General features: G+C 68.7%; 57 protein-coding genes, 1 tRNA gene, 4 pseudogenes and 1 riboswitch (1 of these 63 running past the window's edge). Of the genes and pseudogenes, 39 read left to right on the top strand and 23 right to left on the bottom strand.

The genetic code is table 11. The features are described from left to right. From ACFPOE_RS05565 to ACFPOE_RS05545, 5 genes are all read right to left on the bottom strand, one after another. Positions 1–1,199: the 5' portion of an MmgE/PrpD family protein gene (locus tag ACFPOE_RS05565; RefSeq protein ID WP_376849027.1), read on the bottom strand. 175 nt of this gene lie to the left of the window's left edge; 1,199 of the gene's 1,374 nt are visible here — the first part of the coding sequence; the start codon lies at positions 1,197–1,199; the stop codon falls past the left edge of the window. A 51-nt stretch (positions 1,200–1,250) separates the two neighbouring features. Beyond that, on the bottom strand, positions 1,251–2,219 hold the full coding sequence (locus ACFPOE_RS05560) for a Bug family tripartite tricarboxylate transporter substrate binding protein (RefSeq protein WP_376849026.1): 969 nt from the start codon (positions 2,217–2,219) through the stop codon (positions 1,251–1,253). A 64-nt stretch (positions 2,220–2,283) separates the two neighbouring features. Then, entirely contained in the window at positions 2,284–3,183 is a 900-nt protein-coding gene (locus ACFPOE_RS05555) for a LysR family transcriptional regulator (RefSeq protein ID WP_376849025.1), read from the bottom strand. A gap of 4 nt (positions 3,184–3,187) precedes the next feature. Beyond that, complete coding sequence (locus ACFPOE_RS05550) at positions 3,188–3,787, bottom strand: c-type cytochrome (protein ID WP_376849024.1); 600 nt, start codon at positions 3,785–3,787, stop codon at positions 3,188–3,190. Between the two features lie 44 nt (positions 3,788–3,831). Further along, positions 3,832–5,073: a PQQ-dependent sugar dehydrogenase gene (locus tag ACFPOE_RS05545; protein ID WP_376849023.1), complete on the bottom strand. Its 1,242-nt coding sequence runs from the start codon at positions 5,071–5,073 to the stop codon at positions 3,832–3,834. 207 nt (positions 5,074–5,280) lie between these two features. On the opposite strand from ACFPOE_RS05545, the gene ACFPOE_RS05540 reads away from it, so the two are divergent. The 6 genes from ACFPOE_RS05540 (at position 5,281) to ACFPOE_RS05515 (ending at position 13,162) form a co-directional block, all read left to right on the top strand. Next, the gene (locus ACFPOE_RS05540) at positions 5,281–7,434 is read left to right on the top strand and encodes a thiamine pyrophosphate-dependent enzyme (RefSeq protein WP_376849022.1); all 2,154 of its coding nucleotides are present in this window, start codon (positions 5,281–5,283) and stop codon (positions 7,432–7,434) included. Positions 7,435–7,911: 477 nt separating this feature from the next. Further along, complete coding sequence (locus ACFPOE_RS05535) at positions 7,912–9,534, top strand: indolepyruvate oxidoreductase subunit beta family protein (RefSeq protein WP_376849021.1); 1,623 nt, start codon at positions 7,912–7,914, stop codon at positions 9,532–9,534. A gap of 98 nt (positions 9,535–9,632) precedes the next feature. Next, positions 9,633–10,664 carry a TRAP transporter substrate-binding protein gene (locus ACFPOE_RS05530; RefSeq protein ID WP_376849020.1) on the top strand — a complete coding sequence of 344 codons (1,032 nt, stop codon included), beginning with the start codon at positions 9,633–9,635 and terminating at the stop codon, positions 10,662–10,664. Positions 10,665–10,886: 222 nt separating this feature from the next. Continuing rightward, complete coding sequence (locus tag ACFPOE_RS05525) at positions 10,887–11,402, top strand: TRAP transporter small permease (RefSeq protein ID WP_376849019.1); 516 nt, start codon at positions 10,887–10,889, stop codon at positions 11,400–11,402. A gap of 22 nt (positions 11,403–11,424) precedes the next feature. Next, positions 11,425–12,726 carry a TRAP transporter large permease gene (locus ACFPOE_RS05520; RefSeq protein WP_376849018.1) on the top strand — a complete coding sequence of 434 codons (1,302 nt, stop codon included), beginning with the start codon at positions 11,425–11,427 and terminating at the stop codon, positions 12,724–12,726. Positions 12,727–12,730: 4 nt separating this feature from the next. Then, a complete protein-coding gene (locus ACFPOE_RS05515) occupies positions 12,731–13,162 on the top strand; it encodes an acyl-CoA thioesterase (protein ID WP_376849017.1) in 432 nt (143 codons plus the stop codon). A 9-nt stretch (positions 13,163–13,171) separates the two neighbouring features. Here the strand turns inward: ACFPOE_RS05515 and ACFPOE_RS05510 are convergent, their stop codons facing one another. Continuing rightward, positions 13,172–13,573 carry a hypothetical protein gene (locus ACFPOE_RS05510; RefSeq protein WP_376849016.1) on the bottom strand — a complete coding sequence of 134 codons (402 nt, stop codon included), beginning with the start codon at positions 13,571–13,573 and terminating at the stop codon, positions 13,172–13,174. Positions 13,574–13,800: 227 nt separating this feature from the next. On the opposite strand from ACFPOE_RS05510, the gene ACFPOE_RS05505 reads away from it, so the two are divergent. The 8 genes from ACFPOE_RS05505 to ACFPOE_RS05470 all read left to right on the top strand — a co-directional run bounded on the left by ACFPOE_RS05505 (position 13,801) and on the right by ACFPOE_RS05470 (position 19,381). After that, entirely contained in the window at positions 13,801–14,298 is a 498-nt protein-coding gene (locus tag ACFPOE_RS05505) for a DUF3016 domain-containing protein (protein WP_376849015.1), read from the top strand. Positions 14,299–14,407: 109 nt separating this feature from the next. Further along, positions 14,408–14,803 (top strand): group III truncated hemoglobin, encoded by a 396-nt coding sequence (locus ACFPOE_RS05500; RefSeq protein ID WP_376849014.1) that lies wholly within the window; start codon positions 14,408–14,410, stop codon positions 14,801–14,803. After that, a complete protein-coding gene (locus tag ACFPOE_RS05495; protein WP_376849013.1) occupies positions 14,803–16,458 on the top strand; it encodes a cbb3-type cytochrome c oxidase subunit I in 1,656 nt (551 codons plus the stop codon). Before ACFPOE_RS05500 ends, ACFPOE_RS05495 begins: the two co-directional genes overlap by 1 nt. Further along, positions 16,448–17,083: a cbb3-type cytochrome c oxidase subunit II gene (locus tag ACFPOE_RS05490; protein ID WP_376849012.1), complete on the top strand. Its 636-nt coding sequence runs from the start codon at positions 16,448–16,450 to the stop codon at positions 17,081–17,083. Before ACFPOE_RS05495 ends, ACFPOE_RS05490 begins: the two co-directional genes overlap by 11 nt. Then, positions 17,073–17,681, top strand: coding sequence for a c-type cytochrome (locus ACFPOE_RS05485; protein WP_376849011.1), 609 nt, complete (start codon positions 17,073–17,075; stop codon positions 17,679–17,681). Before ACFPOE_RS05490 ends, ACFPOE_RS05485 begins: the two co-directional genes overlap by 11 nt. Positions 17,682–17,700: 19 nt before the next feature. Further along, on the top strand, positions 17,701–18,162 hold the full coding sequence (locus tag ACFPOE_RS05480; RefSeq protein ID WP_376849010.1) for an RrF2 family transcriptional regulator: 462 nt from the start codon (positions 17,701–17,703) through the stop codon (positions 18,160–18,162). Then, a complete protein-coding gene (locus ACFPOE_RS05475; RefSeq protein ID WP_376849009.1) occupies positions 18,162–18,791 on the top strand; it encodes an SCO family protein in 630 nt (209 codons plus the stop codon). The genes ACFPOE_RS05480 and ACFPOE_RS05475 overlap by 1 nt, the downstream gene beginning before the upstream one ends. Further along, positions 18,788–19,381 carry a hypothetical protein gene (locus tag ACFPOE_RS05470; RefSeq protein WP_376849008.1) on the top strand — a complete coding sequence of 198 codons (594 nt, stop codon included), beginning with the start codon at positions 18,788–18,790 and terminating at the stop codon, positions 19,379–19,381. Before ACFPOE_RS05475 ends, ACFPOE_RS05470 begins: the two co-directional genes overlap by 4 nt. A 33-nt stretch (positions 19,382–19,414) precedes the next feature. Here ACFPOE_RS05470 and ACFPOE_RS05465 read toward each other — a convergent pair whose 3' ends face one another. The 4 genes from ACFPOE_RS05465 to ACFPOE_RS05450 form a co-directional block, all read right to left on the bottom strand. After that, entirely contained in the window at positions 19,415–19,690 is a 276-nt protein-coding gene (locus ACFPOE_RS05465) for a cupin domain-containing protein (protein WP_376849007.1), read from the bottom strand. Positions 19,691–19,699: 9 nt separating this feature from the next. Beyond that, positions 19,700–21,046: a glycerate kinase type-2 family protein gene (locus ACFPOE_RS05460; RefSeq protein WP_376849006.1), complete on the bottom strand. Its 1,347-nt coding sequence runs from the start codon at positions 21,044–21,046 to the stop codon at positions 19,700–19,702. A 32-nt stretch (positions 21,047–21,078) separates the two neighbouring features. Further along, on the bottom strand, positions 21,079–21,579 hold the full coding sequence (locus tag ACFPOE_RS05455; RefSeq protein WP_376849005.1) for a 6,7-dimethyl-8-ribityllumazine synthase: 501 nt from the start codon (positions 21,577–21,579) through the stop codon (positions 21,079–21,081). An 86-nt stretch (positions 21,580–21,665) separates the two neighbouring features. Then, positions 21,666–21,823: riboswitch (FMN riboswitch) on the bottom strand. 213 nt (positions 21,824–22,036) lie between these two features. Next, positions 22,037–22,996: a tripartite tricarboxylate transporter substrate binding protein gene (locus ACFPOE_RS05450; protein ID WP_376849004.1), complete on the bottom strand. Its 960-nt coding sequence runs from the start codon at positions 22,994–22,996 to the stop codon at positions 22,037–22,039. A 285-nt stretch (positions 22,997–23,281) separates the two neighbouring features. On the opposite strand from ACFPOE_RS05450, the gene ACFPOE_RS05445 reads away from it, so the two are divergent. The 3 genes from ACFPOE_RS05445 to ACFPOE_RS05435 are packed head-to-tail and all read left to right on the top strand — an operon-like array spanning position 23,282 to position 25,115. Then, a complete protein-coding gene (locus tag ACFPOE_RS05445; protein ID WP_376849003.1) occupies positions 23,282–23,794 on the top strand; it encodes a hypothetical protein in 513 nt (170 codons plus the stop codon). Beyond that, a complete protein-coding gene (locus tag ACFPOE_RS05440) occupies positions 23,781–24,422 on the top strand; it encodes a hypothetical protein (RefSeq protein ID WP_376849002.1) in 642 nt (213 codons plus the stop codon). Before ACFPOE_RS05445 ends, ACFPOE_RS05440 begins: the two co-directional genes overlap by 14 nt. Positions 24,423–24,428: 6 nt before the next feature. Further along, positions 24,429–25,115, top strand: a complete 687-nt coding sequence (locus ACFPOE_RS05435) for a Crp/Fnr family transcriptional regulator (RefSeq protein WP_376849001.1) — start codon at positions 24,429–24,431, stop codon at positions 25,113–25,115. Here the strand turns inward: ACFPOE_RS05435 and ACFPOE_RS05430 are convergent. Both ACFPOE_RS05430 and xdhC read right to left on the bottom strand, forming a co-directional pair. After that, positions 25,112–26,308 (bottom strand): urate hydroxylase PuuD, encoded by a 1,197-nt coding sequence (locus tag ACFPOE_RS05430; RefSeq protein WP_376849000.1) that lies wholly within the window; start codon positions 26,306–26,308, stop codon positions 25,112–25,114. The genes ACFPOE_RS05435 and ACFPOE_RS05430 overlap by 4 nt on opposite strands. Before the next feature lie 17 nt (positions 26,309–26,325). After that, positions 26,326–27,150 carry a xanthine dehydrogenase accessory protein XdhC gene (gene xdhC, locus ACFPOE_RS05425; protein ID WP_376848999.1) on the bottom strand — a complete coding sequence of 275 codons (825 nt, stop codon included), beginning with the start codon at positions 27,148–27,150 and terminating at the stop codon, positions 26,326–26,328. A 107-nt stretch (positions 27,151–27,257) separates the two neighbouring features. On the opposite strand from xdhC, the gene ACFPOE_RS05420 reads away from it, so the two are divergent. Beyond that, positions 27,258–27,806: a hypothetical protein gene (locus ACFPOE_RS05420; RefSeq protein ID WP_376848998.1), complete on the top strand. Its 549-nt coding sequence runs from the start codon at positions 27,258–27,260 to the stop codon at positions 27,804–27,806. A 56-nt stretch (positions 27,807–27,862) separates the two neighbouring features. Here the strand turns inward: ACFPOE_RS05420 and uraH are convergent, their stop codons facing one another. Beyond that, a complete protein-coding gene (uraH, locus tag ACFPOE_RS05415; protein ID WP_376848997.1) occupies positions 27,863–28,216 on the bottom strand; it encodes a hydroxyisourate hydrolase in 354 nt (117 codons plus the stop codon). Between the two features lie 71 nt (positions 28,217–28,287). On the opposite strand from uraH, the gene ACFPOE_RS05410 reads away from it, so the two are divergent. From ACFPOE_RS05410 to ACFPOE_RS05390, 5 genes and pseudogenes are all read left to right on the top strand, one after another. Further along, positions 28,288–28,953 (top strand): GntR family transcriptional regulator, encoded by a 666-nt coding sequence (locus ACFPOE_RS05410; RefSeq protein WP_376848996.1) that lies wholly within the window; start codon positions 28,288–28,290, stop codon positions 28,951–28,953. Positions 28,954–29,002: 49 nt separating this feature from the next. Then, positions 29,003–29,944 (top strand): allantoinase PuuE, encoded by a 942-nt coding sequence (gene puuE, locus ACFPOE_RS05405; protein ID WP_376848995.1) that lies wholly within the window; start codon positions 29,003–29,005, stop codon positions 29,942–29,944. After that, the gene (gene uraD / locus ACFPOE_RS05400; protein WP_376848994.1) at positions 29,941–31,749 is read left to right on the top strand and encodes a 2-oxo-4-hydroxy-4-carboxy-5-ureidoimidazoline decarboxylase; all 1,809 of its coding nucleotides are present in this window, start codon (positions 29,941–29,943) and stop codon (positions 31,747–31,749) included. The genes puuE and uraD overlap by 4 nt, the downstream gene beginning before the upstream one ends. After that, positions 31,746–32,972 carry a M20 family metallopeptidase gene (locus tag ACFPOE_RS05395; protein ID WP_376848993.1) on the top strand — a complete coding sequence of 409 codons (1,227 nt, stop codon included), beginning with the start codon at positions 31,746–31,748 and terminating at the stop codon, positions 32,970–32,972. The genes uraD and ACFPOE_RS05395 overlap by 4 nt, the downstream gene beginning before the upstream one ends. A gap of 35 nt (positions 32,973–33,007) precedes the next feature. Next, positions 33,008–33,093: pseudogene (locus ACFPOE_RS05390) on the top strand (SAM-dependent methyltransferase); the annotation flags it as partial. 116 nt (positions 33,094–33,209) lie between these two features. Here the strand turns inward: ACFPOE_RS05390 and ACFPOE_RS05385 are convergent. Beyond that, a pseudogene (locus ACFPOE_RS05385) lies at positions 33,210–33,272 on the bottom strand (hypothetical protein); the annotation flags it as partial. Between the two features lie 277 nt (positions 33,273–33,549). Beyond that, positions 33,550–33,816, bottom strand: coding sequence for a GlsB/YeaQ/YmgE family stress response membrane protein (locus ACFPOE_RS05380; RefSeq protein ID WP_376849061.1), 267 nt, complete (start codon positions 33,814–33,816; stop codon positions 33,550–33,552). A gap of 334 nt (positions 33,817–34,150) precedes the next feature. On the opposite strand from ACFPOE_RS05380, the gene ACFPOE_RS05375 reads away from it, so the two are divergent. From ACFPOE_RS05375 to ACFPOE_RS05350, 6 genes are all read left to right on the top strand, one after another. Beyond that, on the top strand, positions 34,151–35,179 hold the full coding sequence (locus ACFPOE_RS05375) for an ABC transporter substrate-binding protein (protein WP_376848992.1): 1,029 nt from the start codon (positions 34,151–34,153) through the stop codon (positions 35,177–35,179). Between the two features lie 80 nt (positions 35,180–35,259). Beyond that, the gene (locus ACFPOE_RS05370) at positions 35,260–36,093 is read left to right on the top strand and encodes an ABC transporter ATP-binding protein (protein ID WP_376848991.1); all 834 of its coding nucleotides are present in this window, start codon (positions 35,260–35,262) and stop codon (positions 36,091–36,093) included. Next, positions 36,090–36,857, top strand: a complete 768-nt coding sequence (locus ACFPOE_RS05365; protein WP_376848990.1) for an ABC transporter permease — start codon at positions 36,090–36,092, stop codon at positions 36,855–36,857. Before ACFPOE_RS05370 ends, ACFPOE_RS05365 begins: the two co-directional genes overlap by 4 nt. 147 nt (positions 36,858–37,004) lie before the next feature. Then, entirely contained in the window at positions 37,005–37,835 is an 831-nt protein-coding gene (locus ACFPOE_RS05360; protein ID WP_376848989.1) for an urease accessory protein UreD, read from the top strand. Positions 37,836–37,973: 138 nt separating this feature from the next. Then, positions 37,974–38,441, top strand: a complete 468-nt coding sequence (locus ACFPOE_RS05355; protein WP_376848988.1) for a hypothetical protein — start codon at positions 37,974–37,976, stop codon at positions 38,439–38,441. 71 nt (positions 38,442–38,512) lie between these two features. Continuing rightward, positions 38,513–38,734, top strand: a complete 222-nt coding sequence (locus ACFPOE_RS05350; RefSeq protein ID WP_376848987.1) for a hypothetical protein — start codon at positions 38,513–38,515, stop codon at positions 38,732–38,734. 258 nt (positions 38,735–38,992) lie between these two features. Here ACFPOE_RS05350 and urtE read toward each other — a convergent pair whose 3' ends face one another. The 5 genes from urtE to urtA all read right to left on the bottom strand — a co-directional run bounded on the left by urtE (position 38,993) and on the right by urtA (position 44,939). Next, on the bottom strand, positions 38,993–39,697 hold the full coding sequence (urtE, locus tag ACFPOE_RS05345) for an urea ABC transporter ATP-binding subunit UrtE (protein ID WP_376848986.1): 705 nt from the start codon (positions 39,695–39,697) through the stop codon (positions 38,993–38,995). 144 nt (positions 39,698–39,841) lie between these two features. Beyond that, positions 39,842–40,717 carry an urea ABC transporter ATP-binding protein UrtD gene (gene urtD / locus ACFPOE_RS05340; RefSeq protein WP_376848985.1) on the bottom strand — a complete coding sequence of 292 codons (876 nt, stop codon included), beginning with the start codon at positions 40,715–40,717 and terminating at the stop codon, positions 39,842–39,844. Next, positions 40,714–41,802, bottom strand: coding sequence for an urea ABC transporter permease subunit UrtC (urtC, locus tag ACFPOE_RS05335; protein WP_376848984.1), 1,089 nt, complete (start codon positions 41,800–41,802; stop codon positions 40,714–40,716). Before urtC ends, urtD begins: the two co-directional genes overlap by 4 nt. A gap of 146 nt (positions 41,803–41,948) precedes the next feature. Beyond that, the gene (gene urtB, locus ACFPOE_RS05330) at positions 41,949–43,523 is read right to left on the bottom strand and encodes an urea ABC transporter permease subunit UrtB (protein WP_376848983.1); all 1,575 of its coding nucleotides are present in this window, start codon (positions 43,521–43,523) and stop codon (positions 41,949–41,951) included. 150 nt (positions 43,524–43,673) lie between these two features. Continuing rightward, positions 43,674–44,939, bottom strand: a complete 1,266-nt coding sequence (urtA, locus tag ACFPOE_RS05325; RefSeq protein WP_376848982.1) for an urea ABC transporter substrate-binding protein — start codon at positions 44,937–44,939, stop codon at positions 43,674–43,676. Positions 44,940–45,185: 246 nt separating this feature from the next. On the opposite strand from urtA, the gene ACFPOE_RS05320 reads away from it, so the two are divergent. The 8 genes and pseudogenes from ACFPOE_RS05320 (at position 45,186) to ACFPOE_RS05285 (ending at position 50,672) form a co-directional block, all read left to right on the top strand. Continuing rightward, the gene (locus ACFPOE_RS05320; protein ID WP_376848981.1) at positions 45,186–45,488 is read left to right on the top strand and encodes an urease subunit gamma; all 303 of its coding nucleotides are present in this window, start codon (positions 45,186–45,188) and stop codon (positions 45,486–45,488) included. Positions 45,489–45,510: 22 nt separating this feature from the next. Next, entirely contained in the window at positions 45,511–45,708 is a 198-nt protein-coding gene (locus ACFPOE_RS05315) for a hypothetical protein (protein ID WP_376848980.1), read from the top strand. Beyond that, entirely contained in the window at positions 45,705–46,010 is a 306-nt protein-coding gene (locus tag ACFPOE_RS05310) for an urease subunit beta (RefSeq protein ID WP_376848979.1), read from the top strand. The genes ACFPOE_RS05315 and ACFPOE_RS05310 overlap by 4 nt, the downstream gene beginning before the upstream one ends. A 48-nt stretch (positions 46,011–46,058) precedes the next feature. After that, positions 46,059–47,798 (top strand): urease subunit alpha, encoded by a 1,740-nt coding sequence (gene ureC, locus ACFPOE_RS05305; RefSeq protein WP_376848978.1) that lies wholly within the window; start codon positions 46,059–46,061, stop codon positions 47,796–47,798. 9 nt (positions 47,799–47,807) lie between these two features. Further along, a pseudogene (ureE, locus tag ACFPOE_RS05300) lies at positions 47,808–48,308 on the top strand (urease accessory protein UreE); the annotation flags it as partial. Further along, entirely contained in the window at positions 48,301–49,071 is a 771-nt protein-coding gene (locus ACFPOE_RS05295) for an urease accessory protein UreF (protein WP_376848977.1), read from the top strand. The pseudogene ureE and the gene ACFPOE_RS05295, both read left to right, overlap by 8 nt. Beyond that, positions 49,068–49,715 carry an urease accessory protein UreG gene (ureG, locus tag ACFPOE_RS05290; protein WP_376848976.1) on the top strand — a complete coding sequence of 216 codons (648 nt, stop codon included), beginning with the start codon at positions 49,068–49,070 and terminating at the stop codon, positions 49,713–49,715. The genes ACFPOE_RS05295 and ureG overlap by 4 nt, the downstream gene beginning before the upstream one ends. 63 nt (positions 49,716–49,778) lie before the next feature. Beyond that, complete coding sequence (locus tag ACFPOE_RS05285; protein ID WP_376848975.1) at positions 49,779–50,672, top strand: IPTL-CTERM sorting domain-containing protein; 894 nt, start codon at positions 49,779–49,781, stop codon at positions 50,670–50,672. Here the strand turns inward: ACFPOE_RS05285 and ACFPOE_RS05280 are convergent, their stop codons facing one another. From ACFPOE_RS05280 to ACFPOE_RS05270, 3 genes are read right to left on the bottom strand one after another with little or no spacing between them, the layout of a single operon-like run. After that, positions 50,673–51,272, bottom strand: coding sequence for an exosortase H-associated membrane protein (locus tag ACFPOE_RS05280; RefSeq protein WP_376848974.1), 600 nt, complete (start codon positions 51,270–51,272; stop codon positions 50,673–50,675). 4 nt (positions 51,273–51,276) lie between these two features. Continuing rightward, on the bottom strand, positions 51,277–51,801 hold the full coding sequence (gene xrtH / locus ACFPOE_RS05275; RefSeq protein ID WP_376848973.1) for an exosortase H: 525 nt from the start codon (positions 51,799–51,801) through the stop codon (positions 51,277–51,279). Continuing rightward, positions 51,801–52,217: a hypothetical protein gene (locus ACFPOE_RS05270; RefSeq protein WP_376848972.1), complete on the bottom strand. Its 417-nt coding sequence runs from the start codon at positions 52,215–52,217 to the stop codon at positions 51,801–51,803. The genes xrtH and ACFPOE_RS05270 overlap by 1 nt, the downstream gene beginning before the upstream one ends. 99 nt (positions 52,218–52,316) lie before the next feature. On the opposite strand from ACFPOE_RS05270, the gene ACFPOE_RS05265 reads away from it, so the two are divergent. Beyond that, positions 52,317–52,406: transfer RNA gene (locus ACFPOE_RS05265), tRNA-Ser, on the top strand. A 121-nt stretch (positions 52,407–52,527) separates the two neighbouring features. After that, positions 52,528–52,632: pseudogene (locus ACFPOE_RS05260) on the top strand (SDR family oxidoreductase); the annotation flags it as partial. Between the last annotated feature and the right edge of the window lie 290 nt (positions 52,633–52,922).

The following is a 52,922-nucleotide window of genomic DNA, read 5'->3' as shown; positions in this document are numbered from 1 at the left end:
TTCTTGACGAACACGTGGACGCGCCGGCCGTCGGTGAGCACGGCCGTGACGTCCACGCTGGCTTCGTCGATCGCATCGTCCACCGTCGCCACCACCTTGCGGCGCAGCGCCACCATGTCGGAGCGGGTCACCACCGCGTCGGAGAATTCGTCCTCGGCGGCGCGGCCGAACATCAGGCCGGCGGCGCAGCCGTGGTAGACGCTGAACTTGGCCTGCAGGCCGTCGGCCGGTTCCTTCTTGCCGGTGAGTTCCAGCACCAGCGAATGCACCTTGAGCTCGATCCGCTCCACCTGCTCCGGCCGCACGCCCTGCTCGCGCAGCTGCACGCAGGCGTCGATGCTCGGATGGATCACGATGCCGCAGGCGAACGGCTTGTAGCTGTTGAACGAGATCTCGAAGCGCTGCCCCAGCTCGCCGGTGACCTGGCTCCAGTCGTTCTTGGTGGAGACCGTCTGCGCGTAGCCGCGCGGCGCCTCCAGTGCCTTCGGGCTGGCGGTGAAGCCCTGGCTGGCCAGCAGCGCCGACATCAGGCCGGCGCGCGCCGCGCCGCCCGGGTGGAAGGGCTTGGTCATGGTGCCGAACTGCTCGCGCATGCCCACCGGCTGCGAGGCCGCGATGCCCAGGGCCATCTGGGTCTGGCGGGCGTCGAGCCGCAGCAGGCGCGCGCAGGCGGCGGCCGCGCCGAGCATGCCGGTGGACCCGGTGATGTGCCAGCCGCGGTCGTAGTGCTCCGGGTACATCATGTTGCCGACGCGGCACGACACGTCGATGCCCAGCACCAGCGCGTCGAGCAGCTCGCGGCCCGACGAGCGCTGGCGCTCGGCCAGTGCCAGCGCCGCCGACGCCACCGGCCCGGCCGGGTGGATGATGGTCTTGAGGTGGGTGTCGTCGAAGTCGAAGGTGTGCGAGGTGATGCCGTTGACCAGCGCCGCGCTCGCCATGTCGACCCGGTCCTTGCGCCCGAGCACCGTCGCCTGCGGCGACGGCTCCAGCATGCGCACCGCCGCCAGCGCGGCGTCGGCTGCTTCGTGCCTGGCCGCGCCGACCGCGCAGCCCAGCCAGTTCAGGAAGGTGCGGTGCGCCTCGTGGTCCACCGCGTCGCTCCAGCCGCGCGAGGGATGGGTGGCGACGAATTCGGCCAGGATCTGGGTGATGGGCGGGGCGTTGTGGTCGGCTGCGACCTGGGTATTGCGGGCCATGGATGTGTGAACTCGAAGGGAAGAAAAACGCAAGGAAAGCCGCGCTGCGGCTCAGGAATCCAGGTGGATGTTGCGGGCCTTGGCCAGCGCGGTCCAGCGGGCGATGTCGCGTTTGATGAATTCGCCGAACTGCTCGGGCGTCATCACGATCGGCTCGATCGCCTCGACCGCCAGCTTCTCGCTCAGGTCCGGCGCCCGCAGCACGGCGGCCAGCGTGTCATTGAGCTGGTGCACGATCGGCGCCGGGATGCCGGCCGGGCCGACCACGCCGTACCACTGCTGGGCGTCGAAGCCCTTGAAGCCGGACTCGTCCAGCGTCGGCAGGTCCTTGAACTGCGGGTGGCGCTTCAGGCCGGTGACGGCCAGCGGCCGCACCCGGCCGGAGCGGATGTGCGGCACCGCCGCCGCCAGCCCTGGGAACATCGCCTGGGTCTGGCCGCCGATCAAGTCGGTGAAGGCCGGCGAGATGCCGCGGTACGGGATGTGGACCATGTACGAGTTGATCTGCTGCTTGAACAGCTCCATGGTCAGGTGGGTCAGCGAGCCCTGGCCGGCCGAGCCGTAGCTGATGCGGCCGGGGTTCTTCTTCACGTATGCGACGAACTCGGCGACCGTGGTCACCGGCAGCGAGGTGTTGACCACCAGCACGTTGGGCGTGGCGCCGATCATGCCGATCGGCGTGAAGTCGCGCACCGCGTCGTAGGGGAGCTTGCGCGTGGCGGGGCTGGTGCCATGGGTGGCGACGTAACCCTGCATCAGCGTGTAGCCGTCGGGCGCCGAACGCGCGGTGTTCTGGCTGGCGATGACGCCGCCGCCGCCGCCCTGGTTGTCGACCACGAAGGTCTGGCCCAGCAGCTTGCCCCAGCGCTCGGTGACGGTGCGGCCCACCATGTCGCTGCCGCCGCCGGCGGCGACCGGCACGATGTAGCGGACCGGCTTGTTGGGATAGGCAGCCTGGGCCCACAGGGGGTGGCTGGCCGCCAGGGCGGAAGCGGCCAGCAGCATGTCGCGGCGTTTCATACGGAAGTCTCCTGGGTGTTTGCAGCGATTGTCGCCGCCTTCTGCAGGCCGCCGGGCAACGGCCTCAGCCGCGGTACAGCGCCACGATCGCCTGGCGCAGCCAGCGGTTGCCCGGATCCGATTCGAAGCGCTTGCTCCAGTGCAGCGCCACGGCAAAATCGCGCAGCGGCAGCGCCGGCTCGACGATCGCATAGCCGCCGCCCTCGGCGAAGCCGCGGGCGATGTTGCGCGGCATCACCACCGCCAGGTCGGTCGCCTTGACGATCGACGGCAGCACCATGAAGTGCTCGGTGGTCAGGCGCAGCCGGTCCTCCAGGTTCAGCAGGTGCAGGATGCGCAGCGTGTCGGCGTGGGTGCGCACGGCCACGAATTCCAGCTGCTTGAGGTCCTCCAGCAGCGCCTTGCCGCTGCGCTTGCGCCGGGTGAAGGGATGGCCCTTGCGCAGCATCACGATGTAGCGGTCCCTGAGCAGCTGCGTCCGCTGCGTTTCCTTCACGCTCGGCAGGAAGCCGAAGGCGAAGTCGATCCGGCCGCTGTCCAGCGCGTCGGTGATCTCGTCGCGCGGCATCGGCATCGTCTCCACCCGCACCCCGGGCGCCTGCTCGCGCAGCAGCACCATCAGGTCGGGCAGGAAGCGGCCCTCGCCGATGTCGCTCATGTGGATGCGGAACGACTTGCGCGAGCGCTGCGGGTCGAACTCCGCCGAATCGCTGAGCGCCTCCTCCAGCGTGCCGAGCGCGCTGCGCACCGCCTGCGCCAGCCGGTCCGCCTTGGGCGTGGGCTGCACGCCGCCGGGCGCGCGCACGAACAGCGGGTCCTTGATCAGCAGCCGCAGCCGCGTCAGGCCGTGGCTGGCGGCCGGCTGGGTCAGCTCCAGCGATTCGGCGGCGCGGCTGACGCTGCGCTGGCGGTAGACCGCATCGAACAGGCGCAGCAGGTTGAGGTCGATGTCCTTGAGCTGCATCAGCTCAGGATGGAACGTGCGCCAGGAAATGCGCCAGCGCGCGCAGGTCGTCGTCCTTGAGCGGGTACACCACGTCGGCCATCGCCGCCATGGCGCCGCCGCTGCGCTGGCCGCCCTTGAATTCGCGCAGCGCCTTGACCAGGTAGTCCTCGCGCTGGCCCGCCAGCCGCGGCGTCGCCTGGGCCGGGATGCCGGAAAAGTCGTCGCGGTGGCAGTTGGCGCAGCGGTTGGCCTGCGCCAGCTTGCGGCCGGCGGCCAGCAGCGCCTCCTCGCCCTTGGCCGCGGGATCGGCCTTGGCCGGCGCCTGGGCCGCGAAGAAGGCGGCCAGGTTGCGGATCTCGTCGTCCTTGAGCGTTGCGGCCAGCGGCTGCATCACCGGGCTCTTGCGCACGCCGCTGCGAAAGAACACCAGTTGCCACTGGATGAAGCCGTCGGGCTGGCCGGCCAGCGACGGCGTCTCCGCCATCTGGGAGATGCCGGCCGGCCCGTGGCAGGCAAAGCAGACCTGGGCCTTGGCCGCGCCGGCCGCGAGGTCGGCGGCCATCGGGCCGGTGGCGGCGCCGGCCAGCAGCGCCGCCACGCAGAACATTTGAGCGAATTTCATCCGCCCATTATTTGTCATCCCGGCCTCCCGCCGGGAAGACATCGTCATTTTCCGTAGCTGATGCGGTAGATCGCGCCGGCCCAGTCGTCCGCGATCAGCAGCGAGCCGTCGGCGGCAACCACCACGTCGGCCGGGCGGCCGGTGTAGCTCTGGTCGCCGCTGATCCAGCCGCTGGCGAACACCTCCTGCTTGATGCTCTTGCCCTGCGGGTCGGTGATGACGCGCATGATCCGGCCGCCCTGGTACTTGTGGCGGTTCCAGGAGCCGTGCTCCGCGATGAAGATGTTGTTGCGGTATTGCGCCGGGAACTGGCTGCCGGTGTAGAACTTCATGCCCAGCGGCGCCACGTGCGCGCCGAGCTTGAGCGCCGGGGGCGTGAACTCGGAGCACTTGTGGCCCATCGCGTACTTCGGGTCCGGCAGGTCGCCCTGGTGGCAATACGGATAGCCGTAATGCGAGCCGATCCGGTCGATGCGGTTGAGCTTGTCGCTGGGCAGCTCGTCGCTGATCCAGTCGCGGGCGTTCTCGGTGAACCAGTACTTGCCGCTGCGCGGATCGACGTCGCCGCCGACGCTGTTGCGCACGCCGATCGCCACGATCTCCGCCTCGCCGGTCTTGGGGTTGACCCGGCGCACCTGCGACAGGCTGGTGGGCGGCAGGCACTCGTTGCACGGCGGGCCGAACGGCACATAGAGCCAGCCGTCCTTGTCGAAGGTCAGGTACTTCCAGCCGTGCGCGACGTAGGGGGGCATGTCGTCGTACACCACCTTGCCCGCACCCAGGTTGTCCAGGCTGGCCTCGGCGTTGTCGTAACGCATGATCTTGTTGATGTCGGCGACGTACAGCGCGCCGTCCCGGAAGGCGATCCCGGTGGGCATCTGCAGGCCCTTGAGGACGGTCTTGACCTCCTTCTTGCCGCCGCTGTCGGTGACGGCGTAGACCGAGCCGGCGCTGAACGAGCCGACGAACAGCGTGCCCTTGTCGCCCCAGGCCATCTGCCGTGCGCTGTTGACGCCCTGCGCGTACACGCTGATGCTGAAGCCCGCCGGCAGCTTGATCGCCTTCAGGTTCTTCTGCAGTTCCTCCATCGAGGCCGGCAGCGCCGGGCCGGCCGGCGGCGCCAGGCCCTTCTGCGCTTCGGTCTCGTCGCCCAGGAACCAGTCCGGCGGCGGCTTCTCCCAGAACTCCTTCTTGGTCGAGTCGTAGCTCTTGACCTGCGCCTGGACTGCGCTCGCGGCCAGCAGGACCGCGCAGCCGATCACCAGCGATATTCTTTTCAACGTCATAGCCTCTCCTTTGCGGCGAACAGTCGCCGCCGCAAAGTAGATCAGCCGGCCGGCGGCCGCAACATAGCGCATACCCTATTGGCAGCCGGCGCCGGCTTTCGACATGAATGCCGTTCATGTCGCTTAGTGGCTCCATCGTATTGATTGATACGGCCGCTGGCGCCAGACTTGCGGGTTGCCGGCGCGCGGCACAACCGGAGACAGGCGTTGGAAGTTTCATTCAGCCAGGAAATCAAGTCGCTGCGCCTGGGCGCGGGCGACACCTTCCACGGCGAGGGCATCCTCGCCATCACCAAGGCGCTGCTGCAGTCGGGCGTGGCCTATGTCGGCGGCTACCAGGGGGCGCCGGTGTCCCACCTGCTGGACGTGATGGTGCAGGCCAAGCCCTACATGGACGAGCTGGGCGTGCACGTGGAGGCGTGCGCCAACGAGGCCTCGGCCGCGGCGATGCTGGGCGCGTCGATCAACTACCCGCTGCGCGGCGCCGTCACCTGGAAGTCGATCGTCGGCACCAACGTGGCCTCCGATGCGCTGTCCAACCTGTCGTCGCCCGGCGTCAAGGGCGGCGCGCTGATCGTGGTGGGCGAGGATTACGGCGAGGGCGCCTCGGTGATCCAGGAGCGCACCCAGGCCTACGCGCTCAAGTCCAGCATGTGCCTGCTGGACCCGCGGCCAGACCTGGGCGTGATGGTGCGGATGGTGGAAGAAGGCTTTCGCCTGTCCGAGACCTCGAACATGCCCTGTATCCTGGAGCTGCGCATCCGCGCCTGCCACGTGCGCGGCAGCTTCGAGGCCAAGGACAACCAGCCGCCCGCCATCTCCACCCGCGCGCTGATGGAAAACCCCGCCGGCTTCGACTACATGAAGCTGGCGCATCCGCCGGTGACCTTCCGCCATGAGAAATTGAAGGGCGAGGAGCGCATCCCGGCGGCACGCAAGTACATCCTGGAGAACAAGCTCAACGAGCTGCTGCCCGGCAAGCATTCCGACCTGGGCATCGTGGTGCAGGGCGGGCTGTACAACTCGCTGATCCGCAGCCTGCAGCAGCTGGGCCTGGCCGACGCCTTCGGCGAGAGCGACATCCCGCTGCTGGTGCTGAACGTCACCTATCCGCTGGTGCCGGAGCAGGTGGCGGACTTCGCGGTCGGCAAGCGCGCCCTGCTGGTGGTGGAAGAAGGCCAGCCCGAATACATCGAGCAGGACATCGCCACGCTGCTGCGCCGGCGCGACATCCAGACCCCGCTGCACGGCAAGGACCTGCTGCCCGCCGCCGGCGAGTACAGCGTGGAGGTGCTGTCGCAGGGCCTGTCGCTGTTCGCCTCCAGCTACCTGCCGGGCCCGGCCACCGAATCGGCCAAGCAGTGGCTGGCCGGCAACCGCGAGCGCCGCACCGCCGTCGCCGCGGCGCTGGAGCAGCCGCTGCCGATCCGCCCGCCCACCTTCTGCATCGGCTGCCCGGAGCGGCCGGTGTTCTCCGCGCTCAAGCTGGCGCAGCAGGAGCTGGGGCCGATGCACGTGGCGGCCGACATCGGCTGCCATGCCTTCGGCACCTTCGAACCGTTCTCGATGGGCAACTCGATCCTGGGCTACGGCATGAGCCTGGCCAGCCGGGCCGGCGTCTCGCCGATGATGCAGCAGCGCACGCTGTCGATCATGGGCGACGGCGGGTTCTGGCACAACGGGCTGCTGACCGGCGTGCAGAGCGCGCTGTTCAACAAGGACGACGCCGTGCTGCTGATCTTCAAGAACGGCTACTCGTCGGCCACCGGCACCCAGGAGCTGATCTCCACGCCGGGCGCCGCCGCCAAGGAGATGGCGGCGGAGCGGATGCAGAGCCTGACGCACACCAACACCACCATCGAATCGACGCTGCAGGGGCTGGGCGTGCAATGGCTGCGCACCGTGCACACCTACAAGGTGGAGCAGATGCGCAAGACGCTGAAGGAGGCCTTCACCAGCGACTTCAACGGCCTGAAGGTGATCGTGGCCGAGGGCGAATGCCAGCTGGAGCGGCAGCGCCGGGTCAAGCCCTGGATCGCCAACCTGCTCAAGACGGGCAAGCGCGTGGTGCGGGTGAAATACGGTGTCGACGAGGACGTGTGCAACGGCGACCACGCCTGCATCCGCCTGTCCGGCTGCCCGACGCTGACGATCAAGGACAACCCGGACCCGCTGAAGGTGGACCCGGTCGCGGTGGTGATCGACGGCTGCGTGGGCTGCGGCCTGTGCGGCGAGAACGCGCACGCGGCCACGCTGTGCCCGTCGTTCTACCGCGCGGAGGTGATCCAGAACCCGCGCTGGCACGAGCGGCTGCTGGCTTCGATGCGCGGGGCTGTTGTCAGAGCGCTGCAGCCGGCTTGATGGATGTGCTCGTGAATTTCCTCGTTCCCCCCCCTATCCCCCCCCGCCCCCTTCCCACCCCCGCCGGGGCGGGAAGGGGGAGCCGACATTCGGCTTCTGGTCGCCGACTGATCGATCAAGCGTGCCAGGTCGCGATGCCGACCAGGACGCGACGGCCAACAAGTGACGGTTGTGGTCTTCGAGTGGCGGCGGTGCCCGGCACCGCGAGCCGGCGCGCAAGCGCGACTGGCTCGTCCTGGCACGCGCTAGCGGCCAGCGGGTCCGACAGATCGGTCAGCGCCGCAGGCCGCGCAACTGCAGGCGCACGCCTCTCCGTTCTGTTGCGGACCGCAGCCTGGCACGCTTTGCCGCTCGGTCGGAGACCGGAAGCGAAATGTCTGGCTCCCCTCTTCTCGGCGGGGGGCGAAGAGGGGCGGGGGGAGAAGGGGGGGACACGAGGGTCCTCTCAAGCCAACCCCGCCACGAAGAAGCAGCCCAATGAATGACATCAGACCAATCTCCCTGTTGATCTGCGCCCTCGGCGGCGAAGGCGGCGGCGTCCTGACCGAATGGCTGATCGACATCGCCCGCCACGCCGGCTACGCCGCGCAGAGCACCTCGATTCCCGGCGTCGCGCAACGCACCGGCGCCACCACCTACTACGTGGAAGTGTTCCCGATCCCGGTGTCGCAACTGGGCGGCCGGCGGCCGGTGTTCAGCCTGAACCCGGTGCCCGGCGCGCTGGACGCGATGGTGTCGTCGGAACTGCTGGAGACGGCGCGGCAGATCGGCAACGGCATGAGCACGCCGCAGCGCACGCTGGTGATCAGCTCCTCCGGCCGCACGCTGACCACGCAGGAGCGCATGCAGCTGGCCGACGGCCGCGCCGACAGCGCCGACCTGGTCAAGATCGTCCAGGGCTTCAGCCGCGAGCACCACGTGTTCGACATGGGCAGCATCGCGCGCGAGTCCGGCACGGTGGTGAGCGCCGTGATGCTCGGCGCCATCGCCGGCAGCGGCCTGTTCCCGTTCCGGCGCGAGGATTACGAAACCGTGGTCCGCGGCGGCGACACCACCGCGCCGGAGAAGGTCAGCAAGATGGCGGCCGCCAGCCTGCGCGGCTTCGCGCGCGCCTACGAGACGGTCAGCCAGCCGCGCACCCAGGCGACCATGATCAAGGCGATGCTGGCCAGCGACGACGAGGACGTCCGCGCCCCGGCGGTGCTGCCGCCCGAAGTGGCCGCGCGGTTCCCGCCACAGGTCCAGGAGATGCTCACGCTCGGCTACGCCCGCATGCTGGACTACCAGGACGCCGGCTACGCGTGGCTCTACCTGGAGCGTCTCCGCCGGGTGCTGGCGGCCGAACGCGAGATCGATCCCTCCGGCGCCAACGACTTCGCCACCACCCGCGAGATGGCGCGCTGGCTGGCGCTGTGGATGGCCTTCGACGACATCGTGCGGGTGGCGGACCTCAAGAGCCGGGCCTCCCGCTGGAGCCGGGTCCAGGGCGAGGTGAAAGCCGGCGACGACGACCTGCTGCAGGTGTATGACCACTTCAAGCCGGGCGCGCCGGAGTTCGCCGCGCTGCTGCCGCCGGCGCTGTCCGCGACGCTGCTGCGCTGGGACCGCAAGCGGGTCCTGAAGGGCAAGGCGCCCTGGGCGCTGCCGCTGAAGATCGGCAGCCACTCGGTGCTGGGCATGCTGTCGCTGCGGACGCTGGCCAGCCTCAAGTGGCTGCGCGTGCGCGGCGCCCGCTACGCCGGCGAGCAGGCCATGATCGAGAAGTGGCTGGGCGGCGTGCTGGCCGGCAGCCGCCGGCACTGGCGGCTGGGCCACGAGATCGCCCTGTGCGGCCGCCTGATCAAGGGCTACGGCGCCACCAACGAGCGCGGCAAGGACAACCTGCTGCACGTGCTGGACCACCTGGCGCCGGCGGCGCGGTCCCCGGAGGAGAATGCCGCATCCATCGCAGCCGCGCGCACGGCGGCGCTGGCCGACGATGCCGGCATCGCGCTGGACGCGACGCTGGTGCGGCACGGTGCGCCGGCCCGGCCGGTCAAGGAGCAGCCGCTGCGCTTCATCCGCAAGATTCCGGCGCTGCAGCCGGCCAAGGAAAGCTGATCCCGCGCGAGGGCCGGGTCATCGTGGAAACCACTATGGCGACGGCTCTGATTTCGTTATACAAAGTAACTTTCTCGAACCACCAAGAGGAGACACCCATGCCGATCTCAAGAACCGTCCTGCGCCTGTCCGCCGTCGCCGTCGCCGCGCTGGCATTCGCCGGCGCGCTGCAGGCCCAGGACAAGCCGGTGCAGCTCAAGCTCTCCAGCTGGGTGCCGGCCCAGCATCCGCTGAACCCGGCGCTGCAGGCCTGGGCCGAAGACATCAAGAAGGCCTCCAACGGCAGCATCACCGCCGTGCTGTTCCCCTCGGAGCAGCTGGGCAAGGCGTTCGACCACTACGACATGGCGCGCGACGGCATCGCCGATTTCTCCTACGTCAACCCGGGCTACCAGCCGGGCCGCTTCCCGGTCATGGCCGGCGCCTCGCTGCCCTTCCTGTTCGCCAACGGCAAGGGCGGCACCGCCGCCATCGACGCCTGGTACCGCAGCTATGCGGCCCGCGAGATGAAGGACGTGAAGTTCTGCTTCGCCTTCGTGCACGACCCGGGAACCTTCCACGCCCGCAAGAAGATCACGCTGCCGACCGACATCAAGGGCATGAAGATCCGCCCGGCCACCAGCACCATCGGCCAGATGGTCACCTCGCTGGGCGGCACCAACGTGCAGTCGTCGGCGCCCGAGGCACGCGACATGCTCGAGCGCGGCGTGGCCGACGCCATCACCTTCCCGTGGGGCTCGATCAGCCTGTTCGGCATCGACAAGGTGGTGAGCTACCACATGGACGTGCCGCTGTACGTGACGCCCTTCGTCTGGGTGATGAACCAGGACAAGTACAACGCCATGTCGGCCGCGCAGAAGAAGGTGATCGACGACCACTGCACCACCGAGTGGGCCGAGAAGGTGGCGACGCCCTGGGCGGACTTCGAGTACGCCGGCCGCGCCAAGCTGGCCAGCCTGCCCGGCCACGAAAGCTACAAGCTGACGCCGGACCAGCTCCACGCCTGGCGCACCGCGGTCGCGCCCGGCGAGGCCCAGTGGGCCGAGGGCGTGAAGAAGGTCGGCGTCGATCCCAAGCAGGCGATGGACGCGCTCAAGGCCAGCCTGGTGAAGTACAAGTCCGGGCTGTAAGAAACATCCGTCGCACAAGCCCGCTCGCACAAACCCGTTCGGACAAACCCGTTCGCACAAACCCGTCCGCACAAACCCGCTCGCACAAACCCGTTCGGGCTGAGCCTGTCGAAGCCCTTCGACAAGCTCAGGGCGAACGGCGGAGTGAGCGGCGAACGGCGCAGTGAGCGGCGAACGGCGCAGTGAGCGGCGAACGGAGATGGTCTCGGAGAGAACAAGAACATGAAGCGCAACGTGATGGACCGGATGATCAACTCGATCGAGTGGCTCGCCGCCATCTTCGTCGGGATCGTCGCGCTCAACATCTTCATCGCCGTGGTGCTGCGCAAGTTCCTCAGCACCTCGATCCCGGACGCCTACGACTTCGGCCGCATGCTGCTGGGCATCCTGATCTTCTGGGGCATCGCCGCCACCAGCTACCGCGGCGGCCACATCACCGTGGACCTGGTCTGGACCTGGGCCAACCCGCGCCTGAAGCGGATCATCGACGTGTTCGCCACCTCGGTGCTGTTCTTCGTGGTGGCGGTGCAGACCGCCATGCTGTTCGACAAGGTGCACGGCACCTACGTGGACCACGTGCAGACCTACGACATGAACATCCCGGTCTGGCCCTTCTACGCCGTGGCCTGGGTCGGCGACGTCAGCGCCGTGGTGCTGATCGCCATCCGCACCTTCCGCCTGATCTTCCACCCCGACTGGCTGGAGGAAGAACACCTGCCCCAGCACCGGGTCGAATGACAACAACAATAAAGCAGAAGCAATGAGTACCGATGCCGTCGCCATCCTGGGCTTTGTCGTCCTGTTCGCCCTGATGCTGCTGCGGGTGCCGGTGGGCATGGCGATGGGCCTGGTCGGCGTCACCGGCTACGGCTACATCAGCGGCATGGGGCCGGCGCTCAAGCTGGTGGGCCAGACCTCGATGCGCACGGTGACCGACTACACCTTCGGCGTGATCCCGATGTTCATGCTGATGGGGGCGCTGGTGTCGGTGTCCGGCGTGAGCCGGGAACTGTTCAAGGCCGCCAACTCACTGATCGGCCACCTGCGCGGCGGGCTGGGTGTCGCGACGGTGCTGGCGTGCGGCGGCTTCGCCGCCATCTGCGGCTCCTCGGTCGCCACCGCCGCCACCTTCTCCAGCGTGGCCTATCCGGAGATGCGGCGCTTCGGCTATCCGCAGTCGTTTTCCACCGGCGTGATCGCCGCCGGCGGAACGCTGGGCGCGATGCTGCCGCCGTCCACCGTGCTGGCGGTGTACGCCATCCTGACGCAGCAGGACATCGGCAAGCTGTTCATGGCGGGCATCATCCCGGGCCTGCTGGCGATGCTGATGTACGTCATCACCATCATGATCATCGTCAAGGTCCGGCCCGACTGGCTGCCCGGCGCCGACAAGAAGCCCTGGGCCGAGCGCGTCGCCGACCTGAAGAACGTCTGGGCGCCGATCGTGCTGTTCATCTTCGTGATCGGCGGCCTTTACGGCGGCTTCTTCACGCCGACCGAAGCCGGCGGCGTCGGCGCCAGCGGCGCCTTCATCCTGGGCCTGCTGCGCGGCAAGCTCAATCGCGGCAACATCCGCGAGGCGCTGCTGTCGGCCACGCGGACGGCGGCGGCCGTGTTCACGGTGCTGATCGGCGCGCTGCTGTTCGGCTACTTCCTCACCATCACCCAGAGCCCGCAGAAGCTCACGGCCTTCCTCACCGGCCTGGGCGTGGGCAAGTACGGCGTGCTGGCGCTGATCATGGTGATGTACCTGGTGCTGGGCTGCCTGATGGACGCCATGGCGATGATCATCCTGACCGTGCCCATCATCTTCCCGGTGATCCAGCAGCTGGGGTTCGACCCGATCTGGTTCGGCATCATCATCGTGATGACGGTGGAACTGGGGCTGATCCATCCACCGGTGGGAATGAACGTCTTCGTCATCAAGAGCGTGGTGAAAGACGTCAGCTTCACCACCATCTTCAAGGGCGTGCTGCCCTTCGTCGCCACCGACATCCTGCGGCTGGTCATCCTGATCGCCTTCCCGGTGATCGCGCTGTGGCTGCCGTCGCGAATGGGATAAGGCAATGGGCAAGGAAATCGTCTACACCCAGCAGGTCGAGTTCGGCGACTGCGACCCGGCGCGCATCGTCTGGTTCCCCAACTTCTTCCGCTGGATCGACGCCGCCTCGCGCCACTTCTTCATCGAATGCGGCGTGCCGCCGTGGCACGTGACGGAGCAGACCATGGGCATCATCGGGACGCCCCTGGTGGATACGCATGCGAAATTCACGAAGACCGCCAGCTACGGCGACGTGCTGCAGATCCACACCTCGATCGCGCAGTGGCGCGGCAAGAGCTTCGTGCAGCGCCACCGGATCACGCGCGACGCCGGCCAGGCCGGCGCCGCGGACGCGATCATGGAATGCGACGAAGTGCGGATCTTCGCCGGCCGTCGCGACGACGGCGGCATCCGCGCGCTGGCGATCCCGGACGGGATCCGCCAGCTGTGCGAATAGGAAAGCCGATCAGCTCGGGTTGACCACGATCGTGCGGCGGGTCACGGTGGTGACGTGCGTGCGGCGATGATGGCGCGGACGCATGTCGTCGCCGGTCGACACGGTGCGCGTCACGCTGCCGTCGGCGCCACGCACCACCTGCCGGCGCACGACGCTGCCGTCGGCGCCGCGCACCACCTGCCGGCGCACCACGGTGCCGTCGGCGTTGTGGCGAACGGCGCGGCGCACGGTGGTGCCGTCCGGCAATGCCTTCTCCACCCGGCGGCTCACGCTGCCGTCGTCGTTTTCCTTGATCGTGCGGCTGGTGACGGTGCCGTCGCTGGAGGAGTCGACCGTGGTCGTGGAAGTGGCAGCAAAGGCCGAGCCGGTGGCGGCCAGGGCGATGGTGAGGGCGGCGATGCGCAGGTTCATTTGGAAGCTCCCGAAGGTTGACAAGGTTGATCCGCACGGTGGCGGGTTGTGGTCATCCTGCAAGGGTTGCGGGGCGCGGCTTGCGGGAGGGCAGCGGGACTAACCGTCGGCCCAGTCCCACGGAAGCTCTGCGGTATTGCCCCTGATCGCAGAGATGCGAATCGGGCGGCATTGTCAGCATTGCTGCCGCGGTCCAGAATCGATTCATCCTTCCCGGGAGGTCAACCATGCTGCAACGCAACCGCATCATGTCCGCCTTGTTCCTCGCAGCGATCGCCGGCGGCGCATCGGCTGGGACGGTCGACGTGTCATTCGTCAACGCCGGCAACTACTGGGATTCCGGGACCAGCGTCTGGGACCAGGCCGACAACCTCAAGATGCTGGCCACCCACCTGCAGAAGCTTGGCCAGCACTGGCTGCCGCCGGACCAGGTGCTGAAGGTGGAGGTGCTGCAGGTCGACCTGGCCGGCACCGTGCGTCCGTTGCACGGCCGCAATGCGGTCCGCGTGATCACCGGCAACGCCGATTCGCCCAAGATGCAGGTGCGCTATGTGCTGCAGGCTGGCGGCACCACGCTGGCCAGTGGCGAAGAATGGGTGACGGATCTGGACTACACCCACGGCATGGTGAACCCGTACCACAGCGAATCGCTCTACTACGAGAAGCGCATGCTGGACAACTGGTTCAAGAAGCGCTTCGTGGACAGCCAGGCAGCGCCGGGCTGATCGACTCCGCAATAAATTTTGGTCAGCGAAGGGCACGGACGAAAGATCTATTTACAATAGATCTTATCCGGCACGTCTCCTGCTGTGCCGGCTCGCCAGGAGCCTCGCCATGCCATCCGCCGACCTTTGTACCGAAGACGAAGTCTCGGAACTGGTTCACACCTTCTATGACGCGATCCGGCAGGACGCCGTGCTGGGACCGATCTTCCAGCGCCACGTCGCGGACTGGGACACCCACCTGCCCAAGATGGTGGACTTCTGGTCGTCCGCCCTGCGCGGCACGGCCCGCTTTCGCGGCTCGCCGATGCCCAAGCACGTGGCCCTGCCCGGGCTGAACAAGGAGCTGTTCCAGCGCTGGCTGGCGCTGTTCCGCCAGACCACCAGCAGCCTGCCCAACACCGGCATGGCCGAGCGCGCCAGCGACCTGGCCGGCCGCATCGCCGAGAGCCTCTGGTACGGCTACGAACTGAGCCGCCAGCCCGATCACCTGCCAGGAGCCATGTAATGGACAGCGCCATCCTCAGCCTGCTCGGCGCCTTCGTGCTGTCGATCATCGGCTTGTTCGTCTTCATCTGGTCGCTGCGCAAGGGCCTGCTGGTGGAGAACCCGGCCGCCGCCTCGGTGATCTTCGCGCGCGGGGAAATCGGCCGCGTGGACGACCCGGCGCTGGCCGGCGCCGCGCGGGACTCGATGCAGCAGGCCGCGGCCGGCGACGCCCAGGCCGCGCATGCCGCCGCCGACGAGGCGGAACTGCGCGACCGCATCGCGTCCGACCGCTCCACCGCGTTCCCGGTGTTCATGTTCGTGGCCTTCGCCTGCTTCTGGCTGATCGTCGGCTCCTTTGCCGGCCTGACCTCGTCGATCAAGCTGCACGAGCCCGACTGGCTCACCAACCAGGCCTGGCTGACCTTCGGCCGCATCCGCACGGTGCACCTGACGGCGGTGCTCTATGGCTGGATCACCAACGCCGCGCTCGGCATGATCATCTGGCTGCTGCCGCGCCTGCTGCGCACCCGCCTGCACGGCGCAGTGTGGACCATGCTGGGCGGTGCGCTGATCAACACCGGCATCGCCGCCGGCATCGGCGCCATCTCCGCCGGCTGGAGCGACGGCATGGAATACCTGGAGATCCCCTGGCAGATCGCCGTCTTCATCCTGGTGGGCTTCGTGTTCGTGGTCCTGCCGGTCCTGTTCACGCTGGTGAACCGCAAGGTGGAGCACCTGTACGTCAGCGTCTGGTACATGGTGGCGGCGCTGCTGTGGATCTCGCTGCTGTTCCTGGTCGGCAAGCTGCCGGGCGTGCACACCGGCGTGCAGCAGGCCACCACCAACTGGTGGTACGGCCACAACGTGCTCGGCCTCTGGTTCACGCCGGTGAGCGTCGGCGCCATCTACTACTTCCTGCCCAAGATCATCGGCCGGCCGGTGCGCTCGTACAACCTGTCGATCCTGGGCTTCTGGACGCTGGCCTTCTTCTACGGCCAGGTCGGCGGCCACCACCTGATCGGCGGGCCGGTGCCGGGCTGGCTGACCACGCTGTCGATCGTGCAGAGCCTGATGATGGTGATCCCGGTGATCGCCTTCAGCATCAACATGGGCGGGACCCTGAAGGGCCGGATGCACCTGGCGCGCTATTCGCCGACGCTGCGCTTCATGATGTTCGGCGGATTGATGTACTTCGCTTCGTCGGTGCAGGGCTCGCTGGAGGCGCTGCGCAGCGTCAACCAGGTGACGCACTTCACCCACTTCACGGTGGCGCACGCGCACCTGGGCGCCTATGCGTTCGTCAGCATGGTGCTGTTCGGTGCCATCTATTTCATGATGCCGCGGGTGCTGAACTGGGAGTGGCCGTACCCGAAGCTGATCACGCTGCACTTCTGGCTGGCGGCGATCGGCGTGACCATCTACTTCGTGGGCCTGACCATCGGCGGCTGGCTGCAGGGCCTGGCGATGCTGGACGCCGCGCGCCCCTTCATCGATTCGGTCAACGTCACCCTGCCCTGGCTGAAATGGCGCTCGGTCGGCGGCAGCCTGATGGTGCTGGGCCACCTGGTGTTCGTCGGCCACTTCCTGGCGATGGCGCTGCGCTTCGGCCCGACCCGCACCGGCGCGGCCCTGTTCGCGCACAACAACGAGCTGGAGCTGGCATATGGAAAATGAAGTCAAGCTCGCCTCCGGCGCGATGGTGGCGCTGGGCATCGCCACCGCGGCCCTGGTCGTGATGCCCTACCTGGAAGTGCGCGACATCAAGCCGCCGCCGCAGCTCAAGCCCTACACCAGCGCGCAGCTGCGCGGACGCGAGGTCTACGTCGCCAACGGCTGCGTCTATTGCCACAGCCAGCAGCCGCGCGACCGCAACCTGGGGCCGGACGGCCAGCGCGGCTGGGGCCGGGCCTCGGTGCCGGGCGACTACTTCTACGACAGGCCGCACCTGCTTGGCAGCATGCGCACCGGGCCGGACCTGTTCAACATCGGCGCCCGGCAACCCAGCAAGGACTGGCACCTGGGCCACCTGTACCAGCCGCGTGCCTATGTGCCGGACTCGATCATGCCGTCCTATCCCTACCTGTTCACCGTGAAGGACGAGAAGGACGCGCAGGCCGAGGGCGAGCAGCCGCTGGCGCTGCCGCCGGGCTTCCGGCCGATGATCGGCCAGGTGGTGGTGCCGACGCCCGAGGCGCTGGACCTGGTCAAGTACCTGCAGGGCATGGACCACACCTATCCGGTGCTGCCGCCGGAGCCCAAGCCGGTCGCACAAAGCAAGGCGGATTCCCATGCCCAATGATCCCGTGTCCCCTGGCCGCGCGCAGGCGCGCGAGCAGGCCGAGCCGACCGAGCGCAGCCAGCCGATCCCGCTGCTGGTGGCCGGCATCACGCTGGCGATGGTGCTGGCCGGGGTGGGCTACATCCTGCTGTCCGAGTCCTTCGGCCGCGCCGACCTGGGCGACCGCCGCACGCTGGCCGACCTGCGCGCCCCCGTGCCCGGCGCCGGCGGCGGTGCGGCCGACGGCAAGCAGCTGTTCGCCGCCAATTGCGTGGCCTGCCACCAGGCGACCGGCAAGGGCCTGCCTGGCGTGTTCCCGCCGCTGGACGGATCGGAGTGGGTCGCCGGCGACCCGCGGGTGGTCGCCAACATCCTGCTGCACGGCATCAACGGCGAGATCACGGTGGCCGGCAACACCTTCAAGGGCGCGATGCCCTCCTTCCAGCAGCTCGGCGACGCCGAGCTGGCCGCGGTCGCCAGCTACGTGCGCTCGCAATGGTCGAACAAGGCGGCGCCGATCAGCGCCGAGCTGTTCGCGGCGCAGCGCAAGGCCGCCACCCGCAGCACGCCCTTCGCCTCCGGCGACGAGCTCAAGGCGCTGGCGGCCAAGGCCCCCTGACGCAGGGACGGAAGACCGCATGCGCCTGACCAACATGACGGACTACGCGCTGCGGCTGCTGATCTTCCTGGCGCAGCAGCCGCAACGGCTGTGCACCATCGCGGAGGTCGCGCGCAGCCACGCCATCTCCGAGGCGCACCTGATGAAGATCACCCACCAGCTGGCCCTGACCGGCTGGATCGAGACGGTGCGCGGCAAGGGCGGCGGCATGCGGCTGGCGCGTGCGCCGCGCGACATCGTGCTGGGCGACCTGGTGCGCAGCATCGAGCCGGACTTCTTCATGGTGGAGTGCTTCGCCCCCGGCAGCCGGTGCGTCCTGACCGGCAACTGCAGGCTCACCGGCGTGATCGACGGCGCGCTGCGCAGCTTCATGCAGCACCTGGACGGCCACACGCTGGCCGACATCCTGCCCACGCCGGCCCAGGCGCTGGCCTCGCAGGCGGTGCGCATCCAGTGGGCGGCGCGCGAAGGCCGGGCCTGATGCTGCGCACGGCGCTGCTGTGCATCGGGCTGGTGATTGGCGGCTATGCGGCCGCCGCCTGGCTGACGCACGACTTCCAGGTCTGGACCGCCGAAGGCGCGCGGCGGCTGGAGGTGGCGCTGCAGCCGGTGCCGGCGCCGCCGGTGCGCGTCGACGGCCCGGGCCTTCCGGTCCAGCCGCTGGCGCAGCTGCTGGCCGACGGCAGGACCGTCACCATCGTCGACTTCGTCTACACCCGCTGCCAGACGGTGTGCCTGGCGCTGGGCACGGTGTTCCAGCAACTGCAGCTGGCGCTCGGGTCCGACGATGCGGGCGGCCGGGTCCGCCTGCTGTCGGTCAGCTTCGACCCGGTGAACGACACGCCGCAGGCTCTTTCCGGCTATGCGGCGCGCATGAACGCCGACCCGTCGCGCTGGCGCTTCGTGCGGGCGGCGGACGCGCAGCAAACGCAGCGCCTGCTGGCTGCGTTCCAGGTCGTGGTGGTGCCCGACGGCCGCGGCGACTACGAGCACAACGCCGCCCTGCTGGTGATCGACCGGCGCGGCCGGCTGGTGCGCGTGTTCGACTACTCGGAGCAACAACTGGCCCTCGACTACGCGCGCGACCTGGCCAGCCGGCCGAAGCCATGAACAGACCGGCCGCCCGCCATGCACTGGCCGGCGCCGCGGCGGCGCTGCTCGCGCTGCTGGCCGCGCCGGCGTCGCGCCAGCTGCTCGAATCCGGCATGACCGTGCAGATGCTGGTCCAGTACCCGCTGCTGGCCGGCTGTGGCGCGCTGCTGGCCGGCGCCCTGCCGGCCGGCTGGCGCATCCGCATCGCGCGCTGGAACGCCCTGGGCATCAGCGGCCTGCTGGCCACCGCGCTGGTACTGGGCCTGCTGATGATCCCGCGGCTGCTGGACCTGGCGCTGCTGGACGGGCGGGTGGAACTTGCCAAGTGGCTGGCGCTGGTGCTGTGCGGCGCCGCGCTGCGCCTGTCGTGGCGCCCGGCCGGCCTGCTGGTGCAAGGCTTCTTCCTGGGCAACGTGCTGCCGATGACGGCAGTCGCCGGCTACCTCTACCAGGATTCGCCGCTGCGGCTGTGCAACGCCTATCTGCTGGACGACCAGCTGCGGCTGGGCCAGGCGCTGGTGGCGATCTGCGTGGCACTGGCGCTCGGGTGGCTGGCAGCCGCGGTCCTGGCGCTGATGCGCAGGGAAGCGGCCGCCCTCGCACCCTGAGTGTCATCCCGAAGGCAAGGGATGACGCGGCCGTCAGCCGCGCCGCCCCACCCAGTAGGTGGCGCCTTCGCTGCCATAGCGCTCGGCATGCGGCGTCGCGCGCGCCAGCGCGAAGGTCCCGCCGGCCGGGATGTGCTGCGTTGCCTCGCCCACCGTCAGCCACATCTCGCCCTGCACCACCACGGCGCTGGCGTCGAAGGGATGGGTATGCGTGGCCACCACCTGGCCCGGCTCCCACTTGCGCTCCAGCACCTCGTCGAAGCCCTGCGCCTTCAGCCGCGCTTCGAACTGCGCAAAATTTTCCGTCATGGCTTTCTCCTACAGGACCAGCATGGCCCGGAAGTCGTTGACATTGGTGTGGGTCGGCCCGGTGACCACCAGGTCGCCCAGGGCGGCGAAGTAGCCGTACGAATCGTTGCGGTCCAGGAAGGCCGATTCCTTCAGCCCCTGCGCCGCGGCGCGCTGCAGCGTGTCGGGACCGACGAAGGCGCCGGCGTTGTCCTCCACGCCGTCGATGCCGTCGGTGTCCGCCGCCAGTGCCCACACCCGCGGCTGGCCCTGCAGCGCCTGGGCCAGCCCCAGGCAGAACTCGCCGGCCCGTCCCCCGCGGCCGCGGGGGACGTCGGCATGCTCGCCGCGGCCGCGCGGCGATCCTTGCGGCTGCTTCTTCACCGTCACCGTGGTCTCGCCGCCCGACAGGATCACGCAGGGCCGCGCGAACGGCGCGCCGCGGCGCGCCACCGCGCGAGCCAGCGCCGCATGCACCTTGGCCACCTCGCGCGATTCGCCCTCGATCTCGTCGCTGAGAATGTGCGCCTCCAGGCCCGCGGCCCGCGCTGCGGCGGCCGCCGCTTCCAGCGACTGCTGCGGCGTGGCGATCAGGTGCACCGCGTGGCCGGCGAACAGCGGATCGCCCGGCTTGGGCGTTTCCAGTGCGCCCTGCTCCAGCAGGCTCATGATCGCGCCCGGCACGCCGATGCCGTACCGCTGCAGGATGGCGACCGCGTCGGCGCAGCTGCTCGCATCCGGCACCGTGGGGCCGCTGGCGATGATCGACGGGTCGTCGCCCGGCACGTCGCTGATGGTCAGCGTGACGACCTGGGCCGGCGCGCAGGCGGCCGCCAGCCGGCCGCCCTTGATCCGCGACAGGTGCTTGCGCACGCAGTTCATCTCGGAGATGCTGGCGCCGCTTTCCAGCAGCGCGCGGTTGATGCCCTGCTTGTCCTGCAGCGACAGGCCTTCGGCCGGCAGCGTCAGCAGGGCCGAGCCGCCGCCGGAGATCAGGCACAGCACCAGGTCGTCGGCCGTCAGGCCGTGGACCATCTGCAGGATGCGCGTGGACGCCTGCAGGCCGGCGGCATCGGGCACCGGATGCGAGGCCTCGACCAGCTCGATGCGCTGCGCCAGCCCGGCCGGCCGCGGCGGAATGTGGCCGTAGCGCGTGACCACCAGCCCTTGCAGCGGCGCGTCGGCCGGCCACAGCGCTTCCACCGCCTGCGCCATCGAGCCGCCGGCCTTGCCGGCGCCGACCACGATGGTGCGGCCCTTCGGCGGCCTGGGCAGCCAGGCCGCCGTGTTGTGCAGCGGCAGTGCGCGCTGCACGGCGGCGCGGTACAGCGATTCGAGGAACTGGCGGGGCTGGGTGCGGGGGTCGGGCGCTGTCATCCGGCCATTGTGCCGCCAGCGGCGGCGCGCTCCTAGGCCTGCGCCGTCGCGTCCAGCTCGCGGTGCAGCGCCACGGTGGCCAGGCAGGCGCGCGCCACTTCCGTGCCCTTCTTGACGAAGTGCTGGCTGAAGAACTGCAGGTGGTCCTCGTGCTCGTGGAAGTCGCGCGGCGTCAGCACCGCCGACAGCACCGGCACCTCGGTGTCGATCTGCACACGCATCAGGCCGTCGATCACCGCGGCGCTGACGAACTCGTGCCGGTAGATGCCGCCGTTGACGACCAGCCCGCAGGCGACGATCGCGTCGTAGCGCCGGCTGCGCGCCAGCTTCTTCGCGCACAGCGGAATCTCGAAGGCGCCCGGCACGTCGAACAGGTCGACCCGGCCCGGCGGCAGGCCGCCGCGCTCGAACTCGGCCAGCGCCGCATCGCGCGCCCGGTAGACGATGTCCTGGTGCCAGGACGAGCAGATGACGGCGATGCGCACGCGGTGCGCGCTGCCGGCGGGAAACGAGGGGGAGACAGTCTGATTCATGGTGTCGTTCCAGCTGACGGTTTTCCAGAATCAGGGCGCGTGCGCGAACGCCGGCGGGCCGCGACGACGCACGGACACGCAGGAGGCCGCGTTTCTCTTTCATCCGGACTGTGACCGTCGGCCCTGGCATCGCACCAGGTCTGCTGACCCCCGGCCGCGCTTGCACACCGCCGGGGCGCTCGCGGGCTCCTGCATCGCTGCAGATACCGCCGGTGGGGAATTGCACCCCGCCCTGAGAACGCTGCCAGCCGGTGAAGGCTGGCGAGCCGATTCTAAGGCGGGCCCGGCATGCGCGCTGTCACCGACGCGCCGGCATCTGTCGTCCCGGCCTCGAGCCGGGATCACACGCAGGAGTGCAAATAGCGTCGATCGAGGAAGCGTGCTTCCTGCTGGTCGACGGTCTTCGGATGGCGCGCCAGCGCCTGGATGCCGGATCGAGTCCGGCATGCCAGGCTGCTCATTTCTTCCCCAGCCCCAGCATCTTCGCGCCCTCGGTGTACACGCGGATGCGCTCCTTCATGAAGGCGTCCATCTCCGGCAGGCCGATGTTGATCAGCTCGAAGCCGTTCTTGGCCGCCAGCTCCTTCATCTCCGGGTCGTTGTTCAGCGCCAGGAACAGCTCCGACAGCCGCTTGCGGGTCTCGGGCGGCGTCGACTTGGGCACGCCGATGCCGCGGTAGGCGCCGTCCACCCAGTCCACGCCCAGCTCCTTGAAGGTGGGCACGTCCGGCATCAGCGGATGGCGCCGCTCCATCGCCACCGCCAGCGGCCGCACCGAGCCCCGGTTGGCCAGCGCGAAGGGCACATAGGTGACGGCGCCGTCGATCTGGCCGCCGATCACGGCCAGCGCCATGTCGCCGGTGCCCTTGTACGGGATGTAGGTGCTCTTGATGCCGAAGGCGGCGTCCAGCCGCTCGTGCGCTGCGTGGTTGGCCGAGTTGCGCCCGGAGCCGCCCAGGTTCATCTTGCCCGGCTCCTTCCTGGCGGCGGCGACGAACTCCGCGAAGGTCTTGATCGGGCTGGAGGCCGGGACCACCAGGATGTCGGGCGTGTAGTGGAACCAGAACACCGGCGTGACGTCGGCGGTCTTGTACTGCACCTCGCCTTCCAGCGGCTGGAACACGATGTGCGGCAGGTTGATGCCCATCACGTTCAGGCCGTCGCCGGGCATGTTGTTCATCTGCGCCCACAGCAGGCCGCCGCCGGCGCCGGCCCGGTACTGGACGATGGTCTCGATGGCGGGGCACTTCTTCTTGAGCAGCAGCTGCTGGTGGCGCGCCGAGACGTCGGACTCGCCGCCCGGCGGGAAGGCCTGCCAGTACTGCAGGTTCTTCTCGGGGCAGGCCTGCGCCAGCGCCGCCACCGGCGCGGCCAGCAGGCACAGCACGCCCAGCAATGTCTTGATACCGACCTTCATGCAGCGTCTCCTTGGATTGATCGGCCATTCTGGTCAGCCGCCGCTCATTCCGGCCATTGGTGTCTTCCTCAGGGCGCCGGCAAAAAGCTACAGTGATGCCAGCCATGGACAGCCCCATCGTGATCCGCCCGCCCGGCCCGGCCGACGCCCGCGCCTTCGTGGCGTCCTGAGGCGTTTCTTGATCTTTGTTAAGCCTGCCGCAGCAGGTTTGAACGACCCGCCGGACCCGGTCCCTAACATGGCAGGCAGGCGATGGTCGCCCGCCGCCTTCCCGGGAGATCGAGGATGAAATCGCTGAAACTTCACACGCTGGCCAGCATGCTTGCCGTCATCGCCGCCTGCGCCGTGGCCAGCCCGCCGGTGCTGGCCGCCGGCGCCAGCCAGGGGGCGCCGCATGCGCACGGCGGCGCCGCGCCCGCCGGGCTGGCACTGGACCACGGCCGCAAATGGTCCACCGACGCGCCGCTGCGCGGCGGCATGGCGCGCATCCGCACCCTGGTCGAACCGCAGCTCGGCGCCGCGCACGCAGGCAAGCTGCAGCCCGCGCAAGCCACTGCGCTGGCGGACCGGATCGAGACCGAGATCGGCGGCATCGTCGCCAACTGCAAGCTCGAGCCGCAGGCCGACGCGATGCTGCACCTGGTGATCGGCGAGATCGGCGCCGGCACCGAGGCCATGAAGGGCAGGACACCGGCCGTGCGCCCCGGGCAAGGCCTGGTCCTGGTGGCGGCTGCACTCAACAGCTATGGAGAGCACTTTGAGCACCCTGGCTTCAGGCCGATCCATGTCGGCCACTGATGTCGCCGCGGCGCCGCCGGCCATGGAGCTGCCGTCGTTCTACGCCGATGTGCCGTCCATCATCGTGCGCGACGCGCTGGCCGACACGCTGGGTGCCGCTGCCGGCGGCTGCCTGCACTACCGTTACGTCGACGCAGTCAAGCTGGCGGGGCACTCCTGCCCCACTGTGGCCGGCGCGTGGCTGATGACGCGGGCGGCGCTGGCACACCTCTATCCCACGGACATTCCGCGCCGCGGCGAGATGCGGGTCGAGCTGCGCGAGCCGCAGGAGTCGGGCGTGACAGGCGTGATCGCCAGCATCGCCGGCCTGGTCACCGGCGCGGCCGGGCCCGGCGGCTTCCAGGGCCTGGCCGGCCGCCACGGCCGCCGCAACCTGCTGGCGTTCGGCCAGCCGATGCGCGGCGAGCTGCGCGTCACCCGGCTGGACACCGGGCGCAGCGTCGAGGTTTCCCACCATCCGCAGGCGGTTGCGCGACCGCCGGCGCTCGCCCAGCTGATGCAGGCCGCGCTGGCGCCGGACGCGGACCAGGCTGTGCGCGCGGCCTTTGCCACGGGCTGGCAGGACTGGGTACGTTGCATGCTGGTCGAGCACGCCGACGATCCGGCGCTGGTCTCGCTGCAGGAGTGAGGCGGCATGGCACGCGCCGAGATCGCCCCGCAGGCCTTCCTCGCCGCGCTGCCGCTGTTCAAGGCGCTCGACGCTGCTGCACTGACCCGGCTGGCGCAGGCCACCACCCGGCGGCCGCTCAGGCGCGGTGAACGGCTGTTTGCCAAGGGCGACCAGCCGACCGGCATGTACGTGGTGGTCTACGGCGAGATCCGCCTGGTCGCGCGCAGCCCGGCGCGCGGCGAGCGGCTGACCGGCGTGGTCGGCGCCGGCCGCAGCTTCGGCGAGCCGGTGATGTTCCTGGAAAAGCCGGCAGTGGTCGACGCCGAAGCCGCTGCCGACTCGCTGGTGCTGCATCTGCCCAAGCAGGCCGTGTTTGACGAGATCGAGCGCAGCCCGCTGTTCGCGCGCCGCATCATCGCCAGCCTGAGCCAGCGGGTGGAATCGCTGGTGAACGAGCTGGACCGGCAATCGACGGGCAGCGCCCGTGCGCGCCTGATCGACTACCTGCTGCGCAGCGCGGGACGCGGCCCCGGCGCGGGCGCCGTCACCTTGCCGGCGGCCAAGGCGGCGATCGCCTCGCACCTGAACCTGAGCCCCGAACACTTCTCGCGCGTGCTGCACGAGCTGGTCGCTGCGGGGCTGCTGCAGGTGCAGGGCCGCCGCATCACCGTGCCGGACCGCGAGCGGCTGGAGCGCAGCGCGCAGCCCTAGGGCGCCTTGGCGCCGGCGGCAAACCACTGGCCGATCACCGCCCGCTCCGCATCGGTGATGTGGGTGGCGTTGTTCAGCGGCATCGTCTTGGCGACGACCGCCTGCTGGTAGACGGCCTGCGCGTGGGCCTTCAACCCCTCGGGCGAATCCAGCCGCACGTTCTTCATCTGCACCTGCTCGCCGTGGCACATGTAGCAGCGCTGCTCCAGCACCTGGCGCACCTCGGGATAGCCGGCCGCCCGGGCCACCGGGGCCGCAGCGGAGGCATCGGGCTTGAGCCAGACGATCACGGCGACGATCACCGCCACGCCGACCAGCGCGTACGGCAGCGGATGCCGGTTGCGTCCCAGCTTCCAGCCGTGCCGCATGACGAAGAACTGGCGGATGGCGGCGCCGGCGAACATCATCAGCACCAGCACCACCCAGTTGTGGGCGCCGCCGTAGGTGAAGCTGTAGTGGTTGGACAGCATCGCGAACAGCACCGGCAGCGTGAAGTAGGTGTTGTGCACGCTGCGCTGCTTGCCGCGAAAGCCGTGCACCGGGTCCACCGGCTCGCCGGCCTTGATCGCCGCCACCACCTTGCGCTGGCCCGGGATGATCCAGAACAGCACGTTGGCGCTCATGCTGGTGGCGATCATCGCGCCCACCAGCAGGAAGGCGGCGCGGCCCGGGAACCAGCGGCAGGCCAGCCAGGCGGCGACGCACACCAGCAGCAGCACCAGCGCGCCGACGATCGCGTCGCCGTTCTTCTTCTGCCCGAACAGCTGGCAGACCGCGTCGTACAGGATCCAGAACACGACCAGGAAGGACACGGCCACGCCGATCGCCGCGCCCGGCGACCAGTCCATCAGGTTGCGGTCGATCAGGTAGCTGCCCGCGTTCCACAGGTAGCTGACGGTGAACAGCGCGAAACCCGAGAGCCAGGTGGAGTACGCCTCCCAGTAGAACCAGTGCAGGTGGCCCGGCAGCACCGGCGGCCGCACTGCGAACTTCACCGGATGGTAGAAGCCGCCGCCGTGCACCGCCCACAGCTCGCCGCTCACGCCCTGGCGCTTGAGGTCCTCGTCCACCGGCGGCGTCAGGCTGGAATCCAGGAACACGAAATAGAACGAGGAGCCGATCCAGGCGATGGCGGTGATCACGTGCAGCCATCGCAGCAGCAGGTTGGCCCAGTCCAGCAAGTAACTTTCCATGGTTTCTTCTTCGGGGATTAGTGTTCGGGTGTTTCCCAGGCGCGCAGCTGCAAGAGCTGTGCCGCGACGCTGACCGCGATCACCTCGGGCTGCTTGCCCTTGATGCCCGCCAGTCCGATCGGGCAGGTGACCTGCCCCAGTTCCTGCTTGGAGAACGAGCGCTGCTCCAGCCGGTGGCGGAAGGTGGCCCACTTGGTCTTGCTGCCGATCAGGCCGATGAAGGGCAGGTCCCCCAGCGCGCGCTGGCGCAGCAGGCAGGCGGCCACGATGTCCAGGTCCTCGGCGTGGCTGAAGCTCATGACCAGCACATGGCTGCCGGCCGCGAGGTCGGCCACCGCCGCCTGCACCGGGTCCGAGTGCTCGGACGCCACGTTGGCCGGCAGTTCTGCCGGAAAGATCTCGTCGCGGCTGTCGATCCAGCGCACGGCGAAGGGCAGCGGCCCCAGCGCGCCGACCAGCGCACGGCCGACATGGCCGCCGCCGAACAGCGCCACCGGGATGCGCGGCTGCGCCAGCCGCCCGGCCAGGGCCGGCGCATCCGCCGCGCCGACCCGCTCGAACGACAGGTGCATCACGCCGCCGCAGCACTGGCCCAGGCTGGGGCCGAGCGGATAGCGCAGCACGGGCTCGCCGCTGCCGCCCGCCAGCCGCCGCCGCGCCTCGGCGATCGCCTGCAGTTCGAGATGCCCGCCGCCCACCGTGCCCAGCACATCGCCGGCGAACACCGCCATCCAGGCGCCGGTCTCGCGCGGCACCGAACCTTGCCAGGCGTCCACCCGCACCAGCAGCGCGTCCTCGCCGGCCAGCCGCGCCGTGACAAGATCCAGCGTTTCGCGCGTCATGAAGGCGAATACCCGCTCGAGGGGAATCCCCGGCCGCCGGCGGGATCGCAGGATGCGCCGCGCCGTTGTAAGCTCAGCGGACGGCAAGGCAGTCCCAGGAGACATCGATGACCCGAATTCTTGAACGCTGGCGGCTGGCGCTGGCCGCGGCGGCCGGCGCCGCCACCACCCTGTTGCCCGGATGCGGATCCCCGCCGGTCCCGGCCCAGCCGCCGGCCGCCACTGCTGCGACGCCGCCGGCCGTGGTGCCGAACCCGGCCAACGTTCCGGCCGAGGTCGTCCAGTCGGGCGCCACCGCCGTCACCGGCGTGCGCGCTTCGGGCGCGGCCACCGCCCGCGCCTACCGCGCCGACGCCGCCAGCCACGTCTATGGCCTGAACAAGGACCGCATCTGGAAGGGCCGGCTGCCGCCCCTGCTGTACGCGATCGGCACGCTGCAGGTGGACCTGGACGCCAGGGGCCAGGTGCACGGCATGCACTGGATGCGCAAGCCTTCGCACGCGCCCGAAGTGGTCGCCGAGATCGAGCGCACCGTCCGCGCCGCCGCGCCCTACCCGGCACCGGCCCGGATGGGCAAGGTGGTCTGGACCGACACCTGGCTGTGGCACAAGAGCGGCCAGTTCCAGCTCGACACCCTGACCGAGGGCCAGGACTGACGCCGGCGCCGCGCAGCGCCGCGGCGTCATCCCGGGCGGCATGACAGGCACGGCAATCACGACCCGCGGTAGGTGGAGTAGGCCCACGGGCTCACCAGCAGCGGCACGTGGTAGTGCTGGCTGGCATCGGCGACGCCGAAATCCAGGCTGACGCGGTCCAGGAAATTCGGCTCCGGCAGCTGCACGCCCCTGGCCTTGAAATACCCCGCGACGTCGAACACCAGCCGGTAGCTGCCGTTCTTCAGTTCGCCGTCCTTGTACAGCGGGCCGTCGGGCGTGCGGCCGTCGGAATTGAGCACCAGCTTCTTCACCGGCGTGGCCCGCTCGCCCTGCAGCGTGTACAGCTCCACCTGCATGCCGGCGGCCGGGCAGCCGTGCATGGTGTCCAGGACGTGCGTGCTCAGGCCCATGGCCGGCTCCTCGTATGTTTGGTCCACACGAGTGTATACAATTTGCGGGCCGGCGGCTATCATGCGGTCCCATGGAAGCGTCCACCACCCGATCGATCGTCGACGCGCTGACCCGCGCCATCGTCGACCACCGGCTGCAGCCAGGCAGCAAGCTGGCCGAACAGAAGCTGGCGGACCATTTCGGCGTCTCGCGCACCCTGGTGCGGCAGGCGCTGTTCCAGCTGGCGCAGAACCGGCTGGTGACGCTGGAGCCGGCGCGCGGCGCCTTCGTGGCCGCGCCCTCCACCGACGAAGCGCGCCAAGTGTTCGCGGTGCGCCGCATGCTGGAAGCGGAGATGACGCGCGCCTTCGTGCGCGGCAGCACGCCCGCGCGCATCAAGGCGCTCAAGGAGCACGTGGCGCAGGAGCGCGCGGCGCTGGCCCGCGACGACGCCGCGGCGCGCAACGAGCTGCTGGGCGACTTCCATGTGCGGATGGCGCAGCTGCTCGGCAACGAGGTGCTGGCCCAGATCCTGCGGGACCTCACCTCCCGCTGTTCCCTCATCACCCTGATGTACCAGAGCGCCAGCGCCGCCGAGCACTCGCAGGAAGAACACACGCAGATCGTCAAGGCGCTGGCCGCCCGCGACGAGGAGCGGGCCGTGCAGCTCATGACCGAGCACCTGCAGCACGTGGAAGAAAGCCTGGCCCTGGACCGCAGGGTGCCCAGCCACGACGTGGCGATGGCGCTAACGTGAAACCCTGCGGGACAGACCTGTAGCTCTGTCCCCAACTGACCAGAGACAAATGCCCTACGACAGCACAGCCTCCTATCCCCGCGACCTCGTGGGCTACGGCCGCAAGCCGCCGCATGCGCAGTGGCCGGGCCAGGCCCGGATCGCGCTGCAGTTCGTCCTCAACTACGAGGAAGGCGGCGAGAACTGCGTGCTGCACGGCGACGCCGGCTCCGAGCAGTTCCTCTCCGAGATGTTCAACCCGCCGGCCTTCGCCGACCGCCACCTGAGCATGGAAAGCATCTACGAGTACGGCGCGCGCGCGGGCGTGTGGCGCATCCTGCGCGAGTTCGAGCGGCGCGGCCTGCCGCTGACGGTGTTCGGCGTCGCCATGGCACTGCAGCGCCATCCGGAGGTGACAGCGGCGTTCCGGGAACTGGGCCACGAGATCGCCTGCCACGGCTGGCGCTGGATCAGCTACCAGGGCATGGACGAGGCCACCGAGCGCGAGCACATGCGCCTGGCCATGCAGGCGATCGAGCGGCTCACCGGCGAGCGCCCCGCCGGCTGGTACACCGGGCGCGACAGCCCCAACACGCGCCGGCTGGTGGCGGACTATGGCGGCTTGGAATACGACAGCGACTATTACGGCGACGACCTGCCGTTCTGGATGAAGGTGCGGAAGACCGACGGCGCCACCGTGCCGCACCTGGTCGTGCCGTACACGCTGGACTGCAACGACATGCGCTTCTCGCTGCCGCAGGGCTTCTCGCAGGCCGACGATTTCTTCACCTACCTGCGCGACAGCTTCGACGCGCTCTATGCCGAGGGCGAGACGGCGCCCAAGATGATGAGCGTGGGCATGCACTGCCGCCTGCTGGGACGGCCGGGCCGGATCGTCGCCCTGCAGCGCTTCCTGGACCACGTGCAGAAGCACGAGCGCGTGTGGATCTGCCGCCGCATCGAGATCGCTCGTCACTGGGAACAAGTTCACCCCTTCGAGGCCGAGGCATGACGCTGACACTGGACCAGATCAACAACGCGCCGCCGGAGCAGGCCGCAAGCCTGCTCGACGGCCTGTACGAGCATTCGCCCTGGATCGCGCAGGCGGCGCTGGCGCAGCGGCCGTTCCGGTCGCCGGCGCACCTCAAGCACGCGATGGCGCGCATCGTCGCGCAGGCCGGCCGCGAGCGCCAGCTGGCCCTGCTGCGCGCCCACCCCGAGCTGGCCGGCAAGGCGATGGTGAGCAAGAGCCTCACCAGCGAATCGACCAGTGAACAAAGCAAGGCGGGCCTGGCCGATTGCACGCCGCAGGAGTTCGACCGGATCCAGCAGCTGAACGCCGCCTACAACGCCAGGTTCGGCTTTCCCTTCATCCTGGCGGTGCGCGGCCCGCGCGGCACCGGTCTGACCCGCGCGCAGATCATCGAGACCTTCGAGCGCCGGCTGGACCACCATCCGGAATTCGAGCTGGCCGAGGCGCTGCGCAACGTGCACCGCATCGCGGAACTGCGCCTGAACGACAAGCTCGGCGTCGCGCCCGCGCTGGGCAATCGGGTATGGGACTGGCACGAGTCGCTGGCGCAGCACAGCGACCCCGGCTTCAGGGAGAAGGGCCAGCTGACAGTGACCTATCTCACCGATGCCCACCGCGCCGCCGCCAGGCAGATCGCCGACACGATGAAGGAGTGCGGCTTCGACGAGGTGAAGATCGACGCGGTGGGCAACGTGGTCGGCCGCTATGTTGCCATTCGCCCTGAGCCCGTCGAAGGACTCGCGCAGGCTTCGGCAGGCTCAGCCGGAACGGTCCGCACGCTCATGACCGGCTCGCACTACGACACGGTGCGCAACGGCGGCAAGTACGACGGCCGGCTGGGCATCTTCGTGCCGATGGCGTGCGTGGCGGAACTGGCGCGCCAGCACCGGCGGCTGCCCTTCGACCTGGAGGTGATCGGCTTCTCGGAAGAGGAAGGCCAGCGCTACAAGGCCACCTTCCTGGGCTCGGGCTCGCTGATCGGCCAGTTCAATCCGGCCTGGCTGGAGCAGAAGGATGCCGACGGCATCAGCATGCGCGAGGCGATGCTGCACGCCGGGCTGAACCCGCAGGAGATCCCGTCGCTCAGGCGCGACCCGACGAAGTACCTGGGTTTCGTGGAGGTCCACATCGAGCAGGGCCCGGTGCTGTCGGAGATCGACCTGCCGCTGGGCATCGTCACCTCGATCAACGGCGGCGTGCGCTACCAGTGCGAGGTGATCGGCATGGCCAGCCACGCCGGCACCACGCCGATGGACCGGCGCGCCGACGCCGCCGTCGGCGTCGCGGAACTGGCGCTGTACGTCGAGAAGCGTGCCAGCCAGGACGGCACGTCGGTGGGCACCATCGGCATTCTTCAGGTGCCCAACGGCTCGACCAACGTGGTGCCCGGGCGCTGCGTCTTCACGCTGGACCTGCGGGCGCCCAACGACCCGCAGCGCGATGCCCTGGTGGCCGACGTGCTGGCCGAACTGAAGGCGATCTGCGAGCGCCGCGGCCTGCGCTTCAGCGTGGAGGAAACCATGCGCGCCGCCGCCGCGCCCAGCGACCCAAGCTGGCAGCGGCGTTGGGAAGCGGCGGTGGAATCGCTGGCGGTGCCGCTGCACCGCATGCCCAGCGGCGCCGGCCACGACGCCATGAAGCTGCACGAAGTGATGCCGCAGGCCATGCTGTTCGTGCGCGGCCAGAACTCCGGCATCAGCCACAACCCGCTCGAGAGCACCACCAGCGACGACATCGAGCTGGCGGTGCAGGCCTTCGGGCACCTGCTGGACAACATCCAATGACCGACGACCAGAAGCTCGACGCCTGGGTGGACGCCCACTTCGACGAGGAAGTGCGCTTCCTGCAGGAGCTGGTGCGCGTGCCGACGCCGACGCCGCCCGGCGACAACGCGCCGCACGCCGAGCGCACCGCCGACCTGCTCAAGGACTTCGGCTTCGAGGCCGAGAAGCACCCGGTGCCGCCGGCCGAGGTCCAGGCCTACGGCATGGAGTCGATCACCAACCTGATCGTGCGCCGCCGCTATGGCGCCGGCGGCAGGACCATCGCGCTGAACGCCCACGGCGACGTGGTGCCGCCGGGCGAGGGCTGGACCCACGATCCCTATGGCGCGCAGATCGAGGACGGCAGGCTCTACGGCCGCGCCGCGGCGGTGAGCAAGTCGGATTTCGCCAGCTTCACCTTCGCGGTGCGGGCGCTGGAGTCGCTGGGCGCCGAACTGCACGGCGGCGTGGAACTGCACTTCACCTACGACGAGGAATTCGGCGGCGAGCTGGGCCCCGGCTGGCTGCTGCGCAACAAGCTGACCCGGCCGGACCTGCTGATCGCCGCCGGTTTCAGCTACGAGGTGGTGACGGCACACAACGGCTGCCTGCAGCTGGAAGTGACGGTGCACGGCAAGATGGCGCACGCCGCCATCCCGCACACCGGCGTCGACGCGCTGCAGGGCGCGGTCCACATCCTGAACATGCTGTACGCCCGCAACGAGGTGTACCGCAAGGTGACATCCGCGGTGCCGGGCATCACCCATCCCTACCTGAACGTCGGCCGCATCGAAGGCGGCACCAACACCAACGTCGTGCCCGGCAAGGTCGTCTTCAAGCTGGACCGCCGCATGATCCCCGAGGAGCAGCCGCCGGTGGTGGAGGCGGGCCTGCGCCAGGCGATCGAGGAGGCCGCGGCGCAGGTGCCGGGCATCAGCGTGACGATCAGGCGGCTGCTGCTGGCCAATTCGATGAAGCCGCTGCCGGGCAACAAGCCCCTGGTCGACGCGATCCGCAAGCACGGCAAGGCGGTGTTCGGCGTCGACATCCCCGCCATGGGCACGCCGCTGTACACCGACGTGCGGCTGTACGGCGAGGCCGGCATTCCCGGCGTGATCTACGGCGCCGGGCCGCGCACGGTGCTGGAATCGAACGCCAAGCGCGCCGACGAGAACCTGGTGCTGGACGACCTGCGCAAGGCCACCAAGGTGGTGGCGCGCAGCTTGCGCGAGCTGCTGGCCTGAGCGCCGGACGCTCAGGCCTGCGCTGACAGCGCGGCAACTGGACGCCGGCAGCTTCATCGGCCAGGTGTTCAAGACCATCGGCAAGTACATCCCGCCCGCACCTGGCGTGTCCTCGCCGGCGCCGGCGCGCTCCTGCTGCGCCATCGCGCGCAAGGCGTCGGGCGAGCGGCAGTCATACGGCGCTCCGGCGTGCGTCATCACGCCCTTGACGGCGATGCCTGCAGCCTGGAGCAGCCGGCCGATGTCCACCAGTTGCGGCGCATCGGGCTGGACGCCCGAGCGGTGGCCGTCGGCGTCGATCTCGAGCAGGACCTCCAGCCGCTGCCCGGCCGCGGACCGCGCTGCCAGCAGTTGCGCGGTCTCGCGGCGAGGCGGTCGCGCATGCGGGCGATGTTGCGGTCCATCCGCGTTTCGCCCAGCAGCAGCGCCGGGGTTTCCAGGGTGCTCAGCGGGCTTGTCATGCCACCATCGTAGCGATTGCGGCAGCCATGAAAAAAAGGCACGGGTGCCATCTTGTCGATAGCGCCTCGTGCCCTCCCTGAGTCGGGCGTGAGCCCGTATTTCTTGTTTTGCTGTCTTAGCGGACGCGGCCGCGACGGAACAGGTTGACGATGGCCAGCAGGATGATGGCGCCGATCAGGGACACCACGACCGAGCCGATGCTGAAGCCGGAGTTGATGGTGCCCATGCCCACCAGCGGCGAGATCAGCCAGCCGCCGATGAAGGCACCAACGATCCCCACGACCACGTTCAGGATGATGCCCTGCTGCCCATCCGTCTTCATGACCATGCTGGCCAGCCAGCCGACGATACCGCCTACGATTAACCAGAGAATCAGACCCATGTTGCACTCCTTGAATGCCGCGAACGGCGCATTGTGTTGATAGCGGCCGTCGCTTTCCGCTCCGGCCACCCGCCGCATGTCGCGGCTGGTGAATGAACTATCGGTGGCGGTCCGGGGGGCCTGCGTAGTCGCCAAACGCTCCAGCGATGCGCGGTTGGCGCGTACCCGCGTCAGACAAACCCTACCTCCGCAGGGGTCCGGGCAAGGGGTAATTCCGGGGCGGAGCGGACGCCAGTCGCACGGAAAATGGCAACTGCGCGGCGCCGCCCGGGGCGGCGGCACCCTTTTTGCTTTGGCTGTGCCGGCCCAGTCTTATCCTGCTTTCGGAGCTTTCATGAACAAACGAGTTTTCGCCCGGGCCGCTGCGGTCCTGGCTCTTGCCGCCGCTGTCGCCGGCGCGGCCCACGCCCAGACGCCGATCAAGTTCCAGCTGGACTGGCGCTTCGAAGGCCCGGCGGCACTGTTCCTCACACCGGCGGCCCGGGGCTACTTCAAGGACGCCCGGCTGGACGTGACCATCGACGCCGGCAACGGCTCGGGCGGCGCGGTCACTCGCGTGGCCTCCGGCGCCTACGACATCGGCTTTGCCGACCTGGCGGCGCTGATGGAATTCCACGCCAACAACCCGGACGCACCCAACAAGCCGGTGGCCGTGATGATGGTCTACAACAACACGCCCGCGTCGGTGATGGCGCTGAAGAAGTCCGGCATCAGGAAGCCGGCCGACCTGGCCGGCAAGAAGATGGGGGCGCCGGTGTTCGATGCCGGCCGCCGCGCCTTCCCGATCTTCCAGAAGGCCAACGGCATCGGCGCCGTCAACTGGATCTCGATGGACCCGCCGCTGCGCGAGACCATGCTGGCGCGCGGCGACGTGGACGCCATCACCGGCTTCACCTTCACCTCGCTGCTGAACCTGGAAGCGCGCGGCGTGAAGGCCGAGGACGTGGTCATCCTGCCCTACCCCAGCTACGGCGTGAAGCTGTATGGCAACGTGGTGATCGTCAACCCGAAGTTCCTCAAGGAGCATCCGGCCGAAGTGAAGGCCTTCCTGGTGGCCTTCACCAAGGGCGTGAAGGACGTGCTGGCCAGGCCCGAGGCCGCCATCGCCGACGTGAAGGCGCGCGACGGCATCATCAACACCGAGCTGGAGACGCGGCGGCTGAAGATGGCGCTGGACCAGGTGGTCAACAGCCCGGACGCCCGCGCCGAGGGCTTCGGCCAGATCGTCCCGGCCCGCCTGTCGCTGATGGCCTCGCAGGTCTCCGACGCCTTCGGCACCAAGACCCGCGTCAATCCGGACGCGGTGTGGAACGGCTCCTTCCTGCCCACGAAGGCGGAGCTGAACATCCTGCCGAAGAAGTGACGGGGGCAGGACGCGCGTCGAGCGCCGCCGGGCCGCCCCAAGGCGCGACGGCCCCCCCGGGGGGCAGCGACCCACACGACGTGGGGGAGCGTGGGGGCCCGTTCTTCGTCGACTTCAGCGACGTCTGGCTCGCGTACAACGAGGAGCTGCAGCAGGCCAACCAGTTCGCTGTCGAGGCCATCGACCTGAAGGTGCTGCAGGGCGAGTTCATCGCCATCGTCGGGCCCTCGGGCTGCGGCAAGTCCACCTTCATGAAGCTGGCGACCGGGCTGAAGATGCCCTCGATCGGCCGGATCCTGATCGACGGCCAGCGCGTGACCGGGCCGCTGAAGATCTCCGGCATGGCGTTCCAGGCGCCGTCGCTGCTGCCCTGGCGCACGACGGTCGACAACGTGCTGCTGCCGCTGGAGATCGTCGAGCCGTACCGCAGCAGCTTCAAGGCGAAACGCAGGGAATACGAGCAGCGCGCCCGCCGGCTGCTGCAGAAGGTGGGCCTGGCCGGTTACGAGGACAAGTTTCCCTGGCAGCTGTCGGGCGGCATGCAGCAGCGCGCCAGCATCTGCCGGGCGCTGATCCACGAGCCCAAGATGCTGCTGCTGGACGAGCCGTTCGGCGCGCTGGACGCCTTTACCCGCGAGGAGCTGTGGTGCATCCTGCGCGACCTGTGGACCGAGCAGCGCTTCAACGTGATCCTGGTGACGCACGACCTGCGCGAATCGGTGTTCCTGGCCGACACGGTCTACGTGATGAGCAAGGGACCGGGCCGCTTCATGGTGCGCAAGGAGATCGCGCTGCCGCGCCCGCGCGACCTGGAGATCACCTACACCCGGGAATTCACCGACGTCGTGCATGAACTGCGCACCCACATCGGCGCCATCCGCGGCCAGGCAGGCGCGCCGGGAGCGCTCGCATGAACAACCGCAAGCTGGAACAGTGGTCGCCGTGGATCCTGCTGGTGGCGGTGATCGCGCTGTGGCAGGTGGTCTGCAGCGCCTTCAGCGTCTCCGAGTTCATCTTTCCCAGCCCGCTGCGGATCTGGAACCAGATGGTGGAGTTCCGCGGCATCATCGCCGCCCACGCCTGGCGCACCTACTGGGTGACGATGGCGGGCTTCGGCATCGCGATCGTGGTCGGCGTGATGCTGGGCTTCCTGATCGGCAGCTCGCGCCTGGCCTATGCGGCGGTCTATCCGCTGATGACGGCCTTCAACGCGCTGCCCAAGGCGGCCTTCGTGCCGATCCTGGTGGTGTGGTTCGGCATCGGCGCCGGCCCGGCCATCCTCACCGCCTTCCTGATCTCCTTCTTCCCGATCATGGTCAACATCGCCACCGGCCTGGCCACGCTGGAGCCGGAGCTGGAAGACGTGCTGCGCGTGCTGGGGGCCAGGCGCTGGGACGTGCTGGTGAAGGTAGGGCTGCCGCGCTCCATGCCCTACTTCTACGGCTCGCTGAAGGTGGCCATCACGCTGGCCTTCGTCGGCACCACCGTCTCGGAGATGACCGCGTCCAACGAGGGCATCGGCTACCTGCTGATCTCCGCCGGCTCCGCCATGCAGATGGGCCTGGCCTTCGCCGGCCTGGTGGTGGTCGGCGCCATGGCGATGCTGATGTACGAGCTTTTCAGCTACATCGAGCGGCACACCACCGCCTGGGCGCATCGGGGCTCGCAAGGGCAATGAATACGGACAACCGGACGCGGAAGGCGCAGAAGACACGCAGAAATCGCAGAAAGGACAATTGAAGTTTTCACTTCTGCGCCTTCTGCGTTGCTGCTGCGTGTTCTGCGTCCGGCTGTCCGCTTTCCACCCCGTAAACTCGAAACCAACATGCCCTGGCACGCGAGACTGCAACTGGACTACCGGATGGAAGCGGGCCGCTGCGTGGGGCGCTTCGAGCACGACGGGCCGCTGCGGATCCTGCAAAGCCTCTACCCGGAAGGCGACGCCATCTGCCACAACGTGGTGGTGCACCCGCCCGGGGGACTGGTGGGCGGCGACACGCTGGAGATCGCGGTGCGGGCCGGCGAAGGCGCGCATGGCCTGATCACCACACCGGGGGCGACCCGCTTCTATCGCTCGGACGGCGAGCCGGCGCTGCAGGCCACCCGGCTGGAACTGGAGGCCGGCGCCCGGATGGAGTGGCTGCCGCTGGAGGCGATCTGCTACAGCGGCTGCCTGGCCGAGAACCGGCTGCGGATGGAGCTGGCGCCCGGCAGCGAACTGATCGGCTGGGACGTGACGGCGCTCGGCCTGCCCGAGGCCGGCCAGCCCTTCGAGCGGGGCACCCTGCTGCAGCACCTGGAACTGCCGGGCCACTGGCTGGAGCGCGGCCGCATCGATTCGGCGGACGCCCGGTTGCTGGACGGACCGCTGGGCCTGGACGGCAAGCGCTGCCTGGCGACCCTGTTCCTGGTCGCCGGCTCGGACATCCCGCGGCCGCGCCGCGAATTGGCGCTGGAGCTGGCCCGCGGCTGCATCGAGGCCCATCCGCTGGCCGCCAGCGCCGGCGCCACCGCTCCGGGGCCCCGGGTGATCGCGGTGCGGGTGCTGGCGCCGCTGGTGGAGCCGGCGCTGGCCCTGCTGAAGGCGGTGCGTGCCTGCTGGCGTACTTCGCTCTGGGAACTGCCGCCGACCGTGCCGCGCAGCTGGGCGCTGTAGCCGCCAACCTCAGCCATGACGGTCCCGTCCTACGACGCGACGGGCGCTGCGGCAAGGCCACGCGGCGTCCTCCCCGGCAGGGCGAAGCCGGGCGGACCCCTAGGATTCATCCATCAAATCCAATTCGGGAGTCCCACCATGACCGCCAACAACTCGCATTCGCGCAAGAGCCTTCTGTCCTTCGGCGTCGCCGCCCTGCTGGCGGTCACCGCAGCCACTGCCCAGGTTGCCACCGGCACCACCGGCATCGACGCATCGGGCAGCTACCAGTCCGAAGTCAATGCCTGCCTGACCGGCAAGACCCAGCAGGACCAGGCCACCTGCCTGCGTGAAGCCCGCAACGCCCAGGCCGACAAGAAGCGCGGCGTGCTGGACAACGCCGGCGCCCAGTTCGAAGCCAACGCCACCGCCCGCTGCGACGTCCTCAAGGGCGAAGAAGCCGCGGCCTGCCAGGCCCGTGTGATGGGCTACGGCAACACCTCCGGCAGCGTCGCCGCCGGCGGCGTGCTGCGCGAAGTGGAAACCGTGGTCCTGCCCGCGGGCCAGAGCTCGGTGACCATCGAACCCAAGACGGCCGACCCGGTCGTGCTGGTGCCGGCCCGCTGAGCGAGGCGCTCGCGCATCGAACCGAAAGCGGGCTGCGGCCCGCTTTTTCGCATCCACTTCAGGAGAAACGCATGACCCCCGACGACGACAAGAGCAAGAGCGCGAAGAACCAGGGCGCCGCCGACACCAGCAAGCGGCCCCGCGACGACGTCAACGACGACCAGCCCTATGCCAACCGCGGCAGCGAGGACCTGTCGACCGAACCGGGCGCCGGCGAATTCAGCGAGGGCGACCGCGGCGCAGCGTCGGGCCGCAACCTCGAACAGCTGGAACAGGCGCGCAAGCTGCCCTGATCTCGACGACGAAAAAAAGCCGGCCCTCGGGCCGGCTGGGTGGGGCGGCGGTGCTCAGAGCACGCCGACCAGCATCAGGATCAGCAGGATGCTCAGGGGGACGCCTAGAAGCCAGAGGATGACGGGCATGTTTGAATCTCCTTGGGTTGGTTGGTCGGACGTTCCCAAGATAGCGCCGTCGCCGCCACTGCTGTGCCGGGTGAGATCCCCTGATGCGGTCATCCGCTGCCTACACCTGAAGGGTGAGGCCCCGGCGCCTCAGATCGCCACCAGCTGGCGCACACCGCTGGCTTCCATGTCCTTGCCGTGGCCGCGCGCGATGAAGACGCCGCGCTCCATCACCAGGTAGTCGTCGGCCAGTTCCTGCGCGAAGTCGTAATACTGTTCCACCAGCAGGATCGAGACCCGGCGGCCTTCCAGCCCGCTGTCCGCCAGCATGCGGATCACGCGCCCGATGTCCTTGATGATGCTGGGCTGGATGCCCTCGGTCGGCTCGTCCAGGATCAGCAACTTCGGCTGGGCCGCCAGCGCGCGCGCGATCGCCAGCTGCTGCTGCTGCCCGCCCGAGAGGTCGCCGCCGCGCCGTCCCAGCATCTGCCTGAGCACCGGGAACAGCTCGAACAGCTGCGGCGGGATCGGCGTGCCGGCCGGCTTGTACGCCAGTCCCATCCTCAGGTTTTCTTCCACCGTCAGCCGGGCGAAGATCTCGCGGCCCTGCGGCACGAAGCCGATGCCGGCGCGGGCCCGCTCGTACGGCGTGGCCTTCTCGATGCGCCTGCCGTCGAACTCGATCGTCCCGGTGCGGACCGGCACCAGCCCCATCAGCGCCTTGAGCAGCGTCGTCTTGCCCACGCCGTTGCGTCCCAGCAGCACCGTCACCTTGCCGTCCTGCGCCTCGAAGCCGACGTCGCGCAGGATGTGCGAGCCGCCGTAGTACTGGTTGATGTTCTTGACTGTCAGCATGGGAGGCGGCTGGCCGGGAGAGGGATTCCTGAACGCAGAGGGCGCAGAAGTTGCGCAGGACTCGCAGAGAAGAAATCCTTCAATGGCTTGTTCTGCGACTTCTGCGTCCCCTTTGCGCCCTCTGCGTTCAAGGATTCTTGATTTTCAGCGCCCAAGGTACACCTCGATGACGCGTTCGTCGTTCTGGACCTGGTCGAGCGTGCCCTGGGCCAGGACGGAGCCTTCGGACAGCACGGTGACGATCTCGGAGATGGCGCGGATGAAGCTCATGTCGTGCTCCACCACCATCAGCGAATGCCTGCCCTTGAGCGTGAGGAACAGCTCCGCGGTGCGGGCGGTCTCCTCGTCGGTCATGCCGGCCACCGGCTCGTCCAGCAGCAGCAGCTTGGGGTCCTGCATCAGCAGCATGCCGATCTCCAGCCACTGCTTCTGGCCGTGGCTCAGGTTGCCGGCCAGCCGCGTCATGCCGTCGGACAGCTGGATCGTCTCCAGCACCTCGGCCAGCCGGTCGCTGTGGCCGGAGTCCAGCCGGAAGAACATCGACGACCTGACGCCCTTGTCGGTCTTCAGGGCCAGCTCCAGGTTCTCGAACACCGTGAGCTGCTCGAACACCGTGGGCTTCTGGAACTTGCGGCCGATCCCCATCTGCGCGATCTGCGGTTCCGTGTACCGCAGCAGGTCGATGGTGCTGCCGAAGAACACCGTGCCCGAATCGGGCCGGGTCTTGCCGGTGATGATGTCCATCATCGTGGTCTTGCCGGCGCCGTTGGGGCCGATGATGCAGCGCAGTTCGCCCGGCGCAATGTCCAGCGACAGCCGGTTGATCGCCTTGAAGCCGTCGAAGCTCACGCTCACGTCTTCCAGGTAAAGGATGCGGCCGTGGGTGGTGTCCACCTCCTGGCCCATCGACAGGCGGCCGAAGCCGGCTTCGCGGCCGCCCGACTCGGTGCGGCCGGCCTGGTGCTTCTGCGCGAAGGCCGAGACGCGCCTGGCGCCTTCGTCCAGCAGGTCCGGCGTCACTTGTTGCGCTCCTTCAGTCTCTTCAGCAGGCCGATAACTCCGTTCGGCAGGAAGAGCGTCACCGAGATGAACAGCGCGCCCAGGAAGTACAACCAGAACTCCGGCGCCGCGACAGTGAGCCAGCTCTTGGCGCCGTTGACGATGAAGGCGCCGACGATCGGCCCGATCAGCGTGGCGCGGCCGCCGACCGCCGCCCAGATCGCGATCTCGATCGAGTTGGCCGGGCTCATCTCGCTGGGGTTGATGATGCCCACCTGCGGCACGTAGAGCGCGCCGGCGACGCCGCACATCATGGCCGAGATCGTCCAGATGGTGAGCTTGTAGCCGACCGGCGAGTAGCCGCAGAACATGACGCGCGTCTCGGCGTCGCGGATGGCCTGCAGCACCCGGCCGAACTTGCTGGCCACCAGCCAGCGGGCAAACAGGTAGAACGCCAGCAGCGTCACGCCGGTCAGCACGAACAGGCCCATGCGCATTGCCGGCGTGGCGATCGGCGTGCCCAGGATGCGCTTGAAGTCGGTGAAGCCGTTGTTGCCGCCGAAGCCGGTCTCGTTGCGGAAGAACAGCAGCATGGCGGCGAAGGTCATGGCCTGCGTGATGATCGAGAAATACACGCCCTTGATCCGCGAGCGGAAGGCGAAGAAGCCGAACACGAAGGCGACGATGCCCGGCACCGCGACCACCAGGAACAGCGTGGCGGCGAAGCTGTCGGAAAAGCTCCAGTGCCAGGGCAGCGTCTTCCAGTCCAGGAACACCATGAAGTCCGGCAGCTCGCTCTTGTAGTTGCCGTCGCGGCCGATCTGGCGCATCAGGTACATGCCCATCGCATAGCCGCCCAGGGCGAAGAACAGGCCGTGGCCCAGCGACAGGATGCCGGTGTAGCCCCAGATCAGGTCCATCGCCAGCGCGCAGATGGCGTAGCACATGATCTTGCCGACCAGGCCGACGGCGTAGTCGCTCAGGTGGAACGCGCTGCCGGCCGGCACCGCCAGGTTCAACACGGGCGCGATGGCGCAGACGAGGACCAAGGCAACGATGAAGCTGCTCCAGCCCCAGCCGCCGAGGACGGCGGGACGGCTGGGCAAAGACGTCGTTCGCACTGAGCCTGCCTGCCCTGAGTCTGTCGAAGTGGTCGAAGTGCTCGCGTGGGCTTCGACAGGCTCAGCCCGAACGGGGGTGGTGGGCGAGCGGGAGCAGGATCCGTCCACTGCATCGGGAGGCAACACGGCACTCATGCTTCCGCACTCCTTCCCTTCATCGCGAAGATGCCCTGCGGCCGCTTCTGGATGAAGACGATGATGAACACCAGCACCGCGATCTTGGCCAGCACGGCGCCGGCCCAGCCCTCGAGGAACTTGTTCAGCACCCCCAGGCCCAGCGCCGCATAGACGGTGCCGGCCAGCTGGCCGACGCCGCCCAGCACCACCACCATGAAGGCGTCGACGATGTAGCCCTGGCCCAGGTCCGGGCCGACGTTGCCGATCTGGCTCAAGGCGCAACCCGCCAGGCCGGCGATGCCGGAGCCGAGCGCGAACGCATAGGTGTCGATCCGCGCCGTGTTCACGCCCATGCAGGACGCGATCGGCCGGTTCTGCGTCACGCCGCGCACGAACAGGCCGAGCCGGGTGCGGCCGATCAGGAACGCCATGCCGAGCAGCACCGAGAACGCGAAGCCGATGATGACGATGCGGTTCCAGGGCAGCTGCAGGTTGCCCAGGACCTGCACGCCACCGCTCATCCAGCTGGGGTTCTCGACGCCGACGTTCTGCGCGCCGAACAGCGAGCGCACCAGCTGCTGCAGCATCAGGCTGATGCCCCAGGTGGCCAGCAGCGTTTCCAGCGGGCGGCCGTAGAGGAAGCGGATCACCGAGCGCTCCAGCACGGCACCCATCAGCGCCGACGCGCCGAAGGCCACCGGCAACGCCGCCAGCAGGTACCAGTCGAAGGCGCCCGGCAGGTACTTCTGGAACAGGCCCTGCACCACATAGGTGGCGTAGGCCCCGATCATCATCAGCTCGCCGTGCGCCATGTTGATCACGCCCATCAGCCCGTAGGTGATGGCCAGGCCCAGCGCCACCAGCAGCAGGATCGAGCCCAGGCTGATGCCGCTGAAGATCGCGCCGATCCTGTCGCCCCAGGCCAGCGACGCCTCCACCGCGCGCAGCGAGCTTTCGATCGCGGCCTTGACCTGCGGCTCCGGCTCGTTCTTCAGCCGCTCCAGCAGCACCGTCTTGGTGTTGGTGTTGTTGCTTCCCGCCAGCAGCCTGGCGGCCTCCAGCCGCCTGGCCTGGTCGGGGCTGTTCAGCATGATCGCGGCGCGCACCACCTCCAGCTGGCCCTTGAGCTCGGGATTGGCCTCGGCCGCGAAGGCCTTCTCGATCAGCGGCAGCTTGGCGTCGTCGGTCTCGCCGGTCATCGACTTGATCGCGGCGCGCCGCACCTTCTCGTCGGGCGAGAACAGCTGGAGCGCCGCGGCGGCGGAATCGAGCTCGCCGCGCATGCGGTTGTTGATGACGACGTCCTCGGCCGTGTCCGGCACGGTGGCGGCGGCCCCCGTCACCGGGTCGGTGCCCTTGCCGTCGCGCACGATGAAGACGTGTTCGCCGTCCACCTTCACCGCTTCGTCCGACAGCGCCTGGATGAAGGCGGCGGTCCTGTCGTCGGCGCCGGCCACGGCCTTGTTCAGCGCCTCGATGCGGGCGTCGGTCTCGCCGGCGGCGATGGCGCGCGCTTCGGCGGCCGTGAGCGCGTGCGCGCTGCCGCCGGCCAGCAGGGCGAGGGTGAGGAAGAAGTGGTTGATGGTCATGAAAAGAGCCTGGAGGGTGGGCACGGTCTCGCCATGCCCACACTGCATGCCCCGCGGACAGCGTTCGCACTGAGCCTGTCGAAGTGCCCGCGCGGGGCTTCCCTTCGACAGGCTCAGGACGGGCTCAGCTCAGCCCGAACGGCCGTGGCCTTATTTCTTCGCCGGCTCGTCGGGCTTCTTGTCGTTGCCTTCGATGTAGGGCGACCAGGGCTTGGCCTTGACCGGGCCCGGGGTCTTCCACACGACGTTGAACTGGCCGTCGGACTTGATCTCGCCGATGAACACCGACTTGTGCAGGTGGTGGTTCTTCGGGTCCATCTCCGAGACGATGCCGCTCGGCGCCTTGAAGGTCTGGCCGGCCATCGCCGCGATCACCTTGTCGGTGTCGGTGCTGCCGGCCTTCTTCACGGCCTGCGCCCACATGTTGACGCCGATGTAGGTGGCTTCCATCGGGTCGTTGGTCAGCGGCTTGTCGGCGCCCGGCAGGTTCTTGGCCTTGGCGTAGGCGGCCCACTTCTTCTTGAACTCGTCGTTGCTCGGGTTCTTGATCGACATGAAGTAGTTCCAGGCGGCCAGGTGGCCCACCAGCGGCTTGGTGTCCACGCCGCGCAGTTCCTCTTCGCCCACCGAGAAGGCGACCACCGGCACGTCCTTGGCCTTCAGGCCGGCGTTGCCCAGTTCCTTGTAGAAGGGCACGTTGGAGTCGCCGTTGATGGTGGAGACCACCGCCGTCTTGCCGCCGGCCGAGAACTTCTTGATGTCGGCGACGATGGTCTGGTAGTCGCTGTGGCCGAACGGGGTGTACTTCTCGTCGATGTCGGTATCCTTCACGCCCTTGCTGTGCAGGTAGGCGCGCAGGATCTTGTTGGTGGTGCGGGGATAGACATAGTCCGTGCCCAGCAGCACCCAGCGCTTGGCGCCGCCGCCTTCCTTGGACATCAGGTAGTCGACGGCCGGGATGGCCTGCTGGTTGGGCGCCGCGCCCGTGTAGAACACGTTCTTGGACAGCTCCTCGCCTTCGTACTGCACCGGGTAGAACAGCAGGCCGTTCATTTCCTCCACCACCGGCAGCACCGACTTGCGCGACACCGAGGTCCAGCAGCCGAAGATCACGGCGACCTTGTCCTGCCCGAGCAGCTGCTTGGTCTTCTCGGCGAACAGCGGCCAGTTGGAGGCCGGGTCGACGACCACCGGCTCGAGCTTGCGGCCCAGCACGCCGCCCTTGGCATTGATCTCGTCGATCGCCATCAGGACGGTGTCCTTGAGCACGGTCTCGGAAATGGCCATCGTTCCCGACAGGCTGTGCAGGACGCCGACCTTGATGGTGTCCTTGGCCTGGGCGAACGCGCTGCCGGCCAGGCCCAGACCCAGGGCGATCGATGCGGTCAGCAGTTTGAGATTTCCTCGACGATTCATGGCTTTCTCCGAAATGAGAGGGACGACCCCACATTGGGTCGCAACACGTTACGCAAGGGATATGCCAAGCTCAGGCGGCAGCGCAATCGCACCAAAAGCAGCGTTGGTTCCGATTTGGGGCACGTCGCTTGTCCACAATGGGTCGGGCGCACCAAAATGCATTGGCGCCCGGTGCCGGGACTGCGAAAGCGACCGCACCCGAATGGCACGTGACTTGCGACAGCCATCCCATACAGAGAGAGCCCGATGGAACTGACCCCGCGCGAAAAGGACAAGCTGCTGATCTTCACCGCCGCCCTGCTGGCCGAGCGGCGCCAGGCCCGCGGGCTCAAGCTCAATTACCCGGAGGCGGTGGCGCTGATTTCCGCCGCGGTGATGGAAGGGGCGCGCGACGGCCGCACCGTCGCCCAGCTCATGAGCCAAGGCCGCACCATCCTCACGCGCGCCGACGTGATGGAGGGCGTGGCGGAGATGATTCCGGACATCCAGGTGGAGGCCACCTTTCCCGACGGCACCAAGCTGGTCACCGTGCACCAGCCGATTGCCTGAAGCACTACTCAAGGAGAAGCCAATGCATTCGATCAGGAAGATCCCCGCCGGCGCGGCGCTGCTCGCGGCCTGCGCGAGCGCCCTCGCCCACGACGCCGGCGGCTGGGCCGCGATCCACTGGCACGCCAGCGATGTCCTCGGCGTCGCCGTGGTGAGCTCGCTGTGCGTCGCCGCCGTGTGGCTCGCGCGCCGGGACAAGCGCGCGGCCAGGCAGCCATGATCCCCGGCGAACTGCTGGAAGCGCCGGGCGACCACGCGTTGAACCCGGGACGGCGCAGCATCACGGTGGTGGTGCGCAACACCGGCGACCGGCCGATCCAGGTCGGCTCCCACTATCACTTCGCCGAGACCAATGCGGCCCTGGGCTTCGACCGCGAGGCGGCGCGCGGCATGCGGCTGAACATCGCGTCGGGCACCGCGGTGCGCTTCGAGCCGGGCCAGCAGCGCACGGTGGACCTGGTCGATTTCGCCGGCGACCGCATCGTCCACGGCTTCCGCGGCCTGGTGCAGGGAAAACTGTAGCTATCCGTTCGGGCTAGCCTGTCGAAGCCCACAAAGGAACCAAATCAAATGGCAACCATTGGACGGCGCGCCTACGCCGAGATGTTCGGCCCGACCACGGGCGACCGCGTGCGGCTGGCCGACACCGAGCTGGTGATCGAAGTGGAGGACGACTACACCCTGCGCGCCGGCGGCTACGGCGAAGAGGTGAAATTCGGCGGCGGCAAGACCATCCGCGACGGCATGGCGCAGTCGCAGCGCACCAACGCGCAAGGAGCGATGGACTGCGTGCTGACCAACGCGCTGATCGTCGACCACTGGGGCATCGTCAAGGCCGACATCGGGCTGAAGGGCGGCCGGATCGCGGCGATCGGCAAGGCCGGCAACCCGGACACCCAGCCGGGCGTGGATATCGTCATCGGCCCCGGCACCGAGATCATCAGCTGCGAGGGCAACATCGTCACCGCCGGCGGCATCGACAGCCACATCCACTTCATCTGCCCGCAGCAGGTCGAGGAGGCGCTGGCAGCCGGCGTCACCACCATGATGGGCGGCGGCACCGGTCCGGCCACCGGCACCTTCGCCACCACCTGCACGCCCGGGCCCTGGAACATCGAGCGCATGCTGCAGGCGGCGGACGCCTTCCCGATGAACCTGGGCTTCCTGGGCAAGGGCAACGCCAGCCTGCCGGCCGCGCTGCACGAACAGATCGACGCCGGCGTGATCGGCCTGAAGCTGCACGAGGACTGGGGCACCACGCCCTCGGCCATCAGCAACTGCCTGGACGTGGCCGATGCCACCGACGTGCAGGTGGCGATCCACAGCGACACCTTGAACGAATCGGGCTTCGTCGAGAACACGATCGCGGCCACCAAGGGAAGAGGTTTGTGCGCGTTCCACACCGAGGGCGCCGGCGGCGGCCATGCGCCGGACATCCTGAAGGTGGTGGGCGAGGCCAACTTCCTGCCGTCCTCGACCAACCCGACGATGCCCTACACCGTCAATACCCTGGACGAGCACGTCGACATGCTGATGGTCTGCCATCACCTGGACCCGGCGATCGCGGAAGACCTGGCCTTCGCCGAAAGCCGGATCCGCAAGGAGACCATCGCCGCCGAGGACGTGCTGCACGACCTGGGCGCGATCAGCATGATGTCCAGCGACAGCCAGGCCATGGGCCGGGTCGGCGAGGTGATCCTGCGCACCTGGCAGACGGCGCACAAGATGAAGCTGCAGCGGGGCTGGCTGTCCGGCCCTTCGACAGGCTCAGGACGATCGGATTCGAACAACGACAACTTCCGCGCCAGGCGCTACATCGCCAAGTACACGATCAACCCGGCGATCGCGCACGGCATCAGCCACGAGGTGGGCAGCATCGAACCGGCCAAGTGGGCCGACCTGGTGGTGTGGAAGCCGGCCTTCTTCGGCGTCAAGCCGGCGCTGGTGCTCAAGGGCGGATTCATCGCGATGGCCGCCATGGGCGATCCGAACGCCTCGATCCCGACGCCGCAGCCGGTGCACTACCGGCCGATGTTCGGCAGCTTCGGCGGCGCCGTCGCCAGGGGCTCGCTGACCTTCGTCTCGCAGGCCGGCCTCGCGGCCGGCATCGGCGAACGCTTCGGGCTGAGGAAGACGCTGAGCGCGGTAAAGAACATCCGCGCCGTCCGCAAGCAGCACATGGTCCACAACGCCTACCTGCCGGCGATGGAGATCGACGCGCAGACCTATGCGGTGCGCGCCGACGGCCTGCTGCTGACATGCGAAGCTGCTACCGTGTTGCCGATGGCGCAACGCTACTTCCTCTTCTAGGGCTTTCTCATGCTGCAGGTTTCGAAATTGCTGGCCGGCGGCCAGGGGCTGGCGCCGGTGCTGCTGCGCCGCGCCGCCAGCGTCACGCTGGACTGGGACGTGCGGCAGAAGAGCCGCTTCGAGGCGGTCGACTCGATGGAGCGCACGATCGGCGTGTTCCTGCCGCGCGGCACCGTGGTGCGCGGCGGCGACGCGCTGGTGGCGGAGGACGGCACGCTGATCCGCGTGATCGCGGCGCCGCAGCCGGTGCTGGTGGTCACGGCCTGCAGCGAGCACGGCACGCCCTTCGACCTGATGCGCGCGGCCTATCACCTGGGCAACCGCCACGTGCCGATCGAGCTGAAGCCGAACCATCTGAAGATCGAGCCGGACCACGTGCTGGCCGACATGCTGCGCTCCATGCACCTGGACGTGATCGAGCAGTTCACCACCTTCGAGCCCGAGGGCGGCGCCTATGGCGTGCAGGCAAACGCTGCGCACGGCCACCACGGCCACGCGCACCATGACCACTGACCTGCCGCTGCTGCAGCTGATCTGGCTGGCCTCGCCGGCGCTGCCGATCGGCGGCTTCTCCTACTCCGAGGGGGTGGAGGCGGCCGTCGATGCGGCGCTGGTCACCGACGAGGCAAGCGCTGCCGGCTGGCTGCTCGGCCAGCTGCACCTGACGCTGGCCCGCGCCGACCTGGCGGTGCTGGCGCAGGCCATCCCGGCCTGGCAGGCCCGCGACATGCAGCGCATCGGGGAGCTCGATGCCTGGGTGCTGCAGACCCGCGAGACCAGCGAGTTGCGCCAGCAGGCCGAACAGATGGGACGCTCTTTGATCGAATGGCTGCGGGCCGTCCGGCCTGAGCTGCTGCAATCCGTTCGGCCTGAGCTGCTGCAATCCGTTCGGCCTGAGCTGCTGCAATCCGTTCGGCCTGAGCCTGTCGAAGGCCTCGCGGGGGCTTCGACCGGCTCAGGCCGAACGGAGCACTTCTTCAGCTATCCCGTCGCCTTCGCCCTCGCCGCCTCGGCCGCCGGCGCGAGCACGCGCGACTGCCTGCTGGCCTTTGCCTTCGGCTGGGCGGAAAACATGGTGCAGGCCGCGCTCAAGTCCGTGCCCCTGGGCCAGAGCGCCGGCCAGCGCGTGCTGGGCCTGCTGGCGCGCGACATCCCGGCCGCGGTCGACGTCGCCCTGGCCCTGCACGACGAGGACCGGCAGGCCTTCAGCCCGATGCTGGCGATCCTGTCGGCGCGCCACGAAACCCAATACTCCAGGCTGTTCAGATCATGAGCTTGCATCACATCGCGAATCGAACGAAGAAGCTGCCGCCGCTGCGGGTGGGCATCGGCGGCCCGGTCGGCTCGGGCAAGACCACGCTGCTGGAAATGCTGTGCAAGGCGATGCGCGACAAGTACGACCTGGTGGCGATCACCAACGACATCTACACCAAGGAAGACCAGCGGCTGCTGACGGTGAGCGGCGCCCTGCCGGCCGAGCGCATCATGGGCGTGGAGACCGGGGGCTGTCCGCACACCGCGATCCGCGAGGACGCCTCGATCAACCTGGAGGCGATCGACCGCATGCTGGTGGAGTTTCCCGAAGCGGACATCGTGTTCATCGAAAGCGGCGGCGACAACCTGGCCGCCACCTTCAGCCCCGAGCTGAGCGACCTGACGATCTACGTGATCGACGTCGCCGCCGGCGAGAAGATCCCGCGCAAGGGCGGTCCCGGCATCACCAAGAGCGACCTGTTCGTGATCAACAAGACAGACCTGGCGCCTTACGTCGGCGCGGACCTGGACGTGATGGAGGCGGACACCAGGCGAATGCGGCGCGAACGGCCCTATGTTTTGACGAACCTCAAGACCAATGCGGGTTTGCACGTGGTTGTGTCGTTTATCGAACATAAAGGGCTGTTGACCTACAGCGCTTAGCTCTGCCTTGTTCTAGACTGCGGCAAGCGGTGGGATTTCCCGTCGCATACGGAAGAAGGCTTCATGACGACTGCTCTCGCAACTAGGGTCGCATCGAAGCGCCGCCCACTCTCTTTTCTGCTCGCCATCGCCACCGCAGCCCTGCTGCTGGCTCCGGCCATGGTCCAGGCCCAGGTCAACCTGGGCACTGCTTCCAATTTCGGCGTGCTTGGCGCCACGCCAAACGTGAACAACACGGGGCCCACGGTGGTGGTCGGAGATGTCGGGGTGTCCCCGGCCGCCTCCATCATCGGCTTTCCACCCGGCAGCACCACGGGGACCCTTCAGCAGGGGAGTGCCGCGGCCGGAACGGCCCAGACCGATCTCGGCCTGGCCTTGGCAGCCACGCTCGTGCCGGCCTGTATCAACCTCGGCGCCGCGGACCTCGGCACGCTGGTGCTGACGCCCGGCGTCTACTGCTACAGCACGTCGGCCCAGCTTACCGGCAATCTCACCCTGAACTTCCTGGGCGATCCCAATGCCGCCTTCCTGATCCGGACCGGCAGCACGCTGACGACGGCATCCAACTCGTCGGTGCTGGCGATCAACACCGGGGGCGCCACCTGCCTGCCCAACGTCAACTGGAGCATCGGCAGCTCGGCGACCCTGGGCACGGGCAGCCAGATCGCCGGGAACATCCTGTCGCAAGTGAGCATCACGCTGACCACGGGAGCGTCCCTCAGAGGACGCGCCCTGGCGCGGACCGGAACCGTCACGCTGGACTCGAATCCGATCGTTGGCGGCTGTCCGGTCGCGGCAGCGGTGGCCGGCGGACCGATTCCCGGCGGACCGATCCCCACCCCAGCCAGCTTCGTCTCCGTGCCGACCCTGCAGGAATGGGCCCTGATCTTCCTCGGCCTGATGCTGGCCGGCGTGGGCGGCTGGCAGGTCCGGCGCAGGGCCATCGCGGCGCGCTAGTCAGTCGCCGCCCGCCAGGGCGCCTTCGATCATCGCACCGGCCAGCACGCGCCGGTCGAATGCCAGCCACAGCAGCACCGGCGCCAGCGTCGGCATGATCAGGAAGCCGAACTGGTAGCCGACCGCGATCAGGTTGGCGGCCAGGGGACCGAAATGGGTCTGGCCGCGGGTCTGATCGCCCGCCGTCACCGCCACCTGCAGCAGCCATGTGAAGCAGATGCCCCAGGCCTGGAACGGCACCAGCGCCACCAGGCCGGCCGGCAGCTTCCACCACCAGCGCGGCGTGCGCGCTGCCAGCAGCAACGCGGCCAGCAGCGGCGCACCGTAGGCGTAGACCAGCCCGTTGACCTCCGGCGCCAGTTCACCGGGGCGGTTGTCGGGACTCCAGACGCGCAGCGCGGTCAGCAGCACCTGGGCGGAGCCTTCGAACTGGACGCCCGTGACCCAGCGCGGAAACGCCGCCTGCATCACCTCGCCGGCCAGCCAGGCCGGGGCCAGCACCAGCCATTGCCGCAGCGGGTACCACAGCGCCAGCGCCACCAGCAGCCACGCCAGCGCGCGGACGAAGAAGCCCTTGAGCGTCGAGCCGGAACGCGGCATGGCCCTAGGCGGGCGCTGCGAGCGCTTCGGGTGGGGCGGACCGGCCGTATTGCCGGCGCGTCACCCAGCGCAGCCAGACCAGCCAGACCACCAGCACGTCCAGCATGATCAGCGCCTGCCAGAGATACAGGTGCGCGAACTCGAAGGCGGGCGCGCTCCACTGCACCAGGTAATACAGCGAGATGATGCGCAGCAGGTTCAGCAGCTGGATCGCCACCGAGCCGGCCAGCAGGCCCGCCATCCTGGAGCGCAGGCCGGCCGGATAGGCCATCAGCGCGGCGGCCAGCATGATGCAGGCCTCGACGCCGTTGCAGCCGGCCTCGATGGCGATGCCGCTGCCGCTGCGCATGTCCTGCAGCACGTTGCCGTGCGACAGCACGTTCGCGTCCACCAGGCGCAGCAGGAAGGCGCTGGCCGAGGCCAGGAAGCCGGTCCAGGGCACCACCACCAGCCGCTGCACCGGCGCCGTCAGCTCCGCCAGGAACAGCCCGAGCAGGACCAGCGAGAAGATCGCGAGAAAGCGGAACATCACATCTTGGTGTCGTAGCGCGGGTCGATGCGGCTGGCCGGGTAGACGCGCTGGCTGGCGCGCTGCTCGGCACGCAGCGCCCACCACGTCCACAGCGCGCCTGCCACTTCGACGGCGCCGAACAGCAGCAGCATCGGCGGTGCCAGCCCCAGCAGCACGAAGGCCGCGAACCAGGCCAGCACCGCCGGCCGGCCGTACACGGTGGCCCTGAACACGGGGACCGCATTGGCGCGCGCGGCGACGACGTAGAGGATGCCGATGTTCATCACGACCACACCCAGCACGCGGATCCAGACCTCGTTGGCGGCCGGCATCCGGAACAGCCCGAGCAGGAGGTTGGGAACGAACACCAGTCCGAGCCCGAGGGCGATGATGTAGACGCCGAACGCCTGGACGCTGAATGCGCTCTTGGACATGCTGATGGCCCTCCCGTGGTTGGCTGCGGCATTCTGGCACGGCTGGCCGATTTGTCACTGCCCGGCCGCCGCAGCCCCTGCGTCTAGAATCCGCTCACCGGAGAGTTGGCAGAGCGGTTGAATGCACCGGTCTTGAAAACCGGCGATGTTGAAAGACATCCGTGAGTTCGAATCTCACACTCTCCGCCAGGACCCATTAGTCTGCCAGCGGAAATTTGACTGGTACCGCGGTCTCCCCCCGTTTCTACATACGTCTGTCGGCTCGGCCGAGTCGCAGGACGACTCAGGCAATTTCCGTGGTGTGCCATCGGCGCAGTTCGGCGCCGCCTGCGCGTTCCTGGCTAGCGTCCACGCCTGCTCCATCACAGGACAGAATTTGTTGATGGGCGGCCGCGCCTTTCCGGGGACCTTTTGACGCCGCGTGCCGTGCCCAGGTGATCCGCACTCCGTGACAGAGCGGTAGCCGGTGCGCACGCGTGCGGACCAAATGCACTGGTGGCTCGAAGTGCACCGAATGGAGAACTCCCTACAGACGTCGCCAGAGCGCCCGACAGACGGCGCACGGCCCGCCGCCTAGACTGCGGCGATGAGCGAACACTGTGCGACCAGCTGACACCGCGGCGGGCGCTGCTGCGGCTGAACCGCTAGCTGTGAAGCGTCAAGAGGTTCTTTCTTGACGGGCTGAGTCTGGAGATCGGCGGTAGT

The organism is Caenimonas terrae (genome assembly GCF_042655405.1).
Classification (GTDB): domain Bacteria; phylum Pseudomonadota; class Gammaproteobacteria; order Burkholderiales; family Burkholderiaceae_C; genus Ramlibacter; species Ramlibacter terrae_A.
The sequence above is the reverse complement of the archived record's forward strand: the minus strand, read 5'-3'. Positions and strand labels throughout refer to the sequence as shown.

Excerpts from the sequence above, each read along its gene's own strand:
- ACFPOE_RS05560 (WP_376849026.1), bottom strand. The coding sequence starts at position 2,219 with ATGAAACGCCGCGACATGCTGCTGGCCGCTTCCGCCCTGGCGGCCAGC.
- ACFPOE_RS05555 (WP_376849025.1), bottom strand. The coding sequence starts at position 3,183 with ATGCAGCTCAAGGACATCGACCTCAACCTGCTGCGCCTGTTCGATGCG.
- ACFPOE_RS05550 (WP_376849024.1), bottom strand. The coding sequence starts at position 3,787 with ATGAAATTCGCTCAAATGTTCTGCGTGGCGGCGCTGCTGGCCGGCGCC.
- ACFPOE_RS05545 (WP_376849023.1), bottom strand. The coding sequence starts at position 5,073 with ATGACGTTGAAAAGAATATCGCTGGTGATCGGCTGCGCGGTCCTGCTG.
- ACFPOE_RS05535 (WP_376849021.1), top strand. The coding sequence starts at position 7,912 with ATGAATGACATCAGACCAATCTCCCTGTTGATCTGCGCCCTCGGCGGC.
- ACFPOE_RS05530 (WP_376849020.1), top strand. The coding sequence starts at position 9,633 with ATGCCGATCTCAAGAACCGTCCTGCGCCTGTCCGCCGTCGCCGTCGCC.
- ACFPOE_RS05525 (WP_376849019.1), top strand. The coding sequence starts at position 10,887 with ATGAAGCGCAACGTGATGGACCGGATGATCAACTCGATCGAGTGGCTC.
- ACFPOE_RS05520 (WP_376849018.1), top strand. The coding sequence starts at position 11,425 with ATGAGTACCGATGCCGTCGCCATCCTGGGCTTTGTCGTCCTGTTCGCC.
- ACFPOE_RS05515 (WP_376849017.1), top strand. The coding sequence starts at position 12,731 with ATGGGCAAGGAAATCGTCTACACCCAGCAGGTCGAGTTCGGCGACTGC.
- ACFPOE_RS05510 (WP_376849016.1), bottom strand. The coding sequence starts at position 13,573 with ATGAACCTGCGCATCGCCGCCCTCACCATCGCCCTGGCCGCCACCGGC.
- ACFPOE_RS05505 (WP_376849015.1), top strand. The coding sequence starts at position 13,801 with ATGCTGCAACGCAACCGCATCATGTCCGCCTTGTTCCTCGCAGCGATC.
- ACFPOE_RS05500 (WP_376849014.1), top strand. The coding sequence starts at position 14,408 with ATGCCATCCGCCGACCTTTGTACCGAAGACGAAGTCTCGGAACTGGTT.
- ACFPOE_RS05495 (WP_376849013.1), top strand. The coding sequence starts at position 14,803 with ATGGACAGCGCCATCCTCAGCCTGCTCGGCGCCTTCGTGCTGTCGATC.
- ACFPOE_RS05490 (WP_376849012.1), top strand. The coding sequence starts at position 16,448 with ATGGAAAATGAAGTCAAGCTCGCCTCCGGCGCGATGGTGGCGCTGGGC.
- ACFPOE_RS05485 (WP_376849011.1), top strand. The coding sequence starts at position 17,073 with ATGCCCAATGATCCCGTGTCCCCTGGCCGCGCGCAGGCGCGCGAGCAG.
- ACFPOE_RS05480 (WP_376849010.1), top strand. The coding sequence starts at position 17,701 with ATGCGCCTGACCAACATGACGGACTACGCGCTGCGGCTGCTGATCTTC.
- ACFPOE_RS05475 (WP_376849009.1), top strand. The coding sequence starts at position 18,162 with ATGCTGCGCACGGCGCTGCTGTGCATCGGGCTGGTGATTGGCGGCTAT.
- ACFPOE_RS05470 (WP_376849008.1), top strand. The coding sequence starts at position 18,788 with ATGAACAGACCGGCCGCCCGCCATGCACTGGCCGGCGCCGCGGCGGCG.
- ACFPOE_RS05465 (WP_376849007.1), bottom strand. The coding sequence starts at position 19,690 with ATGACGGAAAATTTTGCGCAGTTCGAAGCGCGGCTGAAGGCGCAGGGC.
- ACFPOE_RS05460 (WP_376849006.1), bottom strand. The coding sequence starts at position 21,046 with ATGACAGCGCCCGACCCCCGCACCCAGCCCCGCCAGTTCCTCGAATCG.
- ACFPOE_RS05455 (WP_376849005.1), bottom strand. The coding sequence starts at position 21,579 with ATGAATCAGACTGTCTCCCCCTCGTTTCCCGCCGGCAGCGCGCACCGC.
- ACFPOE_RS05450 (WP_376849004.1), bottom strand. The coding sequence starts at position 22,996 with ATGAAGGTCGGTATCAAGACATTGCTGGGCGTGCTGTGCCTGCTGGCC.
- ACFPOE_RS05445 (WP_376849003.1), top strand. The coding sequence starts at position 23,282 with ATGAAATCGCTGAAACTTCACACGCTGGCCAGCATGCTTGCCGTCATC.
- ACFPOE_RS05440 (WP_376849002.1), top strand. The coding sequence starts at position 23,781 with ATGTCGGCCACTGATGTCGCCGCGGCGCCGCCGGCCATGGAGCTGCCG.
- ACFPOE_RS05435 (WP_376849001.1), top strand. The coding sequence starts at position 24,429 with ATGGCACGCGCCGAGATCGCCCCGCAGGCCTTCCTCGCCGCGCTGCCG.
- ACFPOE_RS05430 (WP_376849000.1), bottom strand. The coding sequence starts at position 26,308 with ATGGAAAGTTACTTGCTGGACTGGGCCAACCTGCTGCTGCGATGGCTG.
- xdhC (WP_376848999.1), bottom strand. The coding sequence starts at position 27,150 with ATGACGCGCGAAACGCTGGATCTTGTCACGGCGCGGCTGGCCGGCGAG.
- ACFPOE_RS05420 (WP_376848998.1), top strand. The coding sequence starts at position 27,258 with ATGACCCGAATTCTTGAACGCTGGCGGCTGGCGCTGGCCGCGGCGGCC.
- uraH (WP_376848997.1), bottom strand. The coding sequence starts at position 28,216 with ATGGGCCTGAGCACGCACGTCCTGGACACCATGCACGGCTGCCCGGCC.
- ACFPOE_RS05410 (WP_376848996.1), top strand. The coding sequence starts at position 28,288 with ATGGAAGCGTCCACCACCCGATCGATCGTCGACGCGCTGACCCGCGCC.
- puuE (WP_376848995.1), top strand. The coding sequence starts at position 29,003 with ATGCCCTACGACAGCACAGCCTCCTATCCCCGCGACCTCGTGGGCTAC.
- uraD (WP_376848994.1), top strand. The coding sequence starts at position 29,941 with ATGACGCTGACACTGGACCAGATCAACAACGCGCCGCCGGAGCAGGCC.
- ACFPOE_RS05395 (WP_376848993.1), top strand. The coding sequence starts at position 31,746 with ATGACCGACGACCAGAAGCTCGACGCCTGGGTGGACGCCCACTTCGAC.
- ACFPOE_RS05380 (WP_376849061.1), bottom strand. The coding sequence starts at position 33,816 with ATGGGTCTGATTCTCTGGTTAATCGTAGGCGGTATCGTCGGCTGGCTG.
- ACFPOE_RS05375 (WP_376848992.1), top strand. The coding sequence starts at position 34,151 with ATGAACAAACGAGTTTTCGCCCGGGCCGCTGCGGTCCTGGCTCTTGCC.
- ACFPOE_RS05365 (WP_376848990.1), top strand. The coding sequence starts at position 36,090 with ATGAACAACCGCAAGCTGGAACAGTGGTCGCCGTGGATCCTGCTGGTG.
- ACFPOE_RS05360 (WP_376848989.1), top strand. The coding sequence starts at position 37,005 with ATGCCCTGGCACGCGAGACTGCAACTGGACTACCGGATGGAAGCGGGC.
- ACFPOE_RS05355 (WP_376848988.1), top strand. The coding sequence starts at position 37,974 with ATGACCGCCAACAACTCGCATTCGCGCAAGAGCCTTCTGTCCTTCGGC.
- ACFPOE_RS05350 (WP_376848987.1), top strand. The coding sequence starts at position 38,513 with ATGACCCCCGACGACGACAAGAGCAAGAGCGCGAAGAACCAGGGCGCC.
- urtE (WP_376848986.1), bottom strand. The coding sequence starts at position 39,697 with ATGCTGACAGTCAAGAACATCAACCAGTACTACGGCGGCTCGCACATC.
- urtB (WP_376848983.1), bottom strand. The coding sequence starts at position 43,523 with ATGACCATCAACCACTTCTTCCTCACCCTCGCCCTGCTGGCCGGCGGC.
- urtA (WP_376848982.1), bottom strand. The coding sequence starts at position 44,939 with ATGAATCGTCGAGGAAATCTCAAACTGCTGACCGCATCGATCGCCCTG.
- ACFPOE_RS05320 (WP_376848981.1), top strand. The coding sequence starts at position 45,186 with ATGGAACTGACCCCGCGCGAAAAGGACAAGCTGCTGATCTTCACCGCC.
- ACFPOE_RS05315 (WP_376848980.1), top strand. The coding sequence starts at position 45,511 with ATGCATTCGATCAGGAAGATCCCCGCCGGCGCGGCGCTGCTCGCGGCC.
- ACFPOE_RS05310 (WP_376848979.1), top strand. The coding sequence starts at position 45,705 with ATGATCCCCGGCGAACTGCTGGAAGCGCCGGGCGACCACGCGTTGAAC.
- ureC (WP_376848978.1), top strand. The coding sequence starts at position 46,059 with ATGGCAACCATTGGACGGCGCGCCTACGCCGAGATGTTCGGCCCGACC.
- ACFPOE_RS05295 (WP_376848977.1), top strand. The coding sequence starts at position 48,301 with ATGACCACTGACCTGCCGCTGCTGCAGCTGATCTGGCTGGCCTCGCCG.
- ureG (WP_376848976.1), top strand. The coding sequence starts at position 49,068 with ATGAGCTTGCATCACATCGCGAATCGAACGAAGAAGCTGCCGCCGCTG.
- ACFPOE_RS05285 (WP_376848975.1), top strand. The coding sequence starts at position 49,779 with ATGACGACTGCTCTCGCAACTAGGGTCGCATCGAAGCGCCGCCCACTC.
- ACFPOE_RS05280 (WP_376848974.1), bottom strand. The coding sequence starts at position 51,272 with ATGCCGCGTTCCGGCTCGACGCTCAAGGGCTTCTTCGTCCGCGCGCTG.
- xrtH (WP_376848973.1), bottom strand. The coding sequence starts at position 51,801 with ATGTTCCGCTTTCTCGCGATCTTCTCGCTGGTCCTGCTCGGGCTGTTC.
- ACFPOE_RS05270 (WP_376848972.1), bottom strand. The coding sequence starts at position 52,217 with ATGTCCAAGAGCGCATTCAGCGTCCAGGCGTTCGGCGTCTACATCATC.